Origin of the sequence: Alteromonas aquimaris (assembly GCF_026183695.1) — a bacterium.
Classification (GTDB): Bacteria; Pseudomonadota; Gammaproteobacteria; order Enterobacterales; family Alteromonadaceae; genus Alteromonas; species Alteromonas aquimaris.
On the sequence record NZ_JAPFRD010000004.1, the window covers coordinates 1 to 52,383 of the forward strand.

Consider the following 52,383-nt stretch of genomic DNA (forward strand, 5'->3'; position numbering starts at 1 on the left):
GGGGAATACGTTACTCTCTTGTTCATTGGCTAATTCTCTCAAGATAATTAGCCTCCGACAAACCCGGTTTGATTCAATCACGTAAGTCAAAGTGATCTTTATGGGAGCTATAATTGCAGTGCGATTTAGCACCACAGTAAACTAAAATATTGAACATAAGTTCAGTTACTTTTGACTTTAAGCTCCTGTAAACTTTATTGCGCTAACAAGTATATACAGTTAGCGGAATATGGAATTTTAATGAAAAGGAATATGAAATGAGAGAACTAACTGTCGAGGAAACGAATGATATTAGTGGAGGAATAGTAGCACTTTACTGGGTAGGTGTAGGAGCAGTATGGGCTTATCGCTCATATAAAACAGTAAGGTTTGTTTCACAAGCTATGGCCGGCGGAGCCTTGTACGACGGTGCCAAGTCAATGATCCCCTAGCTGTAATAGCGTACCGCTAAGGCTGTACGCTCATTTTTGGAGCATAACGATGTGTATAAATGAAAGTTGTTGTCCTTGCTGCAAGAGTAATATAGGGCTGCCCACGAAAACAAAGCTATTAGTGCACGAAACAATAAAATGCCAAACTTGTGACGCTACGTTAACCGTTAGTATTTTTTCAGCGGTACTCGCAACCTGTATTTTGGGTGTACCTGCTTGGCTCCTTTTCGACGAACTCCTTGTAAGTACTAACCTCCACAATTATTTGAAGCTTTTTTTAGGCTTCAGTATCTGTATGTGCACGGCACGACTTGGCTTTCCATTCACCACACTTGCCCAAGTAAGACGCTGAACGTTTACACTTAGCATTCACCGCTCGTCTACTAATTTCTTTATCGAGGGCTTCACTCGGGCATCAACTTGACCTTGGCCTGACGCCTCACTCACGGAAATTTTTTGTTATTTAACTTAAGGTTGAGTGTTTCAAACAATGTATGTCTGTGGGAACGTGCAAGCATTTATGCAAAGTATTTGCAAAGTGTCTTTTCACATCTGCAAGCAATTGATAATTTGTAATTTTAATAGACACAAAATTTTCAAAATCCGCCGCCCGCAACGCCACTTCGTGTCGAGTGATACACTTCTGAGTGTCAGCCCATCGGGTGGCAACCAGTCAAAGTTCGGCCTCTGATACCATCTCTAAAGCGACCTTATGTGAGTTGGTCTGTGTCTTTCATTTCGTTGAATTGACTCTCCCCCTTTTTTTTAGTTCAGGCCGGGGATGGCGCTAAAGTCGATTTCATCTAATTGTGATGGGTCTGCGTGCTGGCGAATATAGTCTTCGTAGACTTTGGCTTCGACAAAAATACGAAAAATATCAGGGTCGATTTTTTTATTTTCGACCATTGTTCCCATGATAAACAGGCACTCACTAACCGGCTTGGCTTTTTTGTATGGACGGTCTGAGGCCGACAGCGCTTCGAAAATATCTGCTACTGCCATCACCCTAGCCGGCACTGACATTTCATCTTTAGTCAGGCCGCGAGGGTATCCTTTGCCATCCAGTGTTTCGTGATGACATAGGGCAAACTCACTGACTTGGTCAAGGTGTTTTGGAAAGGGCAGAGAATCTAGAATGTCCATCGTCACTATCATATGCCGCTTAATAATTTCGCGCTCTTCAGAGGTTAACGTGCCCGCGCGCACGCTCAAATTTTCCACTTCGTTATCACTGAGTACCGCTTGCATGTGATTGTTTACACTAATTTTATATTTGCTAGCCACGGTTTTGATTACATCCACTGCCTCGTCTGACAGAAACTCACTCCCCATGTTTGAGGCTTTGATGATCTCGCGCTCGCTATTGAGCTCTGCATGGCGTTGTGCGCTTTCCTGTTCAAGCGCTGCTAGCGACGAGAGATCACCGTTTTCCACCATCGCCAATTTGCGCTGCATTATGTCTAAATCAATGTCGCGACTGACAATTTCCAGTTTGGCATCGACATAGTCAATACGATCGAAAATGGTGTGTAACTTGGTGGCTTTTTCAATCACTCTCTCAGGCGTTGCCACTTTGCCACAATCGTGGAGCCAGCCAGCAACCGTTAATTGGTGACGTTCATTTCCAGTGAGCTTAAAGTCAGCTAAAGGTCCTGTATTCGCCGCATGCACCGCATCGGCTATCATCAGGGTTAACTCAGGTACCCGCTTGCAGTGCCCACCAGTATGGGGTGATTTTTCATCGATGGCTTTGGCGATGGTTCTGGCAAACGATTCAAATAACGCTTCCATTCCCAAAATCAGGGATTTGTTGGTTAACGCAATTGCGCCTAACGAGGCGAATGAGCGTACCAGGGTTTCAATCTGCCGAGTAAAGGGAACGTTACGGCCATCTTCCTGAGCATTAATTAATTGCAATACACCGATAATGTCGTCAGTGTGATCTTTAAGTGGAATGGTGAGCATCGACTGGGTGTGGTAACCCGTGCGCTCATCCATTTCGCGCGCGGCACTCATGTCGTACGGCAGCTCGTCGTAGACGTCCCGAAGGTTTATTACGTTGCCCGTCACAGCAGCATCGGCTACCACTGCCTTTTTGTTGGGTTTACCATCTTTGTACATGGGGATTTCAGGAAAACTGACTTCTTGTCCCGAGCTGCCGCCCAAATGTAGTCCTAGCGTTTTGTTGATCACGGTGTCAAAGCGCAAGTTTTTTTCTGGGGTTACCGAATAAATACTACCGGCATCGGCACTCGCCACTTTAATACTGTTGATAAGAATTTCTTCTAGCAGTTTGTGCGAATTAGACTCAGAGCTGATGCGGATACAAATATTAACCAAGTGGTCAAGTGCAGTATCCTCCTTAAATGGAACATGGATGTCAGCCATTACTCATCGCTCTCCTATTTACGTGGATATTTAACAACGCTGTCCTAATTACGCGGCAGTCGAGGCTGTATTGGTTGCGCGCTACAGATGCGCTAACGCAAAATAACACAGATTCTTAAACTGAGCATTTTTTGCTGGTGCAATTTCAACAATTACTGCTCGGCGAATGCTTTATAGAGGTAAGAAAATCGCCGTGCCAAGTTCATGTCGCGCCTTTCCAGCGACGGTAAGGTAAATTCTTGAAGAAGTAAAAAAGGGGACATTTATTTTTACGCTTAATTGACAAATTCCCCCTCAACTTCCGGTAAGTAGAACCCGAGACTGCCAATAACCCGGCTCCTGCTGTAGTCGACAAGCTATGTTCTTCATAAGCATGGCTTAGTAACGCCTGTATGGTTTCCACTTTATTGGCGATTTGTTAAGTACTCAGTAGTGCGCAGCATCTGACAGTCACCAACTCGACAAATAAGTCCACATTGAAGAACACATAAAATGCAAATAAAGGGGAGCAGTGAGCGAAAACAAGATGTGGCTGCAAATCCTGTAATAAACACTTAAGAGAAATTATGTTTGCAAAAATTTGCAACGAACTTTTATATTCACAACTCATTGATTTTTATATTATAAAAAGATAATAACTGGTTAGCCCCCTTCGGCTGTAGGGGTGTGACGTCCGAGTATCGGCTCAGTCACAGTCCGGCCTCTGGTACCATCATGTATAGTTGCGCTAACACACACCGACGCAAATCGTTTTGTATCTGTTCGCTTTCTCAGCCATCAGACTAATCATCGGAGTTAAGCGCCCTACGCATTGACCGTAGTTACTTCTAGCGAGAATAATCGACGCTTTAAGAATCCGTGCTACAGTTAAAGATGTCTTACGAAAATTAATTACACTGCCACCTAATCAGATGACCTAGGCGTGATTCAGCACCATGCTTGATTGTGTCTAGCCGCAACCGAATGGCTGTTCTTTTAGTGGAGCATTAGTTGGACGGGGTAATTTCGGTGGTGTTAATTGTACGTCTTGCCTATACCAATGACATGATTAAAGCAGTCTCCAGGAGATGCGTTTCAATTGATGTTTTTTGCGAACATTTAAGTGGTACGGGTAGTTTGCGTATCAAAAAGGCAGTGGGATGAGCCTGAACGATGTAGTGGAAGCCCAAAGATGACGGAATGATATGACCAACAGAAGAAGTATATGAAACGATATAGCGTAATTCACCAAACGATTTATGAGTTTTCCGGTCTTGCACAGCTACAGGACCACACGCTGCGCTTGAGGCCGCGCGAGGATCATGATCAGCATATCGAGTCGTTTGAATTAAATATTACCCCGCAGGCATCTTTGCGATGGCATCGTGATGTGGAAAGCAACTCGGTGGCTATTGCCACCTTTTTAGCGCCAACCGATCGATTAATGATTGAGAGTACCAGTGTCGTTCAGAAATATGACGTGTCACCCCACGATTTTTTGATCGCGGAGTACGCCGTAACCTATCCGTTTGAGTATACCCAGGACGAAAAGACAACGTTGCAGCCCTATTTAGACGATGGCAGCACCACTAACAATGAGCAATTGGATAACTGGATAAGTGAAGTATGGGCACACGATAAACCCATGCAAACATTTGAGTTACTCTTGCTACTAAATCAGCAGATTTATAAATCAATTAAATATAATGTAAGAGAAGAAGAAGGCGTGCAAAGTACCCTTTACACGCTCTCTGCAAGGACTGGGTCATGCCGGGATTTAGCAAGTCTGTATATCGATGTGGTAAGGCAACTAGGTTTTGCCGCACGATTTGTCAGCGGTTATATCCACACCGCGCCTTCTGACACGCTTTCACAGTCCACCCATGCATGGGCAGAGGTATTTATTCCGGGAGCAGGGTGGAAAGGGTTCGATCCTACCCAGGGAAGTCTGGTAGGAGGCGAACATATTGCTGTAGCTGTGACCCGATCACCAGATTTGGTTCCACCTATTTCGGGCGACTTCTGGGGGTTACCAGGCTCACACTTAAAGGTTAATGTGTGGACTAACGACATAAGCTGATCGAGCTTTTACAAGGTCAGCCGTGAAATTGAGATAATTGACCCAAATACAGAATCATAAGGGTCACTCGCGGATATTTACAGTAGAACGAAGTGTTCTCGCTCTCTGACTGCTAAAGACTAACCTATTGATCTCAAATTTGCGCTAAAGCTTTTTGAAAGAGAAATTTTCACGCTATTTTCTATAGAATACCCACACCAAGCCGATACCGGCGGTCCAATTTGATCCCACCTCTAACAATGCACTATTTTCCTGAGCCGTATTGGCAAAGTGCTGATAGCGAGCAAAAAAACCCAGCCATATATTGTCCACTTTCACTGTGATACCTGACGAAAGCTCCGTCCCGGCGTAGCCTGAATGGGTTGTAAACATAGGACGTGACGACGTGGCGTACTGTGCAGCAACGCCATAAAAGTAGTTTAAATTCCGGTCGTCAGCCCAATTAACAGTCAGGCGATTAGTCCAGGTTACAATTTCATCAAACACAGTAACCTTACGAAGTACCTCTACGCCAAGCCCTATTTTTGTGCCGATGTCACTTATCGAACGAAAATCGCTGGCATAGGCTTTTCTTACAAAAAGATGTGTTCTGATATAAGCGTCACGCTCGTCGTTTCCTAAAACATAGTACAGTAGCCGGGGGCCTGCTTCTGCTGTCCAGTCCAAGTCAGGCATACCGGTACGAATAGCGGCATCCTCACTGCGCACGGGTATGCCCCCAGAAAAAGACACATCAATCTCCCAATGGTCTCCATCCAAGAGGTTCCCTACCACCCCTTCTCTATCAACGGTAACTCTATCATCCTTATAATAAAAATAAGGAAAAGGTAAGACATAGGTACTTTGATCGGCTGAACCAGGGTACGCAGGCAAGCTAACTGCAAAGCCGCCGATGCCAGCTTCTATTTTCTTCTGAGCCTTTGCAGGCTCAGCAAACACCAGTAGATAAAACAGCCACAGTAGATGTAGGAAGTGAATGGAGGATAGCTTCATACCAAAACTTAATATTGCTGCATTAGCGAAGTTCGCCTGAGTTTAGTTGAATTTGGTGTTCGAAGCTAACTTATCCTCGTTGAACGACATGCTAAAAGCGAAATTTTCTACATGTTCTGACACTGCTCTGGGGAGTGAGTATTTAATTTTACACTGCCCTTAAAAAGTGTAAAAAGTGACCCTGAATGCACACCCACCGTGGCCATTTACCATTAAATTTTGAGTAAAACTGTTTCATCCTTATACGGTGCTTATTACTTATTATCCAACGAACACTTCACTCGGCTGAGGTTACACAACCAAAAAATTAAGTTCGTTAAAAAGACTAGCGCAATGGACAGTCACGTCGCTACCTGTTTGTTGCTAAATACTGTGATGACCGATGAGGTCATCAACTTAAAAAACAAGACGTTTTTCTATGCAATTCCTACCTATAAATGAAACTGAAGTCATCACCGGAGGCACCTGGGGCCATGTGGCGGTTGCTATTGCAATAGCTGATGCCGCCTATGAGTTTTATAAAGATTATTCGGAAAACAGAATATAAGGAAATATCATGGATATTTTAATACTAAATGATGTTCAAGAACTTAATGCAAATGAAGTTGAAGAATTAAGCGGTGTGGGTTTGTTTTACGAATTGGGCAAGTCTCTCGCTCAAGTATCTAACGCGAATGATTCAATCTATCGCCAGTATGGCAATACCAATATGAACCATTGGCCTCGATAATTTTATGGCGAGGCGACACCTATAGCCTCACTTCACAGTACCAGAGCGAATACTTTATGCATATATAAAGACTGCTTCGAATAGCAGCCGCCCTTTTTATGCGGGATAGTGCCTGGCAGCTATTTTTCCCAGCAAACCCCTCAACTTTTCATGAAAGTCTGCAGACTGGATTGCTGTTTTTAATACTCGCTGAAGCCACCCGTCAGTCCAAATTTTTTGAATCCAGCTGATACTAATCGGCTTTGAGGTGGGCAAACTACGCGCGTGAACGGTTTAATTTTGCTAAACCAGTTTTGTGAAGGCTTAGTGGGCCGAATTGAACAGGATTGGCGCAGTCTAATATTGTAAAAAACCGCGCCCAGAGGGTGACAAGGAAAGTCATTAGGTGAGCAGTACTTGTCTCGATATAGATAGCGTTTTATTTAATGTGGGTCCCGGGTATTCTCTGCCGGACAATAGTGCTGTAAAAAGTCATGATGTGAGGGAAGTTGGTTTACCTTACGCAAATTCTGCTGTTCTATCTGTGACAGAAAATGTTCCATTTCCTTTTCGCTCATCAAATCCGCAACCGGATGGTGCTGCATGGGGGTTAGTCCCTGTCCTAACATGACCTGTACCCAGGAGTTTTCGCCGAATAATTCATTCGGCACTTTAAATACCTTGCCGGTTTCTTTGAATAAAGCCAAACGGTGTTTTAACGACGCTGGGACAGGCATATTTTTACAATAGCGCCAAAACGGTGAGTCTTCTCGTTGGGTTACATGGTAATGCAGAATAATGAAATCGCGTATATTTAACACTTCATGCTGAGTTTGTGCGTTAAACTCATCGATATCAGCTTGTACAATTCCCCGTGCAGGAAACATCTGCAGCAACCTCACAATGCCTCGCTGAATCAAGTGAATGCTGGTTGATTCCAGTGGTTCTATGAATCCACTGGACAAACCTATCGCAATACAGTTTTTATTCCAGTGTGAACGGCGTTGTCCGGTGCGAAACTTAATAACTCTTGGCTCAGTAAGCACTTCACCTTCAATATTATTTAACAGCAGTTGCGTGGCCTTTTCGTCGTTAAGGTAACGGCTGCAATAAACAAGTCCATTGCCCACGCGATGCTGTAACGGTATCCGCCATTGCCAGCCTGAGGGGTGGGCGATTGAGCGCGTATAAGGGCGTGCTTCTTCTACCGAGGTGGTTTGTACAGCAATAGCGCGATCGCACGGTAGCCAATGCGTCCAATCGTCATAACCTGTATGCAAGGTTTCTTCAATCAGCAGGGCTCGGAATCCTGTGCAATCTATGAATAAATCACCTTCGATTACCTGCCCTGACGCTAACGTTAACGACTTGATAAAGCCAGACTGATGACACAGGCCAACGCGGTCGATTTTACCTTCAATACGTTTGGTGCCGTGTTGTTCCGCCATTTCGCGTAAGAATTTTGCATAGCGGGTGGCATCAAGATGAAACGCGTAGTTAAGGCCCATATTGGGTAATACCGCAAACTTATTTTGCTGAGCGGCCAACAGTTCAGCGCAATATACTCCGTAATCTTTGGCTAATCCCATCTGCTTTCCTTTCAACCAGAAGTGTTGAAAACCTGCTGCCCAGTGATCCTGACCTGTGGTGCCAAATGAGTGGATGTATTTCTCGCCTACAGTTTTCCAATTTTCGAATTCAATGCCAAGTTTAAAAGTCGCTTGCGTAGCCGCCATGAATTCCTGTTCGTTAATTCCCAATAGTTTATGCAGAGTCAGTAAAGGAGGAATGGTCGCCTCTCCCACCCCCACGGTGCCAATAGCGTCTGACTCGACCAACTGAATATCCAGATTCTTCCCCATCAGCTTTGCCAGTGATGCTGCGCACATCCAGCCTGCGGTTCCACCGCCAGCGATGACTACACGTTTAATTGGTTGAGCTTGCATGGAAAAGTCTCTCTCATAAAATTAACGGTTAAGCTTATTCAGCAATTCAGCGCGTAGTTGACGCGCTTGTGTTTCGTCAATCCCACCCGCAATTCCTTGCTGAGGCCTGGGAATATGGGCCAGATGTTCATCACTATTATTGAACACGAAATGTTCGAAGTGGCTTCGCCAGGCTTGTTTTTGCGCTTCGGGTAATTGTCCGATAGAAAGCATCGCCAGCTTTAATGCCAGCATTGGGTTGCCAAGGTATCCTGGAGAAGTACGCCACCAGTAATTTACTAACCCATTCACCTGACTCAAGCCTTCGACGTGATGCCACCACATGCTGGGAATGATGATCCCGTCGCCGGGTGCTAACTCAGCTACAACAGCATTCTTGAGTGCTTCTTCAAAGCGCGGGTAGGTGGAAAAGTCAGGCGCATGAAAGTCTACTAAACTAATTGCCTGTCCAGCGGGGGTGTAGTCTAACGGCCCGATATACAGGTTTTCCAACTGGTCGGGTGGAAACAGTGTAAAACGCCTGTTACCCGCCACTACAACGGCCAAATTTTGTGGAAAATCACAGTGTGCCGCTATCCGACTCTGATTGCCGAGCCACAAGCTTACCAAAGGGTCAATGCCGGTGAGTGAGATGGGATTTTCCGACCTCAACTTCGGAAACCAGCGGTCCACCATGGTGGAGCCCATGTAGAGCAGTTTCTTATGCTCAACTAATCTATTACAAAACGCCGAGAAGTCACATTGTGCGGGTTGAAAGTTGAAGCCTGTAAGATCTTTATTGTAAAAAACCCGATTATCTTCTTCCGCGAGTCCTTCGTAGATAACCACCGGCTCACCGCTATGATATTCAGTAAGCTTAGCTAAAAAAGCGGCGTGACTGGTCTTTTCTGCCGTCACTAACGGCCAGCTGTCTGCAAGTCCTCGCAGCACCAGCGGTTTACTACTTAGCAATATATCTTTGCTAAGCTCACTGTCGCCCGAGCAAACATGTTCAGCCACTTTTTGGTCGATGTTTATCATTAGCTGAGATTTAACAGCTTGTTCTTCCGACTGACTAGTTCGGCAAATTTTGCTTGCGATGCCAACATCATGTAAATTGGGCCAACATACCCTTTTGTGCGTAATGTTGCCCATTGTGCGTCGGCTAGCCCGTTAAGTGTATCCTCGTTGATTGTGTAAAAACCAAGTAGCTGATGTTGAGAACCATCGTTGAGAGTTACATCCAGCGTAAAGGATTCAACTAATTTAAATTCCAATAAACAATCGACAAAACCTTTGTTTTCCTCAACCCCGTGGTGCAAGGTTTCCAACATACCACTAACCTTTTCAAGGTAAGGCGCGTGACCACCAAATTCCAAAAATAGAGGCTCACCCTCATTCCCTATGCGGGGGCTATCCATATCAATATTCACCACCCGCTGCTGATCCTGCAACCCTATTGAAAAGGGTTGTCTGGCAACGTTTAAGGGAATATACCCTGCATCCCATTTATCATCAGTGAGAAATAGATTTTCTTGCTGCTGGAAGCCGAATAACACAACCGGATACAATTGCCCAGTGTCCGCATCCTTGTGAAACACAATTGGATAATAAGCCTGGGCAGAACGAAACTCACTGGGAAAGCTCAGCGAGAACATTACGTTATCACCTAGCTGGGCACTGCGCTGCGTATTCACTTTTAAATCTTTGTGGCTGACATTATTTAATCTTTCAATTGTTGCCATAGGACACCCTAAATTGTTTGCATTCCATGGGAATGAATTTGCTTAAGTAACGCTCGATTACCAGGCAATCCAGCCTTAAGTTGTTGTTTTCGCACTGCAGTTTGTTGAAAGTGTTGCATCGCACGTTGCTGATTGTTTTGCTTAACTGGTTGTCTTTTTAACTCTGACATATGCCGAAGACCAAGCAACACATACTGAAAACTGGCTGCTGGAAAAAGCTCTTCAGCCATCGGCACATCGTAGCGACTAGGAAGATGAGTGCGCCATACTTCAAGCATTTCAGCAAGCGAGTCAGAAATCGTCTCACGCGAGCGGTTATCTCGCCAGTAATCAGAGTCATTTCGTTCTGACAGCACATAATGAAGCTTGAGAAAATCCATTATACGTTGCCATCTGTAGTGAAAAGTTTGATTGAATCTTTTGGCAGTAATCGTCATGTGGAACGGGTCTCGCGGGAGTTGCTCGCTAACAAATTTTGCCGCCAGCTCCACCATTACCAACGCTGAGGCTTCAAGGGGCTCTATAAAGCCGGCTGCCATCCCTATACCTACGCAGTTATGCACCCAAAATTTTTCCCTGTACCCAGGTCGAATAGGAATTTTGCGAAACTCCACCTCGTTCGCCTGCTGACCAATATAGTGGCGTAATTCCCGTTCAGCGTCTTCATCACTGATGTGCGATGAAGAATATACATAACCAATCCCTCGTCTAGACTGTAGGCCTATATCCCAAATCCACCCATTCGATTGTGCGGTCGCCAACGTGGCGGAGGCAATTTCTGCATCAGGGTCGGCATAATCCACTTGCGCGGCTAGTGCAGTGTCATTGAATAATATATGACGTTGTTCAATAAATTTGGTGGCGTAGTGTTGTCCCAGTAACAACGATGCAAATCCGGAGCAATCAATAAACAGATCGGCTTCAATGACACCGTGCCTGGCTGTTTCTACTGAACGTATAGGTTGATTTTTCTCACCTTGAACCGCCACCACATCATCCAGAATATGTGTGACTCCTAATTGCTTCACAGCGTGTTGCTGCAACAGGTGGACGAACTTCCCTGCATCAAGGTGATAGCCATAATTATTCACAAAGGCATAAGCAGGGGTGGTGATTTGTTTAGGGGCAAGCCCTGCCTCAATCATTGCCGGTTGAGCAGATACCGCATGGGCAAACTCCACATTTTCACTGTGGGCAAACCAGTATGGAGCGATATCGAATTCAGCAGCCGCAACGGGTGCGGTGAAGGGATGATGATAATGATTTGGCTGACTAGATGAGCTCCAATTATGAAACCAGGAGCCTTGTTTAAAACTGGCATTACACTTAACTATAAAGTCGGTTTCATCAATGCCAATACGTTGCAGTGTACTGCGCATGGAGGGCCAGGTCCCCTCCCCTACGCCTATATGTTTGACATTGGGCGATTCGACCAGACTAATTTGAACACTTTTGTCAAAACGATAATCTGCAGCGAGTAAACCTGCAGTTAACCACCCAGCGGAACCTCCGCCGACAATCAAAATCTTTTTCACAGAAGTATTCATCAAAACTACTATACAACGTTGTAGCAATTAAAAGTAGCCATCATTTGATGGCTACTTTTGGGTTACCAAAACAGGTAATTAAAACGTGTAACGAGCGCCGATATTATAGCGAGGACCCGTTTCAGTATAGCTGACTAACTGACGCGAGTTACGTTCATGTGAGCGAACTGCTTCATCGGTCACGTTCAATGCTTCAATAAAGAAGGTCAGATTTTCGTTGAAAGCATAGCTGGCGTTGACGTCCCACTGACCATAGTCTTCAACAAAGATAGGGCTTCGTAATCCTAGTGCGTTACCATCATTCGCTAGGAACTTATCGCGCCAGTTATAGGCAACTCGTACCTGAATACCGTCTTTATCATAGAAACCGATAAAGTTGGCTGAATCACTGATACCGAGTAAGCCACTTTGGGGTTCCAGGCTGGCTACATCATACTCAAAATCAGAGTTTACGATAGTAGCGTTAGCGATAACGCCAAAGCCCGATTCGCCAAACAAGTGCTGAACTGCCAGTTCCCAACCGTAAGTGTTTTCTTCCTTGCCGTTAATCGGCACGTTGATGGTGAATTCTGCCGCAGGATCTTCTCCTGGTACACCCAGAATAAAGCCATCGGCATTAACCGTATTTGGGTAGTTCTCTATGATGTAGTTACGAATATCCGTATTGGTGGCTCCCGCACCAAGAGCGGCCACGGCTTCATTGTAACGTGCGCCCTGAGCAGGGTGTGGCAAATCAAACGTAGTTTCAGTAATTTGTCCGGTTGCAGTAAAGTTTTTCCCATCTTTGGTAAAGTAACCGATGGATGCGTAACTGCCTTCGTCGTAATACCATTCCAGGGCCAGGTCAAAGTTAGTTGATTCAAACGGCTTCAGGCCAGGGTTACCCTGAGAACCAGTACCACCGTTTATACGCACCAGTGAGTCGACTGTTTTGCCCCCTTGAATGAAACCATAGCCAGGACGCGACATGGTTTTACCATAGGAAGCACGCAGCATTAGTTCATCGGTCAGGTCTAAATTGAAATCAATGCTTGGTAAGAAGTTCTCGTAACTTCCTTCCAGCGTAGTAAAGTCCTGTTCACCTGAGGGGATAAGTGAAAACTCATTATCACCAGCCCATGCAATATTGGTGTAGGTTGGAACCAACGCGCTCGAGGTAACATCGGTCTCTTCATATCGAGCGCCCACCGCCATGCGCCATGTCATTGAACCCAAGTCACCTGAAAGGTTTGCTTGTAAGTAAACTGCATCAATGTCTTCTTGAGTACGACGATCTGTGGTCATATCAGAAGACGCACAGAATGAGGTGCCGCAATCACCTACCGGGCCCAACGCACCGTATGTACGATCAGCGATTTCTCGAATGGTGTTGAAATCCCACACGAAAAACTCTGGCTGTAACGCAGGATCGCTGCTGGTATCATTATCGAATCGGCTGGCAATATCCTGGCGTGTGAACACAGATGGGTCGATGTCGCCCGCTTCGCCCAGACCACCCCAGTTATCCTGTTGCACGTTTGAGAAGGCAGAGCGGTTTTTCATTTCAGATGTGCTGTAGCCAAAATCAACGCTTTCCAGTACGCCTGCATCAAAGGCGTAACTACCACTGATCTGAGCTTGTTGGATATCACTACGCATCTGGCTGTTACGGAATGAACTTCCCGTTACACGCACATCCTGTGGGCGAATGTTGGATACGCCTTCTGGATATGTAATATTCAGCACGGGGAAATCCGCACTAAAGTCGGTTGTTGTAACAGAACGGACCCATGTTGCCGTACCAATGACGTTGTTACTGCCGTAGGGGCTGTTAGGTAAAGATTCAGCAGAAGAATCATGAATATCAAACACTAACTCAAGGTTGCTATTCACTTCCCATTCGACGTTAAAGCCAACTGATTTGTTTTCATTAACGGTTGAGAACTGACCTGCGCCCATAGCTAAGTCGCCAGGCGCACCGAAGGCTTCAGAATAAACTAATGGTGCCACAGCAGGCCCATCTGTGAACACAGCACGTGACGGCCCAAAATTGTACCAGGCCGACACGTCATTGTAGCGGTCGTCAACCTCATTTTTTGCATAAGTGTAATCCAGTGTAGTGGTAATATTGTCCACCGGACGATACTGCAGAGTTAACTGACCATTGGTTCTGACACGCTCGATTTCATGGAAGTTGTAGCCAACACTCTGCGGCACGCTATAAACGTCACTTTCTTCAGGGTAATTTTCGTAAGCGTTGTCACCATCCGGAATTAACCCACCCCAATCAGCATTACCACCCGCCCAGTCAAAGCCGTTTATGTTACCAGGAAACGTTCTCCAACCACCGGTACTGGCTTGAGCATAACCGCTATCACGTTTTTGATAAGACCCAGAAATCGCCACACCAAAAGTATCATCAGCAAAAGTGTTGCTGTATAAACCGGATAACTCAGGGGTAATTGAATCACCTTCGTCAGAAGATTCATCAACAACTCCTTTCACGCCAAATGTAGCTTTTAAGCCAGGAGAATTTAGCGGCTTGGTGGTAAGAATATTAATTGTCGCGCCCATACCACCTGTTGGTACGTGTGCTTTACCTGTTTTGTAAAGTTCGACACCAGCAATACCTTCAGAGGCGATATTGGCAAAGTCGAATGAACGGGAAGTCGATGCAGAAGTGGCTTCAAGGGATGATGCAGGCATGTGTCGGCCATTCAGCAACACCAGGTTGTAGTCAGGACCGAAACCACGCACGGTAACCTTACTACCTTCACCATTTTGGCGATCAATCGATACACCGGTAATACGTTGCAACGATTCCGCCAGGTTGGTGTCTGGGAATTTACCCATTTCTTCTGCTGAGATTGCGTCTACAATCCCCTGAGAAGCGCGTTTAACATCCATCGAACGGATAACAGAACCGCGTATACCTGACACTTCGATAACTTCTACCATATCGTTATCGGCGTCTGCGGTTGCTTCCTGGGCTATCGCAGAATGCATTGTCGCACCTAGCAACAACGACATACTGGTAGCAATTCTAGTTTTTTTAAATAAGTTTTGTTTCATGTGTGTCCCCTGATGCTGTTGCATCTAGTTGCCAATACTTTCTGAACTTTTAAGCCCTTACTTCTTACTTCTTACTTAATACTCAAGCAAATCGATAACAATGTACGCGCTCTCATATCTTAAGTAACATAAATGGCGATGTGCCTTTACCTATAGTCCACTAGGGGACAAGTCAGCACTCGCCTAATTATAGCTCAAGTTAAATTGTTAATATTTCGCAGAAGGAAAAAACAATTTTGTAAACGCTTACATTTTTATAATTTAGACTTTTATTTTTTGTGATGCAAGTGTTTTTTTTTTGTTAAAACGGCGCCGGTAGCGATAATTTTCGTTTACGTAAATTTAACCAGCAGCTGGAAAAATAGGGGGTGCAGATAAATATATCCTTCGCCGGTGAGCGGATGGCAGAATCACAGCTAAGAGTAACTCCTTTAGTATGTATGAAACTACTGCAGTCAAATCCTAAGTGAGAATATGGCAAAAAGAACCGTTGCTTTTTACCCCAAATATAACATACCCGACTTTCTGTGCACGTCGAGACCTGGGAGCATACCTTAGATAGGCGCGGATTTTGTTCAATCCTCCCTTACAACAGCAAGGGAGCTTGGGGGTCGAAAGAGTATGTCGCCTGCCGCCTCCATACAGTTATTACTTTTTCTCCGCGCTATCGGCAGAGAGCTATTCCTTCTGCCGTAGTTTGGCTCCATATTTACCTCAATAGGATTTGGTGAACTTTTTTACACGGAATACTCTGGCTGCATGGCTACCTACGGTGCGCAACTACTATGTAAGCATTACAACACGTCAGGACCGCGCCTTAAGGCCTATTTCTCGTGATGTTAATTAACAGAGCCAGTATCACAGTGGCTAGAAAACAATCCGGTTCCCAATATGAATTTATCCTATATCGAGATGTCGAAGATGTCCGGCCTAGGTTTAGCTGAAAATATCTGCAATGCTCTATTACCAAGCTTAATAATATTAACGTCGACATTCGCTACATCAGGTGACATCTAACAGACTGTAGTGGTGGGCGCGAAAGGTTTCATTCTTAAAGAGATTGTCAGACAATATCTCATCAGTGCAATTTATCGTGTGAGTAAGAGAGAAAAGTTATCGCTCCTGACCTTGCGCAAATGGCGTTTGATGAAAAAAACCGCCCTCAGAAAAAGAACGCAATACATTAGAATTTCCGAAGACGGTTTGAAAACTGTGGAAATTACCAAATAGCTCTTTTTATCGGAAGGGACGGTGCATAATTATTTATCTGACACCTTCGCCAAGAAAGATGAAACTTACCACATTGATGAAACGCGGATTGCAATGCCCAAAGGGGTTATAGCTGGGCATACCATGCACTGATTGAAAATACTCGAACAGGATAAAAATCTCCCCCCCATTACATGACAACTATGCACAAAAATAGTTAAACTACCTCGTTTAACCATGTCCTCGTTTTGATGTTTCTTATTCGCTGTTGCTCCCCATATACATTACTTATGTGCACCACATTGCTTGTGTTTAGTCCTTGGGGCTGGAGCATTGAGCATTTCGTACATTCGGTAAAAACGCTGGGAAGTGGAGGATCGGGTGCAACGAATGCGCATTGGTCATCAGCCACAAGTTATAATCCGGCGCTACTTGGCGCGGCCTCTGGAGCAAATTCATCCGACAACTTTTACTTTAGTTTTGCTTTAGCAGGCAGGGTAAAAGATACAATGGAAGACGGCGATACTATCGAAGTCGTCGACACGCTGAAAGAAAGTATTGATGAATTTGACTCCCTCGACGATGTTGATTTGTTGCAGAGCGATATTCGCTATCTACAAAACACGCTCGATTCTGCCAATCGTTTAATTGACAATTTTGAAGCCACGAACGGTGCGGGTATTAGTGCACATCTTGGTTCAAATATTGGGATGGGTTGGGCTTTTGAGCGCTTTTCCTTATCTCTGCATACCTTGGTGAGGCTCGATTTTGGGGCAACTGCATCCATCTCTCAGGATGATGTAAAGTATTTGCGAAGGTTTACGCAGTTAGGTCAGTTACTGGTTTCGGACGTGAGACCTTTATATGACGAAGCCAAGATTTTAGAAGCTGAGTTTTATGAATTACGCGATGATTTACGTTCGATAATCGAGGACGGAGAAGCCAGTGACACAGAAATAGCCGAAGCAGAAAAACACGTGGAGGAAGCCAAAACGTTATTTGAAGCAGCCGTTGAGCTGGCCGAGGAGGCCAAGGAGCTATATACCACCATTGATAATGATTACGCCGACGTCTTCGACCTAAAAACCCAAACCCTGCTATTTAATAAGGAGCAACTCCAATCAACCGCTCGTTTTGCGGCCATCGGTTGGGGAGAAGCGGGGGTTACCGTGGGTTCAAGGTGGAACATAAACGATGCTAAAATCCTCGCAGCCGGTGTCACTATCAAAACTGTACATCTTGAATTTTTTGACTACCAAACCAGGGTAGTTGCTTTCAAAGATGACGATTTTGATCCTGACCACTACCGAACTGAAAAAGATTTTGTTACAGCTGACGTGGGTTTGCTATTAACAATGGATCCACAAGAAACGTGGCGCGTGGGTCTTTCGGTAAAAAATATCTTCAGTAATGATATTGCCAGCCGGAGCGATCAGCTACTTGCGCCGGGCAATACCCTCACTTATAAAGTGAGACCTCAGTTCAAGGTGGGTACCAGTTATAACGGGGACTGGTATCGTTTATCTGCCGACGCGGATCTTAACGAATCTAAGGGGCCAGTAAATAAAAATGGCATCCAATTTTTCAAAGGAAGCCAATATTTAAGTGTCGGCGCAGCGATTAATGCAACCCCCTATGCAGAAATACGCTTTGGTTACCGCCACAATGTTATTGCCTATAAAGGCCGCAACAGATCCTCTCGTCGAGACGGTAGGGTGACTCTGGGTGCTGGGTTAATCCTGGGTGCGTTTCATGTTGATGCAGCTGTTTTTTCTTCTCCTGCTCTGCGCGATATTGGAGGGGCGTTTCAAGCTATGATAACGTGGTAAACTCGCCAATACATTAAAGCAGGAGCATTAGGTATGCCAAGCAAATCACAACCCATTTACAACGTGTGGAAAAAACCTATTAACTGACTGGATACAAAATTGTTGCACTTTTTTATTAAATTTTCGGCCACTTGTGTCACGCTTTTTTTCATTAGCGTCCATCTCGCAACTGCGACCCCGATGTCGCCGCAACTACTCAACCAGGCAGTCGAAAATCTAAAAGTTCTATCGGCTGATGATATGACAGGTAGAAAGCCTGGTACGCCAGGCCATGAGAAGGCCGCAGACTTTATCAGTCATACGTTTGCTTCGTTTAAACTTACCCCTTTAACGAAAGATTACATCCATCAGTTTAGTTATGAATATGGTTGGAGCGAATCAACTGGCAGCAATGTAGTGGGCATGGTAAAGGGAAAACGCTATCCTGATAAGTATATTGTGGTCACTGCTCATTATGATCATTTGGGTACTAAAGGTCGCCATATTTATAATGGTGCAGACGATAACGCGTCTGGTGTAGCAGCCCTGATAGCGTTAGCCGCACATTTTTCCACCTATACTCCTGACCATTCCATCATTTTTATGGCTACCGATGTAGAGGAAGCCGGTTTGAAGGGAGTTAAGGCTTTCCTAACCTCGACACTCATTAATACCGCGCACATTATACTGAATGTAAATGTGGATATGATTGGAAATGGCGGCAAACGGCATGAGTTATACGTTTTGACGCCTGCGAATGCGAGCTTTGAACAATTTGTACGCCAATATATTGAGACGCACTCATCTTCGGCATTCCGTTTAAAAGTTGGTCAACCAAGAAAGATTAACCGCAGAAGCTTACTTGAAAGCCGAATCGACTGGCGCAGAGCAAGCGACCACGCGGCGTTTGCCAGCGCGGGAATACCCTACATCTATTTTGGCAATGACGTTCACTCGCACTATCATGAACCCAGCGATACCTTTGAAAATATCAACAAAACGTTTTTTTCTACCTCCCTTTCTCACATTACTCAACTTACGACCCAGTTTGATCGTCATGTGTTAAGTGGGGAGTAAGTAACGCCCGCTGAGAAATAAGCAACGGCGGCGGGGGGATAACACCTTGCCTTCGTGTGGTAGAAAATGCGCATTAATTGTAGCCACTACATCAAACTCGCAGGTATTTGCAGGTATATTAATGTAGCCAACCAGGCGCTTAATATTTCGCGCCAAGCGAGAACTTTCCTTCGTCCCCTTGCTGAAGAATATTCAGCCGCGATCGTAATCGCTCTCCCACATCGAGATCTACGCATTGTTCATTACGAATAAGCATTGCCTTCGAATTTAACGTTTAAGGCTTTACATCAGGCCCTTTTGCCAGAGCCATCTTCAAACTAATTCTTATTCCCAACGCATGCATCCTGTAAAATGCGAAAGGAATCTTACAACGAGTGAGTCAATGCAAAGCTAGAACCCTGACGCTTAACATTTTATGCGCGGTATATCACTCCAGCGTGTGGTATATCGTGGGGACAGGAAGGCTTGTTTCATGTGAAATTGCTGTTCAGCGCCGACTGCGGCAAATTGTAATGCATTACGACCGAATTTCGTATTGATCGAATCTAGGCACGCCATTAATTGTTTTTTATCGGCAGACATGGTGAATAAGTCCTTTTGTTGATTCACTTCTTCAGCAAGATCTAATAATCCGACGCCACATTTATAAAAGTTTACTCCTGCCTTATAAATAGTCTCCACTGCTTTATGCGCCGCCGTGAGCACCACACTGGTATCGGCAGTGGCCCACTCAAATTGCTTAAAAACCGTTTCTTTATAATACCCTTTGGAATCATGAGGCGAGCTTGCGGCAAAGAACACTGCGCTTTTCGCCACACTTTTCTGATTACGCAATTTTCGACAAGCTATCTGAGCGTGCATGCTAAGCGCGTAACGAAGTTGTGCTTTGTCGGTAATACGCTCGCCGAAACTTCGGGTGCTAAACAGTTCTTTCTTATTTGCTCGCTCTTGCTGCCAACTTAATCTCACCTCTCCTTGTAATTCTCTCACAGTGTTTTCAACCACTATGCTAAATTGCTTTCCCATCTGCAAGGGAGACTGACGCGCCAGATCCAGGGCACTGCGAATTCCCATTTGATTGAATCGAATTCCTAACCGTTTTCCCACTCCCCACACGTCTGTCACCGACATTTTATTAAGTACCCGTTTACGTGCGTCTTCGTCGTCTAATACCGCTACGCCATTAAATCCCTCGACCTTTTTCGCCGCATGATTGGCCGCTTTTGCCAGGGTCGGTGTGGGGCCAAAGCCCACTCCGACAGGTAACCTTACTTCTTTCCAAATTTTGCGGCGTAACATTTCGCCAAAGTTGAACCAGTTTTGCTCTGTGTCGTGAAAATCGAACTTGAGAAAACATTCATCAATTGAATAAATGTGCACTTCAGGGCAGCTCAACGCACACACATCCATCATTCTGCTACTAAGGTCTGCGTACAGGGCATAATTGCTGCTTCGAATTACTGCATTCAGCGCTTTGGCCTGTTTCTCTATCATAAAGAATGGTACAAAATTCTTTAGTCCCAACTGTTTGGCTATAGGACACGCCGCGATTACACAGCCATCATTATTAGATAACACCAGTACAGGCTTATCGCGGATGGCAGGATCAAATACTTTTTCGGCGCTGGCGTACATACTTACCGCATCAACTAACGCGAACATTATTGTAACGAACTCAAACGTTTATGCAGGCGAACAGATCGAATAACGACCCCTTCAACACAGAACTCATCCTCCTCCGACAAGTGATAGGCAGGCATGTTGACATTCGAAGACATCAACAAACGCTGTTTTTTGTGAAATCGCTTGCACACAAATTCACCATTCAGCGTCGCCACAATAATGCTGTCGTCTCTGGCTTTTTCGGCACGCGATACCACCAGCAGATCCCCATCAAAGATCCCATCGCCCACCATCGACTCCCCTTTGGCAATGCCAAGGTAGGTGGCGTGAGGATGCTCGATTAAGAGTGCATCTAAACTCAGAGAGGATTCAATGTATTCCCCAGCTGGAGATTCAAATCCGATGATCGACGCATGTGCGTATACCGGTAAAAACTGCATAATGCATCCCTTAATACTGTTTATATGTACAGTGTATTTTTGATCGATTGTGCGCCATGATCAACTAAAATAATGTTATGTATAATGTCTATTTAGCATTACTCGGATTGACAATTAGGGCGAGTCGCTTAAAGATGAATACAACAGTCACGTGTGAAAAAAACAGAAAAACAAATGATTACTGACGAAGTAGCGTCCCTTTTTGAGCGGGCGTCCAATACTGCGCAAGATATTATTTTCAGTCCCGATTTTTTATGGCAGTTACTTGCTATTGGCCTGATTTATGTTTGTGCATTTGTCTTTGCCCGACTTATTCGACGCCAAGTTCCCTTTATGGATGCGCCTCCCGATGCGGGGGCACATGCCTTACGTGTGCTGGGTTATAAGCTGGGAGGAACAGTCTTTCCGATACTGGTGATCACCTTTCTCAAACTTTCAGCGACGCTGGGAGAGCGTTACCAACTTGATCCCTGGCTACTTAAAATTGCCTTTATTATCGCCGTTCTGATTTTTTTAAATTCATTTATCCGGGCATTTGTCGGCAGCCAAACGGTGGCGTTACTGTTGCGCTGGGTAGGGCTGCCAATCATATTTTTACATATGATTGGTGTACTACCCGTGGTGGTAAGCGCGCTGGAATCTATTTCAATTGAAGTGGGAAATGTGGATATTTCAGCCTATGGAGTAGTACGGGTTATCTTATTCGGTGCCCTGTTGTTCTGGCTGGGGCGTGCCTCAAACAACCTTGGGCAGGATATGATCCGCAGCCATACCGCTTTGGATATCACCACCAAGGAGGTGATGGCCAAGCTGTTTGAAGTGGCACTGTTCTGTATTGCCTTCTTATTACTGCTGAATATTATGGGCATCAATCTCACCGCCCTCGCCGTATTCGGGGGTGCGGTTGGTGTGGGGTTGGGCCTAGGTTTGCAGTCTATCGCTTCCAACTTTATCTCTGGCATCATTATTTTGCTTGATCGGTCTCTTACTGTAGGAGATTTCGTAGAGCTGGAGGAAGGCCCCAAGGGGTTTGTACGCGAGTTTAAGATGCGCTATGCCGTGGTGGAAACCTATGATGGCAAAGACATTCTCGTTCCTAACGAAAAATTCATCAGTGGACTGCTGATTAACTGGACGCATAAAGATCCTAAACAACGTTATCGCATTGATTTTGCGGTCGCGTATAAAACAGATATTCGAGCCATGTGCGAAATTATTAAAAACGCGGTGGCCGAGCACCCACAAGTTATTAGCGGGGAGGATGTGCCTTTTGAAGAACGGCCAGACTGCGAAATAGATAGCTTTGGGGATTCCGGCGTGAACATGTTTGTGGAATTCTGGATGGAGGGGATTGATGATGGCAAAAATCGCGTGGGCGGAGATTTGCTGTTAACTGTGTTTGAGACACTACGTGAACATGGTATCGAAATTCCCTTTCCGCAGCGGGAAGTTCGTGTCCTCAATGACAGACCTCTCTCGTTCACTAATACTACCCCTTAAATAAACCACCAAAGCGCGCGCTAAGCGTGCGCTTTCTCTCACTCATCACAGTAACACAACAGCATACTCATCTAATTGCAAAAATTGATGCAAGTGATATTGATTCTCATTTAAATTTTGGCATAATGTGCGCAGATTTTAGAATTAAAGGAATAGCAATGCCGAATAAAACGCTTCTTGCACTCTCTATCTCTAGCCTGTTTGTTCTGTCAGCCTGCGGTGGCTCTTCTAACAATGACGCCGCTCCAACTCCGACGCCAACACCGACAAACTCTGCTCCAACGGATATCAGTTTATCTGCAGCAACAGTTGACGAGAACAGCAAAGGGGTAACGATCGGTACGCTGTCAGCAACAGACGCCGACAGCAATGATACGTTTACCTTTACTACTGAAAACGACAAATTTGTTATTGATGGAGATACCCTGTCGTTGGCAGAAAATGTATCTTTCGACTATGAGCAGGCAGCGTCCGTTGATGTTGAAGTTACGGTAACTGATAGTGCCAATGCAGCATTTACTAAGACTTTAACCATCGAAGTGAATGATTTATTGGATTACTACGGTTTTGAAAGTGCCTTCGTCAATGGGGAATCATCTGTATCCTATAGTGGTCAGATAGCCCGTCACTTGTTAATCAATGATTTGACAGTTTTAATTGATACGCAATTAGGCGACACAGCCACGTTCGATACTAACATGCCCCATCAAAATAAAGCGGCGGTACTCGAGGCATTAAATTCGTACTTTGAGGTATCTGATTATGCCGCTCTTTCCGAAAGAGCATTATTGACTACTACCGATCCTGCTGCGCAGCAACAGACGTTGGCCGAAGTCTCCTCGTCCGATAAAAACTTGGTAGGCAAAATTGCAGGTAATGATGAAGTCGGTCAACACAAAGATTGGAACACGGAATTTGCCGGCTGGGGTGCAGTGGGTAGTACTACACCTGAGGCATTGGTCAGAGCTTTCTTTGATGAGCTGGCTGATAACGCGCAAACACAACTTGATGGTACAGTTCGTCAAGACCCCTTTGGACAAGACATTACCAAAATTTATCTCACTGATGATGGTCGCGATCTAAAGCAACTTATCCAAAAGTTCCTTTTGATGTCAGTTGCCTATTCACAAGGTACGGACGACTATCTGGATGATGACACCGACGGCAAGGGTTTGAAATCAGATCACACCAATACTGACGAAAATTATACGTCTTTAGAGCACCAGTTTGATGAAGGATTTGGTTATTTTGGTGCAGCACGCGACTATTTGGCCTACAGCGATGAAGAGATTGCGAAAAAAGGCGGTCGCGACGATTGGCAAGGTTATCATGACTCCAATAGCGATGGCGAAATTGACTTTGAGAGCGAATTTAACTTCGGTCAATCGACCAATGCTGCTAAGCGAGATTTAGGTGCGACAACAGAGGTTGACCTTACTGCACAAGCAATAAATGCATTCTTAGCAGGTCGTAAACTATTAAATGAAACAGCAGGAACGGCACTGACTGCGGAGCAAATGACGTCACTTCAAGAGCACCGCGACGAAGCAGTTTCGGCGTGGGAACAATCCATTGCGGCGACTATCGTGCATTATATTAACGATACTACTGCTGACCTGGAAGCCATCGGCACTGATGAATTTAGTTATTCTGATTTAGCTAAACACTGGTCTGAAATGAAAGGTTTTGCCTTGGGGCTTCAGTTCAATCCACGCTCAGCAGTTAACGACGCTGACTTTATAACGCTTCATGAACTAATTGGCGATGCTCCGGTGTTAACGGATGCCGCAGCAGTAGATGCGTATATCGCTTCGTTAGCCCAGGCGCGCGATATTCTTCAGAACGCTTACTCATTTAGCGATGCAGATGTCCAAAACTGGTAATCCGATAAGGTTTAACACTAAATGAAAACTAACGGAGTCATCTCTTCATGGTGACTTCGTTTTTTGCGTGCTTGGAGAAGTTTATGCAACAACGAATAGCCTTCAGTCTATCTGCCATCGGTTTAGCCATCACATTAGCTGGTTGTGGAGAAAGCACCAGCAGCGAAACCGGCACACAATATGGCCATCCTTCAACGACTCCTGTGGAAAACAATTTCAATGAGTCCGCTTTAATTGCCTCCGTGGTAGATAACGTGTTGGTTCCCACCTACCAGGCTTTTGCCACTAAAGCCGATACATTACACCAGTCCGTCAGCACTTATTGTGAAGCGCTGCGAACAAACAGCAATCCGGCATCTGCGCAGTCAGACGCGCAAGACGGCTGGAGAGCCGCCATGCATAACTGGCAATTAGCCGAAGTCATGCAGATTGGTCCCTTAGCTGAGAATGATTTTGCCCTACGCAATCGCATTTATTCATGGCCAAACGTGAGTACCTGCGCCGTCGATCAGGAGGTCGTCAGGGCACAAGATGATAACTATGATATCAGCACCCGCACGGCCAGCAGGCGCGGATTGGATGCACTTGAATATACCCTTTTCAACACAAGTTTAGAGCACACCTGTACTGTCGCTGGCACGGAACCCGACAACTGGGACAAATTAACCGATGAGCAGCGCAAACAGGCCCGTTGCGACTACGCTGAGATTGTCGCCTCCGATTTAGTTAACAATGCAAATAACTTAGTTAGCGAATGGTCAGGTGATACGGGTTACGGCAATATACTTAAAAACGCAGGCCAGCCTGATAGCCGTTTTAGCACCTCTTTAGAAGCGGTGAACGATATCTCAGATGCTATGTTCTATGTGAAAGAGGTCACGAAGGACGCAAAGATTGCCACGCCGGTGGGGATTGCAGCTAACGATTGCGGAACCTCGCCCTGCCCGCAGAATGCAGAATCAGTCTATGCAGACCACTCGCTACAAAATATTATTGCTAATTTGAAAGCATTACGAACCCTCTTTTTAGGAGGGGAAGAAAGCGATACGGGTTTTAATGACTTTTTAAGTGACGTAGGCGATAACGATACTGCTGAGCGGTTACGCACGGATATTGAAGCGGCGATTGCTTATGCAGAAAGCCTAAATGGTTCTTTCAGTTCTATCCTTGAGGATAGTCCTGAGCAAATTGAGAGCCTGCACGACGATGTCAAGACCGTTACTGATACCATGAAAACGGATTTTATCGAAAGCCTGTCCTTAGAACTTCCTGCCACGTCAGCCGGTGATAACGATTAATTAAAAATATTATGAAAAAGCACACACTCTCATTATTTACTCTTGCCATACTCTCCAAAAGTGTCTGCGTAACCGCAGATGATGCTTCTTCCATTGAACATATTAGTATTATTGGCAATCAACAGCAGCTAGATACCGCCGCAGGTTCAGTTACCTTAATTGATGAAGCTGAACTGGAAACGATGGAATTTGATGATATCGCCCAGGTGTTGGCTACCGTTCCTGGGGTAAACATTCGACAGGAAGATGGCTTCGGCTTACGCCCCAATATAGGCTTTCGGGGCGTCACGCCGGAAAGAAGTAAAAAGATTAATATAATGGAAGATGGGGTTCTAATCGGACCGGCGCCTTATTCGGCACCTGCCGCCTACTATTTTCCAATGATGAGCCGGATGACGGCAGTGGAAATAACCAAAGGCCCCTCTTTGATAAAGTACGGCCCCAATACTGTAGCGGGCGCGTTAAACCTGATTACCCGTCAAGTGCCCACCGAGCAAACGTTGGGCTTGGATGTGGCTGCGGGTACGGATGGCTATCACAAAGGGCACGCTTATTATGGCAATTCCATTGAAAAGTTAGGTTTCCTACTGGAAGGCTTGACGCTTTCAAGTGATGGTTTTAAAGAGCTCGAAAGTGGCAACCAAACGGGTTTTGACAAACAGGATTACCTAGCGAAAATTCGTTATGATCTGAGTACTGACAATTATGATCAGTTCGTAGAATTAAAAGCAGGGTATGGTAAAGAAGACAGTAAGGAAACGTACCTGGGTTTGACCGACGAAGACTTTGCCCAAAACCCTTATCGGCGTTATGCGGCAAGCCAGCTCGATAATATGAATTGGCAACATGATCAGTTTCAGCTCACCCACTACTTAGCGGGCAGTACCTTCGATGTTACTACACGCCTTTATCGCAACAATTTTGAACGCGCCTGGTTTAAATTAAATGGTTTCGCCAGTTCCCTGGGCGGGCAAATCCCTACTCTACTCGAATTACTCACCAGCCCTGACAGTGAAGAGAACCAGCGCTTTTATGAGGTGCTTCGTGGTACAAGCGACAGTACGGTAAGAGAAAAACTGCTGTTGGGAAATAATGATCGTGAGTTTTACTCTCAGGGAATTGCGATGGATGGCAACCTGGATGTTAACGTACTAGGACTTAGTCACCAGTTGCGTGCAGGAGTCCGCTGGCACGAAGATGAAATTCAGCGCAATCACACTGAAACCAGCTTTTTAATGCAAAATGGCATACTCATCCTTACAGGCGAGGAAATCGTGGCAACCACGACAAACACTGAGCGTACTGAAGCCACGTCTGTCTATGTGGCTGATACGATTCAATTAAACAAATTAACCCTTAGCGCAGGTGTCAGAGGCGAACTAATCAAAGGGTTTTATCAGAATCGAACTCCAGGCTTTGAACAGGATTATCAAAATAAAACGACGCGTATTTGGCTACCTGGCATAAACGCTTATTACGCTATCGACGACAACAATGGGATTTTTGGCGGCGTTCACCAAGGGTTTGTGCCTACCAGTCCCATTCAGGCAGAGTCGGTGGAAGTAGAAAAAAGTGTTAACTATGAATTAGGATGGCGCTATGTGGAGCGCTGGCAACGGGCGGAGCTAGTAGGTTTTTTCAATGACTATTCAAACTTGCTAGAGTCATGCTCCCAGTCTGCCGGGTGTGACACCGACCTGACTTTCGTAGCCGGAAATGTCGACGTATATGGGTTGGAAGGCAGTTATCAGGAAAATCTTTTTTTAGATAACGGCTGGCAAATTCCTCTATCTGTTACCTATACCCATACCCAGTCAGAGTTTAAAGACAATTTCTATTCTGCTTTTGAGCAATGGGGCTTTGTAACTGCAGGGAATCCCGTCCCCTATTTAGCTGAAAATATGCTGGCGGTCTCTGCAGGTGTTAAGGCCAGCCTGTTTGATATCACTCTAATTATCAGTTATTCAGACAGTATGCCTGAATCTGCCCAGTCAGCATTAACGGACGCTGGAGGTGACAGTACATTGGCCGGCCACGAAACTGACACCTTGCTAAACCTAGACTTAAGTGCTGGGTATAATTTCAGCGATAACAGCCGCATTTATTTTAAAGTGGACAACATATTAGATGAGCAAAATATTGTGAGTCGCCGCCCTTATGGTGCGCGCCCCAATAAAGCGCGCCAGTTCCAGCTCGGCTACAAGTATAGCTTTTAATATATACGCCATCATGGACCTGCTATTTAATGAGTTTCAACAATTAGCCAATTCGCTTTTTGATGCGAATAGCAGGCTCTTTCTTGGTTATCTGATTGGCGCTATAGTGTGCGCTGCCCTGGTGTTTGCCGCTCAGAGCGGGCAACGGACCCTTCCCGCGCTAGCTCGGTTTTTGTTTCCACGCAAACTCTGGTGGCACCGTTCTGCACGACTTGATTATCAATTACTCGTTATTAACCGATTGATTCGAGCATTTTTGTGGGCACCGGTCGTACTCACCATGGTTCCTATCGCGTTGGCATTCTCAGATTTACTTGAAGTGTGCTTTGGGCACATTGCTCCTATTGCGAAACGACCGGATGTGGTTTTATTTAGCTTTACACTTATCCTGTTTCTTTTGGATGATTTTACGCGTTTTATTCTGCACCTTTTAATGCACAAAATACCTTTTTTATGGCATTACCACAAAGTACACCACTCTGCTGAAGTTCTGACCCCATTAACAGTGTACCGCTCACATCCACTGGAGAGCTTTTTATATGCGTCGCGCATGGCCGTGGCTCAAGGTATAGCGGTAGGCTTAAGCTATTATCTGTTCGGACCCGCATTATCCATGATAGATATCCTGGGGGCTAATTTGTTTATTTTTATATTTAATATGTTCGGTTCGAACTTGCGCCATTCTCACGTGAAGTGGCATTGGGGACAGCGGGTTGAAAAGTGGTTGATCAGCCCTGTTCAACACCAAATTCACCACAGCACGAAGCCAGCGCATTTTGACAAAAATTTTGGCACTACGTTGGCTGTATGGGATAGGCTATTTGGTTCACTGGTGCTTTCTCAAAAGGGTCAACCTCTGAGGTTTGGCTTAGGTAAAGGACAACGAGCACATCGCGACCTTTCTGACGCTTACCTGGGCCCCGTTAGGGATCACTGGATTTCAGCAAAAAAAGCTATCTCATCAAAGCGGCGGAGCAATCGACAGGCTGGGTCCCATGCAGTGTAAAGCTTCTCACGTATAAGGGGCTTTCTCCTATCCCCTCACTACGTCCCCCACCCCGTAGCTATCCGATAGTTGAATTTGAAGGTGGGATCACAGATATGAAAACCGCAAATTACTGACCACACCTTGTTAATGAAGATGGCGATTTTCACTGGACGAGTTTTCGTGAGCCAGTGTGAAGACAGCATAGTAGAATTGCGGCTACAGATTACATTTTCATTAACTTGCTTCAATCAAACACTACGTACTTCACATGCGGTGGCTGAAGTGTCTTTCCACGCACTCGCTGAATTATTCCCTAAAAAACATACTGGATACCCCCAGCGCTTAGTTTTGGTAAATAATGTGGGTGCTTTTTAAAAAAATATTCAGCAACTCTTACTCAAAGATTGGCTTCTCAACGTCATCAACATCGATGGGTACATTGGGAAATCCCTCACCGATGCCAGCAATGCGATGGGAGCGGGTTGAAATGATGTTTAAGCGCCATGTGAATTTGTGCAAATGGAGGCAGACATTTTGAGGTTGGTATCAGGTTAAATTTTTAGTGAACTTGAAAAATGCGAGTATAAACATGCCTTACCTTAGCCAGAAAATAACCTAGAAGAAAAGGCATCTGAGCGGACTGGACAGTTTACCAAAGCTTTGCGAGGGCTGGAAATCACGCAGAAACAGTTAGGGGAGACAGTAAAAGTTGCCGCGCTTGATAACTTAGTAAGCGTTATCGCTAGAGCGCTCCCCCCTGAGAGTGGCATTACTGCGCCTTCATCACGCTGCTAAGAAGAAACCCGGCGCAAATGTCTTATTCTGGTTAGCTGACTCCTCCTTCCCCCTCACATAAACTCCAACTATTTTGCAGGGTCACTGTGTAAAGCCTGCAACATTGGGGAGCCAATGAGAAAGCAAACTTTTTGACGACTGCGCCCTGCCAACTTTACTGGCGCGCAAAAAAACACCTGCAACATTAAATATGACCCACCTAAAATTAAATATAGCTTATTCTTCATCCATTCCCTGTGCTTTGGTACGCAGCTTGAAGTAGGTCATATGTCGAAAAAGTTAATCGTATAACCTACAGAAGGAATGAAGTTATGAAGAAAACACTCACTGCAATAGCTAGTTTGGCGGCACTTTCATCATATAACGCTTTCGCTCAGGAACAAGGTACCTACGACCGCGAATATAACGAAGGGGTGTATGTTGGAGCGAATTATGGCTGGCTTCGGGTGGACAGCGATGATGAATTTGACGATGACAAAGATGTCTGGCAAGGGGTTGTTGGCTATCGTTTTAATCAGTATTTCGCCTTAGAAGGTGGATATATCAATTTTGGCGATTATGGAAATGATATAACCGAAGCGTCAACTGATGGCTTTACTACTGCTTTAAAAGGTAGTTACCCCATTACTGAAAAATTCTCTATCTACGGTAAACTGGGTCAGCTATGGTGGGAAACCGATTATAAACTTGGTGATGTCAAAGGGAAGTACGACGATGAAAGCCTTTTTGTTGGCGGCGGTGTAGCGTATGAAATTAACCCCCAATTTTTAATTACAGCTGAATATACCGTGTATGATGCTGATTTAGATGCTGAAGATGCCATCGAAGATATTGATGACACCAATTTTGATACTGACCTTAAACAAGCCAGTATTGGTGTAGAATACCGCTTCTAATCTCTCCCGCCCCACAGCTATGCTGTGGGGCCTCCAAACTAAACTGTATTTCCACTAATACCTAAGTATTAACACTCACTGAGCTTGTCCCACCTTGCCCGCGTATTGGGTTGCTATACTCAATTTTGGTGGCATTAAAAAGGATGTTGTTCTTGTCATCCTTTTTTACATACCACATGGACTTATCTTTTTCGCAGGAATTCACAGGATGGAACAAGTTCTCCCATTCGGCGTTGCCATCGCCATCGCGTCTAACTTAATGGTGTGTTTATATTTTGTCATGCTCAACCGATACCATCAGGAAAATCCTGCGTACCTTTTTTGGGCCAGCTCCTGTGGGCTGTTTTCGTTGGGTGCATCGAGTCTGTTCGCAGCTTATCACTTCGAAAGATATGTATTATTAGTACCGCTCGCCAGTATTGCACTTTTTACCGCCTGTTATTGCTTGTTTATCGGTTTAAACCGTTTTGAGCTGACCAGCTCGCCAACTAAACAACAAAAACAGATTAACAAATTTTATGTGATTGGCCTGGCCGTCATTGCCGCGTCGTCGATGTATCCGCACACCTTAAATGGCGTGACCTGTTTATTGATGGCTGCCAGTTTATTGCTTACAGAAGGGTGTTTTTGCAGACGCCGAACCCACGCTTTTGTAGGCTACACCGCACTTCGGATTGCATTATTTGTTCACGCGGCAGTTATGTTTTTGCAGGGTATGATCCTGCTTTATCAACCTGTGACAATGAGTATTCAATTATCAGGCACATGGATACAGATCATGTTACTAACCCATTTACTCATGACCATGTCTACCGCTTTGATCCTGCCCATGTTGCAGTTAACGCGAAAGCAGCTTCATTGGGAGCGGCTGGCCAATACAGACGAACTGACCCGGGTTTTAACCCGCAGAGCGTTTTTAAAAAAAGTGGAACGCTCGCTTACTTCAACGGGTAAAACGGCGCTGCTTATGATCGACATTGATCATTTCAAGCATATCAACGACAACTATGGCCATCAGGCAGGCGATGTAGTTTTAAAAAAAGTGGCAGGCAGTTTACAAACTTACGTACGTCGTCAGGATGTCGTTGGTCGCTTAGGCGGCGAAGAGTTCGCTATCCTCTTGCCTGCAATCACCGACAAAGAGGCGAAAAGCATCGCCGACCGAATATTAACGAGCGTAGCCAATCTGGAAATAGGCGTTGATGAGCACATAATAAATGTCACAGTAAGTATCGGCGTTGCGTTTTCTCAGCAAGGTGAAGAGAATTGGGACCGCTTATACAGTTATGCAGATAGCGCGCTTTATCAAGCGAAAAGGGGCGGGCGAAATGGGATAGCGGTACAGAGTGACTCCCTGTTAATATAAATGGGGACAAACAAGAGCAAACGAGACCATTCGCAGGTCTCGCTTGAGATCCTGAAACTTAGTAGCTTTGCCCTGCCCGTTCAGTCCGACGAACGATGGCTTCATCAACCGATACGTTATGTTCTATCCAGTAGCGTGCTTCTTGAAACTTGAATCCTTCTTTATTCCATGCGAGGGCCTGCGAAAATGGGGCACCATAGCGTTTCCACTGGATCGCCGCCATCGGTTCAAATCCGGCACTGCTCCATTTCTGTGCTTCGTTTACTGAGAACTTTCCGTACGCCCATACTTTTGCTTGCTTAGAGGTAAAACCAGCGTTTTGCCAATCTTTGTGGGTAGAGGCTTCCCCCCCTGTGGCAACAAATGCCGTAGCTAAAATTGCTGCCGCTGTATTTAGTAATTTACTACCCATTTTTTCTCCTTTGCTGGTCCAGCCAAGCGTTTATATTCGTATTTTAGAATGTTGCTCACAGAACTGTTTAATTAAAACAAGCAAATGATCTATGAGAAAAAAATTCATACCACCACCACTTACTTTCAAATTAGAAGCCCCAGCTATCTCTTTCGTTCCATGCAAATATTATTAAATACCTGTAATTTAATGGCCTTGGTCGGGATTTACTGTCTCAACATGATAGTGGAACAAAATCTGCAAGCTGACCTTTATTTGATTTTGTCCAGCGGGTGGCTAAACAGGAGGCCAAATGTCGTCTAATAATTCCATTTTTCGAGAAGGAGAAAACTGTTGGGTTACCAGCCAGGTTGCGCATGCTGCTCCTTTGATTGATGGAGCTGACTATTACCGCGCGCTTCACTCATCAATTGTCAAAGCGAAACACAGCATTTTTATTGTAGGTTGGGATATTGACAGTCGCATTCGTTTACTCCATGGCGAGGAAGAAGAGCAAGCTGAAGCGCCTTCTGTCATCAGCGATTTATTAAAATGGAAAGCGGAAAAAAACCCCGATATCAAAATCTACCTTTTGAGATGGGATTCTTCTTTAGCGTTCTTTGCGCAACGTGAAATGTGGGCCAAAGAGGTGTGGGAAGAAAAGACTCCCGATAATGTTGCCACAGAATTGGATGATACGATCCCAATGGGTGGCAGCCAACATCAAAAAATTGTTCTCATCGATGACGAAGTTGTATTTTCCGGTGGTATGGATGTATCGACAAATCGTTGGGATACGCGGGATCACCCCGTTGTTTCCGACGACCGTGATGGCCCCGATGGCCCGTATACCCCATTACATGATGTACAAATGGTCTCCAGTGGGCCGGTAGTAAAAGAATTCAGCAAACTTGTTCGCTGGCGCTGGGTGCGCGTTTCAGAACGTGAGCCAATTGCAATTAGAGAAAGAGCGCCTACTGGTTTAGACGATACCAAGCCGGCGACCTGGCCGGACGGCGTAGAATCATGGCTGGAAAAATGCGACTGCGCGTTGGCCAGAACCATTCCTCTAATGGATGATGCTGAGCCCGTTCAGGAAGTACGGAACATGCTGCTTGACCTTATTAGCCAGGGGGAGCGGGTAATATATATCGAAAATCAGTTTACTAGTCGGGTTGAGATTGCTGAAGCATTAAACAAGCGAATGCGCGAATGCCCTACCTTACATGTGATAGTAGTGAGTTCCTACGAACCCAAAGGTAAATTTGAGTGTGAGGCCTTTTGGGCGGGACGAATTGACTTCAAAAAAGCGCTCGAAAAGGACATAGATCCGCAACGCGTCATCATGACCTACTCCTCAATCGAGGATATTAAGGGTCGAAAAGCGTATAAACGTATTCACTCAAAAGTTATGAGTGTCGACGACAAATATCTTGTTATCGGTTCCTCTAATATAAGTAACCGGTCTATGACCCTGGATACTGAATTAGACACTGTTTTGTTTGGCAACAATGAACATAATCGCAAAGCGATTGCGCGAGTACGCGATGATTTGTTGGCGGAACATACTGGTCGTGACGTTGAAAGTACGGCGAAACTGATGCAAGAGGATAATCCTGCACAAGCATTGATGCAGGGACAGATTGCGCACGGTTACGTACTTACCGAAGTACGTGATGAAGTTTTCACAGACCAATCCGGAAAAAACTTTTTCAAAGCTCTGTCCGATCCTGAAGAGCCACTCATTCCCGCTATTGAAGTAGCCAGTGAGAAACTCCCGCCGCTACGTAACCCCCGCCGTCGTACAATTATGATTTTGCTGGGTGTGTTGGTTCTGGCCGCCTTTGGGGGTGCCATCTGGTATGCCAGTCACTCTATTCCTTGGCTGAATGCGGAGAATATCAATGGGTTTCTAGAGAAAAGTAGAGGAACCTACTTTGCCCTCCCCACGGTGCTAATGGTGTATGTAGTCGGTGGGTTCCTGTTTTTCCCTGTCACAGTTCTTTCCCTTGCAGTGGCCGCCATATTTGGACCTATTTGGGGGCCTATTTATGGAATGCTGGGCGCCTTGCTGAGTTCAGCGTCAATGTTCGGTATAGGTATGCTGTTGGGGAACGCCGGATTGAAAAAAGTGGGGGGACCTAAGGTTGAGGCGCTTGATAAAAAGTTAAAGTCGACGGGGATCGTAGGAGTTGCCGCGATCAGGATGTTACCAATAGCCCCTTTCAGCTTAGTGAACCTGGTGGCAGGAATTTCCTCTATTACACTTTGGCAATTCCTGATAGGTACCTTTTTAGGCATGTTTCCGCCCATGATTGCGAAAGGTTTAGTGGGAGATTCAATTACCCAGATTTTCCGCAATCCGTCTCCACAAACTATCGGTTACTTAGTTGGAGGAATAGTGCTGTGGGGGTTGATGATATGGGGGTCGCAGAAATTCGCCAAATGGTATCAGGCAAGAAAGGAAAACAGTGAAGAATGTGTCGCGTAGTAACGTATAATATCCACAGTGGCGTAGGTACTGACAAGAAGCAGGATTACCGTCGTATAGGTAATTTCCTGGCAGAGACTGGTGCGGATATTGTGTTATTACAAGAAATGGATACGCGACCAGAAAGTAGAGCTGTCAAACAGGATATTAAAGATATATGCGCAGGTCAGGTATATAAACTAGCCTCGTCTCCAGCTTTATCAGAGGAAAGTGGCTGGTATGGCAACGCTATCCTTAGCCGCTATCCTATTGTGAGCAGTGAAACGTTGGATGTGAGTCAAGATGGTTTTCAACCGCGAAACATTCAGACTGTAGTGGTGCAAACTCATAAAGGGCCGCTCACGGTTATTAATACACATAAAGGATTAAAAAAAAAGGAACGGCGTTCACAATTCGCGCAATTACACGAATATATAGAAGAACGCATTCGATTGTTCCCCACCCCCCTGATACTGGGTGGAGATTTTAATGAATGGCAGTTTTTCACTTCCGCGTTTAAAGCGCTCAATCGAATATTAACCCCCACAAAGGTGGGTGCCACCTTTCCCAGCAAGTTTCCCCTGTTTTCGCTGGATAGAATTTGGACTACCAGCGATATAACAGTACACAAATGCAAACGCATTAAAAATAAAAAAACAAAGCTGTATTCTGACCATTTGCCAATTCAGGTCGATATGCAATTACCTAAATCTGTATAACAGCGGTTATTTTCAAACATAATTGTCATTCATTTACTGGCGGTTGAAAGAGCGTGATGCGGTGTTTATATTTTTATCAGCTTTTCACTGCCAAACTGGAAGGTTTGAATTACTTGTTCATCTATACTTCTCGCAACCAGCGGGCTAATTGCACACGTCCTCTGTGCGCTTTTTTGGTTAACAGGTAAGTGAATTCTAAGTAAATGATGTTTCGAAAGGTTTAGATGCTCAGTGACGCTAAATGAAGTTTATTGCGACCAGGCGAAACCAGTGAGCAACTTACAATACCGCAGCAAGAATTAAAAAATACTCTCTCCAAAGTTTGTGCTGCGAAATTTTAAAAAAATATCAGCACCGATTTCATCCCGTGCGAATCATCCAAACAGCGGGCAGATATCGTTATTGCTCCCATCTACTCATAGCCAATTGACGTTCTGAAAGAACACCCATTTATTCCCCATCTAACCATTCACCTGTCAAACTTTCTTGTTTGTAAAACGGCGTTATCAGGTGACATTTCTCGTAAATATCATTTCAAAAACTTCACCTTGCAGCGGATATTCAGCTTTTGTCGAATACTTAGAAAACGCGAACGTTAAATAAAAAAATTCTATTTCAAAATACATTTCTGAGAAAACCTTTCTATCGCCGCAACAAAGCAAGGTAGTTATAACCTCAGCTGGAACATTAAGTATATTTAACCCAAATAACTAACAAGTAGGGCATCTATTTTACACCTTCATACGTTGACTGACTGAACTCTTCATTAAGGAACATTCATGTTTTGCAAAAAAATTTCGGTAATCGCTGTAGCGGGTGTACTTTTTAGCGCTGGTGCGGTGGCCTCAAGTCATCGTGAGGCACCCAACATTACAAAATATCCTAAAGTTGATTCGACCGATTATTATATTTTTAATAGTTACGAGGAAGGTCGTGGGGACTATGTCACCATGATTGCAAATTATATCCCGTTACAAGATCCCTACGGTGGGCCCAATTACTTCTCGATGGACCAATATGCCGAGTATGTCATTCACATAGATAATGACGGAGACGCAGTAGAAGACATAAGTTTTGCGTTTACGTTCTCTCGCGAATTAGGAGCGGGGGGAGATGGCATCGCACTTCCAGTGGGGGTGGGCGAAAATCAAAAAATGATAAAAGTACCTTTAAAAAACGTGGGCGGAATAGCTACGGGGGATAACTCCGGTACTGTCAATTTTTTCGAGTCATACAAAATTGAGATGGTATCTGGCTCTATGCAGGATGGTGAACGAAGTGAAATCACTCCTTCCGGTTCAGAAAAGTTTGGCAAGCCAATGGACTATATCGGGAATAAGACATTTACAGATAAAGCTGGGTATGAAGCGTATGCAGCACAGTTTGTTTATAACTTCGCTGTGCCTGGCTGTGATGCATCAGGTAAAGTATTTGTGGGCCAGCGCAAAGACTCTTTTGTGGTTAACTTGGGTAAAACGTTCGATTTAGTCAATTATGTGCCAGTTGATGGTGATAGTTTCCCAGGCGGAATTACGCAAGATAGCGCGAATGATGATTTAACCGATAAAAATGTCACGTCTATTGCGATTGAAGTTCCTAAAACTTGTCTTACTGGGGACGGGAATGGCGTAGTAGGCTCTTGGACTACGGCAAGTTTGCCTCAAGCCCGGGTGTTAAATCCAAATGCGACGTTCGAAAAACCTGAAGTGAATGGGGGGGCAATGACGCAAGTTTCACGCCTGGGCAACCCACTGGTAAATGAAGTAGTTATTGGACTTGAAGATAAGGATCTATTTTCAACGGCCCATCCAACACAAGATAGCGCGTTGGCTGATTACGTTACCCACCCTGTCTTACCAGAGATTTTAAACATTCTTTTCAAAGAGCCTGTCAATTCTACGCTGAGCACGGATTTCGAAACTATTGCGCCCACGAATATTCCAAGAACTGATCTTGTGGCAGCGTTTTTAACTGGGGTTGAAGGTGTAAATCAACAATCCACTGTCACAGCTTCAGAAATGATTCGGTTAAATACAGCTATCGAAGCAAAAGCCGCTGCAGATCAATCTGCTTTTGGTGTAGCGGGTGATGATTTGGCTGGATTTCCTAACGGCAGACGTCCTGGGGATGACGTGGTAGACATCGCCTTGCGCGTAGTTATGGGCGCACTTTGTCACGATATCCCAGTCAATGGAGAACCCACGAATTTGGGTTTTTGTGAGCCTGCTGACGCCCCTGTAGGTAATGCAGCGTTTACGGATGGCGCGCCAATAGATGCCTCAATGTTTGATACCTCTTTTCCGTATGTAACCACGCCATTACCAGGTTCAGAATAGGGGAATCATATGAAACATTTTATTCTAGCAGTAGCAGTTAGCATGGCAGTGACCGGGTGTTGGTGGAACGATGATGATGACAAAGGTGTCAACACCCCCCCACCGGTCAATAATGCTCCAACAGCTGAGTCTGAAACCTTTATTACACAAACGGATACGGTAATTGAAGACCAGCTCTCTGCTAACGATCCTGATGGCGATGAGTTAACGTTTGAGTTAGAAGATGCCCCCGCAAATGGTTCAGTGGAGATAGCAGCCGACGGTTCGTTTGTCTATACACCAAAGAGCGAATTTACTGGAGCAGACATGTTTACCTTTAACGTGTCTGATGGTGAGGATACTGCTACTGGTCAAATTGATATTACTATAGAAGTATTGCAAGTGTCGTTTGTTGAGTATTTTAACCAAGCTTTTACGCAAGTCTCAACAGATACGCCCCTAGCAGTGAATGGACGTGAGTTTACACAAGACGCCACAGATTCATCATTTGATGAATACCTGATCGACTAGCATTACTGACATCGGGTCAGGGATGACCTAAAAACAGGGAGATTAATGTGAGGAAAAAATGGCGACTGGTCATATGTTTTATAGTCAGCTCTGGAACTGCATTGGGTAATTCTGCAAATTCAAAGGAGGTTCATTATCCGGAAGATGACAAAATTATTGCAGAATGGGCGGTAATCAAGAACGAGAATTTAACTGCGAAACAAGCGATCGACTTACTGGACAAGGCGGCAAAACTAAACAGTTCAGCAATTTTTGAGATTCACGCTAAACAGACATTAGAACAGCTTGAGAATATGGGCACTCTGGAGCCAGACGCGCTGTTTTTAAAAGCGAAGCTATTACAACGTGAGCACCAATTTACAGACTCAAAAGCTACTCTCACACAGTTGCTGGAGTTTTCACCCAACTATGTCGGTGCTCACCTTTTGATGGCATCTGTCTTAATCAATCAAGGTAATTATAATGAAGCGGCGCTTCATTGTCAGAGAATAGTAGGCCAAGTTAATTATGTCATCGCCATGACATGTTTATTTGAAACTAAATTTGAGAAGCAACCTAGTGACAAGCTGTATCGTCAGCTTCTTAAGATTAGTCGGTTATCCAACTTAACTGCATCCGACTTTATACAGTGGAACGCAGAGGTTCTCGCTTATATGGCTTACACCTTGAATCAACCGCTTCTTGCAATTAAACACTTGGCAAACATTAACTTAGAATTCGCACCCATTAGTCTCATCGCGTTATGGGCGGACGCGCATATGGCAATAGGTGATTCAGCAAAAGTGTTATGTCAACTCGAGGAATGGATTCACCACCCAGAAAATGTCGATGATGCAATATTACTTCGTTTAGCACTTGCGGAAAAAAGTACGCGTACCAGCCATAAATGGCAGGGTCTCCTTGCTCAACGAGTTCAACATAGAGAATGGCGCGACGATTTTCAGCACGCTGGACAGTTGGCACAATATTACATGCTTATTAAGCCGAACAAGCAAAAAGCGCAGAAATTTGCCCGTAAAAACTGGCAGTATGCTAAATCAGCTGAAGACCGACGATTGCTTGAGACTGCGGAAAAATGGGAAAGCCGCGGCTCATTACAAACTGTGCAAAATAAGGGTGAATAAGTAATGAAATCGGTACTGCATTTTACAATAGCATTCATTACTTCTTTCTTTTTATTGCCCGCAGTGCACGCTCATGAAATTAGTTCTGCATATCTAACGCTTGAAAAAGATTCTAATAGTGAGTTAAGCGGTTTACTTTTTTTGAGACCATTTGATCTTGAACAAAGTTTACTTATTGACAGCGATAAAAATGGCGAGTTGACCTGGGCTGAGGTTAAACAACATGAACGAGAAATTGCAAACATGGTAAAAGCAACCCTTACTGTTTTCGACCGCCAGAACGTTTGTCCATTTTCCACATCGTCTTTAGCCACCGCGACTGTTGGAGGACAGTTATTGATCGCCATTCCACTTACTTTTCGTTGTGATTCCAGCAAACAAATAGGGGTGAATTATCAGGGATTTTTTAATATTGATAAATCTCATAAGCTTTTAATTTCAGTTAATTACGGCGATAAAACTCTTAGTAATGTGATCACTACGACGAAACGGCAAATCACCTTCACCGATCAATCTCATTCACAATGGTCAACATTTATTACCTTTGTTAAAGAGGGTGTGATCCACATTTGGATAGGTGTGGATCATATTTTGTTTTTACTCGCGACATTGTTGACGGTCAATTTGGCCAGAAGTAATCGACGATGGGTACCTATTAACAAAGTAAAGGATATATTTAAGCAAACTCTCTACATCGTGACTGCCTTCACTTTAGCCCATTCAATGACGTTAACGGCGACAGCACTAGGATGGATACAAACGAATAGTCGTTACGTTGAATTTGGTATTGCACTGTCAGTGCTGTTGACCGCACTGAATAACATTTGGCCAATCGTTTACCGAATAGGTTGGATTACTTTTGCATTTGGATTATTACACGGGATGGGGTTTGCAAGTGTATTTGCAGACTTAAATGCGAACCAAAATAATTTAGTGCTAACTGTAGGTGCGTTTAATTTAGGCGTGGAAATAGGGCAACTTGCCATTGTCGCTATAATATTCCCTCTCCTCATCTGGGCGCGGAAAGGGAATATTTATCCGAAATATATAATGCCTGCTACGTCTTCAGTGGTTGCACTCACTGCACTGACTTGGGCTATTCAACGATGGTAGTTTCGCTACAAAATGGTCGATTAACATATCTTGGATAAGTCGCCAGAATCCAATAAAATTGACACTAAGTGCCTCTTTCAAAAGTTCGTCTACAGAATTGAACTGCATCATCAACGAAGATTAGCGTGACAAGGATTATATTAATATATTCCACTGAAATCGCCGGTGAATACTTAACCCTCACCCACACTACTGTTCACTGTAGCTGATCATACATAAATGCAGTTAGGTAAAATACTTTTCTGAATAACCGGTGCGGGATTAAGTGAACAAATGGCACATACAGCAGATTAAATTGAATTGAAAAACGACTTTTTTAAACATGCTCTTCATAATAAGGCCATGGACACTGATTACTGACTTAATTTTCACGGAGCCTTACGTATTTAATATCCGCCACATTACCCTCTCCATTTCCAGCATCTGCAACTTCATTAGCGACATTCCCTGAGAGCTGGAAATAGCTTTACTGGGCACCAACACTATTTCACGATTCGCTAGAAGTATTTTCATCGAAAATAAGCATAAATATCCAATTTATAAACGCATTTTTCAATTCACTTAACCGGTGTCCTCGACTACTATAGCGGATGTAATTAAATGTCGGATCAAGTAGTCGTGTTCACCATAATAACAAAAATTATAAATTTGGAACTTAAACTCCGTTTTCATGCAGTAAGCTTATTTGTTTTATTGGGTGTTGGAATAGTTTCTCCAGTGCATGCTCAGGAACCGTCAAAACCGATTTTTAATGACACGGTAAATCAACTGTTACTGTTAACGTTGCAACAGCCAGCAGACGCCATTGACCAGGCTCAAGAGCAATTAAAATCGACCGAGAAAAACCAAGACAAGAGTGAACTTCACTTTGTGCTTGCGCGGGCATATAGCGAATTACTACTCCCGTTAAGGGCTCAAGAAGAGGCGCGCAAAGCGCAATCGTTCATTGAAGATAAAACCAGTGAAGAGTTTAAACGCTATATTTCCCTTTCTATTGCGGAAGCCAGCGCCATCGCGGGTCATGCAGAGGATATCGAAGGTTCAGTTAAAAGTGAGTTAGCGTGGGCCCGAAAACAAAACAACTTCAATATCCAGGCCTACGCCCTGCGTGTAGCAGGACTTGTCCAGCTCACATTAAATTCCGCTGATAAAGCACTTTCGCGATTTCAGGAAGGATACGCATTAACTCAGCATCGCACGTTAAGACTTAAGCCCGCTGATTTTGCCTATTGGATAGCCATGGTATATGAAAACCAGGGGCAACCTGAGCTAGCCATTCCCTACTTTAAAGAGGCGCAGGATTATTATCAAAAACAAGCTTTATCCATTGGAAAAGTACGTACCGAGATCGGCCTTGGGAAAGCACTGATTGCAACAGGTCAGACTAATGAGGGGTTATTGGTTTTACGAGATGCTGCTGAACTTGCATTGGAAGTGGGAGATCTTCAAGGCGTGGCCAACAGTTATCGCCATATTGCTGAACAATTAATTTTGCGTAAAGAAGCCGAACAGGCTGAGCCTTTTTTACAAGACGCACTGATTATATTCAATGATGGGCATAACCCCTTTATGCAAATATCTGTTCTCTTAGCACTGGCGGAAGTGTATTTGCAAAAAGATGCTCATGAAGAAGCTAAAGAATACCTCCAGCAAGCCTTGGCTTTAGCCGAAGGAGAGTCATTTCTGGCGCAGAGAATTGATATTAACAGAAAAATGGCACAGGTACTGGCGGCTCAGGCTGACTATTCAGCGGCCTATGATTTGATGGTCAATAACGCCACGGCCCAGGGTAAGCTGTTCAAAGAACGCAACAGTAAGCGTTTACTACGGCTAAAAACAGAATTTGAAGTTGAACAACAACAAATTCAAAACGCGTTATTGACTGAGCAGAATCTACGCCAAAAAGCTGAAATTCGTACCCGCCTGGAGACCCAGAAATACGGCTTTATGCTGATTTTCTTACTGATTGTAATTAGCTTGCTACTATTATGGTTATACATTAAAGGTAAGCGCCATCGTCAGCACCTTGAAGCCCTCGCCAACGAAGATGTTTTGACCACGTTGCTTACGCGCAGAAAAGCGTTAGATTTAGTTGACCAGCAGCTGAAATTAGCCCAGCGGCACGGTGAAACCATCTCATTGGCCTTACTCGATTTAGATCATTTTAAGCGCGTTAACGATGAATTTGGTCATCAGACCGGTGACAACGTACTACGTTCGTTTGGCATTCTGGCCGCCAGTACGTTTCGTAGTACCGATATTTTAGGCCGCTATGGGGGAGAAGAGTTTTTGTTTGCGTTCCCCCACACATCAATAGATCAGGTTGAAGAAATGTTGCAAAAGTTTTCGGAAACAGTGAAATCGATTCCGGAGAAAATTGACTGCCCCAATGCACACACATCCGTTTCGATTGGATTAATTGAAGCGCGAGATAAACTTTCTACCAGTGAGCTTATTGCTTTAGCCGATCAAGCACTGTATCAGGCCAAAGAAACTGGGCGGGACCGCATAGTCCGTTATAAAACTCAGCTTCCTTCCGGGGAATAAGCTAGCGTTTTTAGTTCTCAGTGAAAAAAGGGTTTATTCTAAGCAAGCGTAGTGTCCATTCCGCAGAAGGAGAGCGGGTTGAACTGTGGGTGAAAACTGCTGACGGTTATGAAAAAATAGTCAGTGAACCGCAACAGAATGTATGTTTTATTTCTGCATCAGCGCAGCCTCTTTTGGAAAGAGAGTGCGCAGCTGCCGGGCTGGCAATTACCTTTGAGTCAAGCCATTTGACTACCCTTGCGCATACGCGGGTCGCGATAGTGCGTACACGCTCTGCCCCCCATATGCGCCAATTACAACTGCTAGCAAAAGCAGAAAATGTTACTCTTTATGAAGCCGATATAAAATTAGCTGATCGCTATTTAATGGAGCGGTTCGCTTACGGCTCTATTGATTACACCTTCACCGAAACACTCGCATCCAACATACCGCAAGTTAGAGTTAAACGAGGCGATTATCTCCCTTCACTCACATCACTTTCTTTAGATATTGAGTGTGATGAACATGAATACCTTTATTCAGTTGCGCTAGCTTCAGAACATTGGAACGAAGTGATCGTCAATCATTCACAGCTGGAGGATATCCAGGTGAAGGACTACAAGCTTACGGTGGTAAACTCTGAAAAAGATTTGCTGAAGGCCCTTTGCCATTCCTTAAAAGAAGCCGACCCAGATATCATTCTGGGGTGGAATGTAAAACAGTTCGATTTTACCGTGCTTGATAATCGCGCTAAAGCGTGCAAGGTAAAGCTCCGTCTTGGGCGAGATAACAGTGAAGCCAGTGTTACTCAGTGGTCCTCAGGACAGACGATTGTTGAGATTGCGGGACGCTGCGTTATCGATGGCATTGAAGCACTGAAAAGCATGGCATTTTATTTCGAATCGTTTTCGTTACAGTATGTGGCCAGCAAACTATTAGGTAAGCGAAAATTAGTTCACGAGGAAGACCAGGTAGCTGCAATTAAACACCTCTATCAATCAAACCCGTTAAAGCTTTCGCACTATAATTTTCAGGACTGCGTGTTGGTCAACGAGATTGCCGCCCACACTGAACTAGTTGACTATCTTGTTTTGCGTGCTCGTCTGACGGGATTAGAGTTAAGTCGCCCCGGCGGCTCTGTGGCTGCCTTTTTAAATTTATATTTACCGCGCATGCATAGAGCGGGATATGTGTGTGGAGTACGCCCACCGGACGGGGGCCTTGCCAGCCCTGGCGGTTATGTAATGAGTTCTATTCCAGGGCTTTACAAGAATGTGTTGGTACTCGACTTTAAAAGTCTGTACCCCTCTATTATCCGTACGTTTAAGATAGACCCAGTGGGTCTGGCTGAAGGACTTGCCAACCCCGATAAAGCTATTGAGGGTTTCAAGGGGGCTAAATTTTCCAGAAACACGCATTTTCTTCCCGATATTATTACTCAACTCTGGCGCGAGAGGGATGAAGCCAAGAAAGCGAATGATCAAGCGCGCTCACAAGCTATCAAAATCCTGATGAATTCTTTTTACGGGGTTTTAGGAAGCGGTGGTTGCCCCCTTTATGACCCACGTTTAGCGAGCTCAATAACCCTGCGAGGTCACGATATTATGCAGCAAACTAAACAGTGGATAGAGGAGGCTGGCTACAAAGTCATTTATGGTGATACCGACTCTACCTTTGTTCATATAGGGGATAACGTGGTATCTAGCCAAGCCAAACAAATAGGGCTCGAGCTGGCGAATATGATTAATCACCGCTGGACAAAAAAACTAAAAACGCAGTTTACTTTGCAATGTCACTTGGAGATAGAATTTGAAACACAATTCCAGCAGTTCTTCATGCCGACTATTCGTAACTCAGAGTTAGGCAGCAAAAAACGGTATGCTGGTATGATAGAAACTGCCGGCAAACAGCAACTTGTATTTAAGGGGCTGGAAAATGTGCGCTCAGACTGGACATCGATGGCACGGGCATTTCAGCATCAACTGTATGAAAGTGTATTTAATAAGCAACCGGTGCAAAAACTCATTCTGACCCTAATTAAAAAATTAAAAGCAGGCGAGTTGGATGAAAAGTTGGTTTATTCGAAACGGTTGCGCAAACCTACGCAGCAGTATGTAAAAAATGTGCCGCCCCATGTCAGGGCGGCGAAAATGGAAGACAAATATCGTCTTGCCCAGGGATTACCGTTAAAGTATAACCGTTCTACAGTGGTTAAATATGTTATGACAGTTCAGGGCCCCCAGACTGTCGCATCGATACATAGCCCTTTAGATTATGACCACTACGTTGAGAAACAAATCAAACCTATCGCCGAGAGCATTCTGCCTGTCGTTGGCATCGATTTTGAAAAGCTTATTACCTCTCAGTTAGGCTTATTTTAGCCACTATCTATCTATCTTTGCGGTGATCATGGCATCCCCGCCACTAAGACGTACCTTCTGGCCTGGCTGTAATCGCTCGGCTCCTCTGGTGATCACTGGATGAGCGGCTTCAAATTCTCCAAACACTTCAATGCGTTCACCCACCCCAATTCCTGTTGTTACAGCGATTTGCTGGGCTTCATTCTCACCGTTAACCTGGTAAATGTATGCGCCCGTTTTACGCAACACTAATGCGTCTCGAGGCACGGTCATCCCATGGTGTTTTTCGCTATGCGGAAGCGATACCCTAATTGCGCTTCCTATCGGAAAATCATTAGGTTTAAGGGCTACTCGTAACTCCATCATTCGTGAATTCGAATTCCCCACTGGCACAACTGCTCTCACTTTTTCCAGCACTTCACGTCCATTATTTTTAACGATTACTTGCAATCCGTCAGATACGTACGGAATTACCGTAAGGGGTGCACGAATTGCAGCTTCCACTTGAGTCGGATCGACTATACGCAATAATGTTTGACCCGTGCTGATGTACTCACCGGGGAATTGCAATCGCTCCACGACTAATGTATCAAAAGGCGCTACTACTTCACTTTGTGCAATCTGATACTCGGTCATTTCTTTCGACGCTTTTGCCTGTGCTAACTCCTGACGTGCAATTTCAAGCTCTGCTGCTGTTTCATCGAGTTGGTCTTTAGAAACATTTTGTTGCGCTGCCATTGAAATAAATCGATCCAGCTTTCTTTCTGCCAGTGAAACTCTGGCTTCCCATTTAGCTATATTCGCTTTATCCTGCGCCAGACTAAGCTTTAACCTCCTATCATCGAGTTTAATTAACACCTCACCAGGTCGTACTCGCTGGCCAACCTCTGCCATCCAAATGACCCGTCCAGCAACTTCTGAAGCAATTTGCGCATCCACACGGCTAACCACGGTGCCGGGCACCCAAACCTGTTCTGCTATTTCTTCTTGTAAGATTTGGTCCACTTCCACAAGCGTCGGCGGTGGAGCGGGTGGCTCCTGTGCCTTTAAAGAAAAGCCAATACCTAACGACAATATTGATACAGCGAGTGGCTTTATAAAAATCCTGTTCATATCGATACCTTAAAATTTATTTTCAAATTTTTGCAGCTTTGCATCTACCAGTGGAGCTACGCCGGATTGGGGAAAACTCTCCTTTTTTCGCCAAGGGAGCTGGAACTCCATTTGCAATAACGTGGGTAAAAGTAACAACGTGAAAATAGTACTCACTGCCATACCACCAACAATCACGGCTGCCATGCCCCGATAGATCACACTACCTGCGCCGGGAAGTAACAACAGTGGCAACATCCCGAACAATGACGTTAAAGTACTCATGAAAATGGGACGTACACGCACCAGAATGGCCTGGTGTACTGCATTGGTTCGATTTAACCCTTCGCGTTCTCCAATACGGGTTTGATGTACCAGTAAGATGGCATTATTTACGACCAGGCCGAGCAGAATTACAAAGCCGATCATGGTCAGGAGATCCATTGGCTGGAAGCGAAACAAATTCATAATCTGAATAGCGGCTATTCCGCCTACTGTCGCTAACGGCAAAGCAAGGGCTACTAAAATACTGTCTTTAAACGAACGGAATAAACCCGCCATCAACACTACCAGCAGGCCCATAGCCAACAAAAAATTCTGGCTCATGGTTTTAACCGCTGTCTTGAGACTGTCTGCACTGCCGCCATAGCTGATATTTCCATTTAAAGGCATTACGGCTCGTATTTGCGGCTCCACTTTCTCTTCGATAATAGCCATCGCCTCCTCCAACGTCATGCCTTCGGGTGGATTGAAATTAAGAGAGAGTGTGCGGCGACGGTCAATTCGTTGTATACGGGTAGGACCTACATTTCGCTCTATCGATACAAGTTCGCTTAACTGCACCATCTCGCCACTAGGGGTCACTATGGGCGTCGCAGCAAGTTCTTCAGGTGTAGCCCATTCTTGCGTCCTGAAAATAATATTCAAACGCTTGATACCATCAAAATATTCGCCTACATACATTCCATCGCCCATAGCGCGCACCAGATTTGCCATATGCGAACGATTGTACCCCACCTCCATAATTCGACTGTCTTGAGGGATAAACTGCAGTTGTGGTTCCGCTTGCTCAAGAGGAGGATTGGAGCGAACCTGGGAACCGGGAAATATTTCTTGAATCAATTCCATTCCCCGTTGTGCCGCAATAACTAACCCGTCCTGATCTGTACCCTGCAAATGCACATCAATCGAGCGACCATTGCCGAACCCGCCAAATAAGTTCCCCTGCATCGCAAACGTTTGCGTATCAGGCAGATCTTTAAGAATTTCATCTCTGACTAATGTTTCAAGTTCTTTAACGTTAGACTGGTCCTTGGCTCTTACACCTAAAGTGCCTCCATTCGTCCACGTAATTATGTAGTAATTTTTCAGTGCAGGCGATTTCTCTCCATCCATATATGGCTGCAACCGCTCTACAACTTGGGACATAATCTCAGTGGTAATAAATTGATTACTAGCTCCAGCAGGGAAATTAAAGAATGCATCGACAGCATCCCGTTTCACAGGCGGCAGATAGTCAAGCTTGGGAAACATCAATACGCTGGCAGTAATAGGAATAGTCATTAAGGCGAACGCCAAGGCGATACGTTTCATCGAAGTATTTGTGAGCTGCATGATTCCCGATGCAATTCGTGTCCATAATCCTTCCAACTTGTCCTTGGGATGGTGAGAACGCAGTACCTTACTGGCTATAACGGGCAATACAGTTACTGCTACAATTAGCGAAATGGTGACCGCAATAGCGATAGTTAATGCCAAATCGGCGAAAAGCTGACCTTCCACATCTTTGATAAATATTACCGGTATGAAAATAGCGACCGTGGTAGCGGTGGAGGCCATCAACGCCCCGAATACTTCTTTCGTCCCAGCGTAGCTGGCTTCTGCTTCATCGGTAATGTGTTTTTGCCTTCGTACGATGTTTTCAAGCACAACTATAGCGGCATCCAAAACCATTCCCACAGCGAACGCTAGTCCGGCTAATGAAATAACGTTCAATGAACGGCCGGTCACGTTGAGAACTACGAACGTGCTGAGTAACGAAATCGGTATCGCCATCGCAACTATCAGCGTGGCCCGCATCTGCCGCAAAAACATCCACAGCACCCCAATTGCTAACAGCACACCTATAAACAGATTACTGGTCACCAGGTTTATCGCGCGATAAATAAAGACCGATGCGTCAAAAGACTGCACCATCGTTAGCTTTTCTTCGGCGAGCATGGTTTGATTGATATCCGCCACTTTATCTTTTACCGCCAGCAATGTCGCAAGTACATTCGCGTCATTTTCGCGACTGATTCTGATAGATATTGCAGGGTTACCATTTTGAATACTGATGCTATCGTCGTCTGCCCTCTGGATGCGTATGTCAGCAATATCTCGCAGGTACACTGGACTGCCATTACGCCACTCCAGAATCATATCCCCCATTTTTTGCGGTTCGTATTTACCTTCAAAACGCAGGGTGTAACGTCGGCGTCCCACTTCCACAAAACCACCAGACACATCGGTAGCACTACCTAGGTAGCCTGTGATTTGCGTTAAATCAATGCCTAATTCTGCTGCCTTATAGGGATCAAAGATGATTTGAAACTCTTCTTCACCGCCAACCCCACTTTGCATCTGAGCGCTGGAGACTCCAGAAATAGCTTCTAACTGGGGTCTAATTTCATCCTCGAAATAGGTGACGTAATGGTTAATTTCATGAGGGTTACCGGGCAATTTTTGTAAGAAGAAATACGTTAACGCTGGCTCATCGCCCCCACCACCTCCTAGATTGATGTTGGGTGAAAGGGCATCACGAGGAAGTGGGGGAACCCGATTCATCCGGCTAACAACTTCAATCAATGTTTTTTGCATGTCAGTGTCAAGCTCAAATTGCAGATTTATCCACGCATTGCCTTGATTAGCCCAGGCAGACATGCTGTGTAGGCCGGGGATCCCCTGTAGCACCTCTTCTTGCGGCTCCAGTATTTCAGATTCAATTTCTTCTGGCGAAGCGGCTCGCCAACTGGTTTGAATTGAGATTTGCGGTCGTTCAATATCAGGAAAAAGCTGTATCGGTAACTTGAATAAACTGTATAGCCCCAGCGCCACTATAATGGCGACAACGATAGTCACTCCAGATGCGTTTTTTATTGCCGTACGTGTAATGTCCATAAGTAGCTATTTGAAATTGAATCCCGTGCTATAACTATAAGTCGCATCACCTATGTAAAAAGTTTAATTCTGCCAATAGCAGAGTTTTTGAGGTAAACAGCTATACCGCTTGTTATCGCAAGAATTCTGCGATAACTGGTCGTGTTTAATCTGCAAGTCAGCGCGGGACTTATCAATTTAAGTAAATTTAACCTCACTCAGCGTGTAGTTTTTTCTGCTCCTGTGTTGCAATTTGGTAACTTATTATCAACTTTTTCTGATTTATTATTCATACGCGATTGTTTTTTATGCTTTTTTCAGTTGGCGCAACTGATGCATGTATCTCATGTTGGTAATTAATTTATTTCCTGCCTAGTTGAGGAAGCGATGGAGATTGATATGAAAAAACTAGTTACTGTTATTGCAATGTCGACCGTGGCGCTGGCATGCACCCCCGCCGATGAGAATGTTAAAATTAGTACTAATTTTGCCGAATTAGATAAGGATCAAAGCGGATACTTGACTGAGAAAGAAACCGAGAGCCAAGCCATAGCGAATTATTTTGAAAAAATAGATGTGGATATGGATGAACGGATCAGTGTCATAGAGTTCAATGATTACCTGACCACTACCCCTGAGGTTTTTGATGAAAATGTCCAGATGGCAGCAGCGATTGAGCTAGATGGGGACGCGCTTAGAACAGAAGAAAAACCCACTGACTACGCAAGCGAAAAAGCGAATCAGATAGAATCTGAGGGAAGTGAAGAATTTTCTCCACAAACAGACGACGAACTTCTCGCGACAAGTGAATTTAACATGATGGACACGGATCGCAATGGTGAAGTTTCTAAATCAGAAGCGGCTCGGAGTGGTTTGATCGAGGAATTTAATAGAATGGATACGAATAACGATCAACTAATAACTATGGTTGAATTTTCACAATACCAGTCCAAAGAACGCTCCCCGCGAGGTGAATAATGAATCGCAACTGGCCAAAAACAAGGAGAGTTTCTGGCCACCTACATCTAAAGCGGGGTCGCGCGAAACCATCCTGTAATCGATAATCTAGGTTGGAGGGCAAAGGGTGTGACATAGGTTACGCTATGTATATGTTTTACATCGAATAAACTCAAAGTGTTAAAACCGGGTGTCCAGCTATCCCGTGGGGTGCCATCATTCTCATAAAATTGCAGTAACCCTCCCCAGTCAGGATGCCATTTTTCGGTAAAGTTAAAAACGTAAGCCACCCGACGCTGTTCCGTTTGATGCTCATCTTTATGTCGGGTGAGAAACTGCCCTGGTCCATACCGTGTTGCCTGGGCACTAGCGGCTACAATGTCATCATGACCGCTTACCTTTTTAATCCAAGCAATCACAGCTTTACTATTTAACCACTTATTAAAAGCGTCAATAGAGCCCACGCCGCAGCCTCCCGCAGAAAGATTTTTTCTACCGTAGATAAATCCTTCACCGTGAGATGCGTAACGGTGTGACATCGTAATGTATTTTTGTTTTGTTTGCGGATCCATACTTGTCCAATCGGAGGGCTGGATCGACATGTACCTCTGTTCGTGTATTAACGCTAAATCATACGACAGGCTCTTTAAGCCTGTGTAAATTTCACTAGCATTGCTAGTATCTAAAACATCGGTGAACCTGCCCCGTTTGTCATGTTGAAATTCAACAGCGGCAGCGTCTAAGTCGAAATTTTCATTGAATTTAATTTGCATATTCTAAGCGTATTCTTCAGATGGAAAATCAAGAAATCTGGGATAGTCTATTATATTTATGCACCAGCGTACTAGTATTGTGAAAGGAAAAGAATACCAGTAAACCTTTTTCTAACAGTGCTTTGGTAAGCCATACGAAATTGAAACAAAAAAGTGAATATTTCGTTGCCTATGAGTTGATTCGAAACCTTTCTTGTCTTTGAACACTCGAGGAGGTTCTCTATTTCATCCCCAGTTGTTCTAATCAGGACCGTGAAACAAGAAGCAACCCGTCTTTTTTATAAATTGCAGCTTGGTACGTTACGCTGTGGAAAACTATCCACACACAAAGGGGGAGTCCACATAAGCGAAGCGAGCGAGGGGTGCCAGTGGCACGCCGAGAGTGAAGAACCGGCAGCATGGATGCTGCCGTGGTCATTTCACCAGGGAAGGGTTGTTACCTGTCTATCAAGCGTTATCGCAAGCGTAAACTGCTACCCGATGGGTTAGGCTCCCTATGAATGTCCGCGCAACTTGGCTGCGCTTAAACGCAAAAAGCCCACTCATTTGAGTGGGCTTTTCGTTTAATTGGGAGCCCCGTAGCCGGCAAGGGACACACTGCCGTGCGGGAGTACTACTCTCACATGGGGTTTGGACCCGCACTCGGGCGGAGGTAGACCGAATGTCCGCTGGACATTCGCAGATGCCGTAGCGGCACGCCATGGGTGAGCACGGAATTGAGAGAATGAACAATTTTATTCTCGCCGCGTGAACGACCTGAGCTCTGCGAAGGGCTGGACCAGATTGCTGAGCGTGACTGGACGTAGCACCAGGGACGGGTTGTTACCTGTCTTTCAAGCAGTAGCGCAAACGTCAACTGTTACCCCATGGGTTAGGTCTTGCTATTAGGGATTGGCACCTTGGCGCTACTCTCACATGGGGTTTGGA

The 52,383-nt window shown here is 44.8% G+C and carries 35 protein-coding genes; 22 read left to right on the forward strand and 13 right to left on the reverse strand.

Features of this window, described 5'->3' with window-relative positions; translation table 11 throughout:
• Nucleotides 1-257: 257 nt before the first annotated feature.
• Nucleotides 258-431: a hypothetical protein gene (locus OPS25_RS02805; protein WP_265616141.1), complete on the forward strand. Its 174-nt coding sequence runs from the start codon at nt 258-260 to the stop codon at nt 429-431.
• A gap of 765 nt (nt 432-1,196) precedes the next feature.
• Here the strand turns inward: OPS25_RS02805 and OPS25_RS02810 are convergent.
• Nucleotides 1,197-2,819 (reverse strand): HD domain-containing phosphohydrolase, encoded by a 1,623-nt coding sequence (locus OPS25_RS02810; protein ID WP_265616142.1) that lies wholly within the window; start codon nt 2,817-2,819, stop codon nt 1,197-1,199.
• Nucleotides 2,820-4,023: 1,204 nt separating this feature from the next.
• Between OPS25_RS02810 and OPS25_RS02815 the strand changes: the two genes are divergently transcribed.
• On the forward strand, nt 4,024-4,878 hold the full coding sequence (locus tag OPS25_RS02815) for a transglutaminase family protein (RefSeq protein ID WP_265616143.1): 855 nt from the start codon (nt 4,024-4,026) through the stop codon (nt 4,876-4,878).
• 174 nt (nt 4,879-5,052) lie between these two features.
• On the opposite strand, the gene OPS25_RS02820 is transcribed toward OPS25_RS02815, so the two are convergent.
• Nucleotides 5,053-5,871: a MipA/OmpV family protein gene (locus OPS25_RS02820; protein ID WP_265616144.1), complete on the reverse strand. Its 819-nt coding sequence runs from the start codon at nt 5,869-5,871 to the stop codon at nt 5,053-5,055.
• A gap of 418 nt (nt 5,872-6,289) precedes the next feature.
• Between OPS25_RS02820 and OPS25_RS02825 the strand changes: the two genes are divergently transcribed.
• Together OPS25_RS02825 and OPS25_RS02830 are read left to right on the forward strand one after the other, a co-directional pair.
• Nucleotides 6,290-6,418 (forward strand): hypothetical protein, encoded by a 129-nt coding sequence (locus OPS25_RS02825; RefSeq protein ID WP_265616145.1) that lies wholly within the window; start codon nt 6,290-6,292, stop codon nt 6,416-6,418.
• Between the two features lie 9 nt (nt 6,419-6,427).
• Nucleotides 6,428-6,601 (forward strand): hypothetical protein, encoded by a 174-nt coding sequence (locus OPS25_RS02830; protein WP_265616146.1) that lies wholly within the window; start codon nt 6,428-6,430, stop codon nt 6,599-6,601.
• A gap of 422 nt (nt 6,602-7,023) precedes the next feature.
• On the opposite strand, the gene OPS25_RS02835 is transcribed toward OPS25_RS02830, so the two are convergent.
• From OPS25_RS02835 to OPS25_RS02855, 5 genes are all read right to left on the reverse strand, one after another.
• Complete coding sequence (locus OPS25_RS02835; RefSeq protein ID WP_265616147.1) at nt 7,024-8,526, reverse strand: tryptophan halogenase family protein; 1,503 nt, start codon at nt 8,524-8,526, stop codon at nt 7,024-7,026.
• A 21-nt stretch (nt 8,527-8,547) separates the two neighbouring features.
• A complete protein-coding gene (locus OPS25_RS02840) occupies nt 8,548-9,546 on the reverse strand; it encodes a cupin-like domain-containing protein (protein WP_265616148.1) in 999 nt (332 codons plus the stop codon).
• On the reverse strand, nt 9,546-10,250 hold the full coding sequence (locus tag OPS25_RS02845) for a SapC family protein (RefSeq protein WP_265616149.1): 705 nt from the start codon (nt 10,248-10,250) through the stop codon (nt 9,546-9,548). Before OPS25_RS02845 ends, OPS25_RS02840 begins: the two co-directional genes overlap by 1 nt.
• An 8-nt stretch (nt 10,251-10,258) precedes the next feature.
• Nucleotides 10,259-11,797: a tryptophan halogenase family protein gene (locus OPS25_RS02850; RefSeq protein WP_265616150.1), complete on the reverse strand. Its 1,539-nt coding sequence runs from the start codon at nt 11,795-11,797 to the stop codon at nt 10,259-10,261.
• A 78-nt stretch (nt 11,798-11,875) separates the two neighbouring features.
• Complete coding sequence (locus OPS25_RS02855; RefSeq protein WP_265616151.1) at nt 11,876-14,848, reverse strand: TonB-dependent receptor; 2,973 nt, start codon at nt 14,846-14,848, stop codon at nt 11,876-11,878.
• Between the two features lie 1,517 nt (nt 14,849-16,365).
• On the opposite strand from OPS25_RS02855, the gene traF reads away from it, so the two are divergent.
• Together traF and OPS25_RS02865 are read left to right on the forward strand one after the other, a co-directional pair.
• On the forward strand, nt 16,366-17,886 hold the full coding sequence (gene traF, locus OPS25_RS02860) for a conjugal transfer protein TraF (protein ID WP_265616173.1): 1,521 nt from the start codon (nt 16,366-16,368) through the stop codon (nt 17,884-17,886).
• A 180-nt stretch (nt 17,887-18,066) separates the two neighbouring features.
• A complete protein-coding gene (locus OPS25_RS02865; RefSeq protein ID WP_265616152.1) occupies nt 18,067-18,942 on the forward strand; it encodes a M28 family peptidase in 876 nt (291 codons plus the stop codon).
• 405 nt (nt 18,943-19,347) lie between these two features.
• Here the strand turns inward: OPS25_RS02865 and OPS25_RS02870 are convergent, their stop codons facing one another.
• Nucleotides 19,348-20,604 (reverse strand): Y-family DNA polymerase, encoded by a 1,257-nt coding sequence (locus OPS25_RS02870; protein WP_265616153.1) that lies wholly within the window; start codon nt 20,602-20,604, stop codon nt 19,348-19,350.
• The gene (locus OPS25_RS02875; RefSeq protein ID WP_265616174.1) at nt 20,604-21,008 is read right to left on the reverse strand and encodes a LexA family protein; all 405 of its coding nucleotides are present in this window, start codon (nt 21,006-21,008) and stop codon (nt 20,604-20,606) included. Before OPS25_RS02875 ends, OPS25_RS02870 begins: the two co-directional genes overlap by 1 nt.
• A 171-nt stretch (nt 21,009-21,179) precedes the next feature.
• Between OPS25_RS02875 and OPS25_RS02880 the strand changes: the two genes are divergently transcribed.
• The 7 genes from OPS25_RS02880 to OPS25_RS02910 all read left to right on the forward strand — a co-directional run bounded on the left by OPS25_RS02880 (nt 21,180) and on the right by OPS25_RS02910 (nt 31,947).
• Nucleotides 21,180-22,505, forward strand: coding sequence for a mechanosensitive ion channel family protein (locus OPS25_RS02880; protein ID WP_265616175.1), 1,326 nt, complete (start codon nt 21,180-21,182; stop codon nt 22,503-22,505).
• Between the two features lie 158 nt (nt 22,506-22,663).
• The gene (locus tag OPS25_RS02885; RefSeq protein ID WP_265616154.1) at nt 22,664-24,388 is read left to right on the forward strand and encodes a DUF4856 domain-containing protein; all 1,725 of its coding nucleotides are present in this window, start codon (nt 22,664-22,666) and stop codon (nt 24,386-24,388) included.
• Nucleotides 24,389-24,471: 83 nt separating this feature from the next.
• Nucleotides 24,472-25,686: an imelysin family protein gene (locus OPS25_RS02890; protein ID WP_265616155.1), complete on the forward strand. Its 1,215-nt coding sequence runs from the start codon at nt 24,472-24,474 to the stop codon at nt 25,684-25,686.
• A gap of 11 nt (nt 25,687-25,697) precedes the next feature.
• On the forward strand, nt 25,698-27,902 hold the full coding sequence (locus tag OPS25_RS02895; protein ID WP_265616156.1) for a TonB-dependent receptor family protein: 2,205 nt from the start codon (nt 25,698-25,700) through the stop codon (nt 27,900-27,902).
• 13 nt (nt 27,903-27,915) lie between these two features.
• Complete coding sequence (locus OPS25_RS02900) at nt 27,916-28,908, forward strand: sterol desaturase family protein (protein WP_265616157.1); 993 nt, start codon at nt 27,916-27,918, stop codon at nt 28,906-28,908.
• A gap of 1,088 nt (nt 28,909-29,996) precedes the next feature.
• The gene (locus OPS25_RS02905) at nt 29,997-30,581 is read left to right on the forward strand and encodes a porin family protein (RefSeq protein ID WP_265616158.1); all 585 of its coding nucleotides are present in this window, start codon (nt 29,997-29,999) and stop codon (nt 30,579-30,581) included.
• A gap of 208 nt (nt 30,582-30,789) precedes the next feature.
• Entirely contained in the window at nt 30,790-31,947 is a 1,158-nt protein-coding gene (locus OPS25_RS02910) for a GGDEF domain-containing protein (protein ID WP_265616159.1), read from the forward strand.
• 58 nt (nt 31,948-32,005) lie between these two features.
• On the opposite strand, the gene OPS25_RS02915 is transcribed toward OPS25_RS02910, so the two are convergent.
• Nucleotides 32,006-32,359: a hypothetical protein gene (locus OPS25_RS02915; RefSeq protein WP_265616160.1), complete on the reverse strand. Its 354-nt coding sequence runs from the start codon at nt 32,357-32,359 to the stop codon at nt 32,006-32,008.
• A 292-nt stretch (nt 32,360-32,651) separates the two neighbouring features.
• Here OPS25_RS02915 and OPS25_RS02920 point away from each other — a divergent pair, with 292 nt between their 5' ends.
• The 8 genes from OPS25_RS02920 (at nt 32,652) to OPS25_RS02955 (ending at nt 45,517) form a co-directional block, all read left to right on the forward strand.
• Nucleotides 32,652-34,829, forward strand: a complete 2,178-nt coding sequence (locus tag OPS25_RS02920) for a VTT domain-containing protein (RefSeq protein ID WP_265616161.1) — start codon at nt 32,652-32,654, stop codon at nt 34,827-34,829.
• Entirely contained in the window at nt 34,817-35,527 is a 711-nt protein-coding gene (locus OPS25_RS02925; protein WP_265616162.1) for an endonuclease/exonuclease/phosphatase family protein, read from the forward strand. The genes OPS25_RS02920 and OPS25_RS02925 overlap by 13 nt, the downstream gene beginning before the upstream one ends.
• A 779-nt stretch (nt 35,528-36,306) precedes the next feature.
• Nucleotides 36,307-37,863: a DUF4331 domain-containing protein gene (locus OPS25_RS02930; RefSeq protein ID WP_265616163.1), complete on the forward strand. Its 1,557-nt coding sequence runs from the start codon at nt 36,307-36,309 to the stop codon at nt 37,861-37,863.
• A 9-nt stretch (nt 37,864-37,872) separates the two neighbouring features.
• Complete coding sequence (locus tag OPS25_RS02935; RefSeq protein ID WP_265616164.1) at nt 37,873-38,373, forward strand: Ig-like domain-containing protein; 501 nt, start codon at nt 37,873-37,875, stop codon at nt 38,371-38,373.
• A 47-nt stretch (nt 38,374-38,420) separates the two neighbouring features.
• Nucleotides 38,421-39,497, forward strand: coding sequence for a tetratricopeptide repeat protein (locus OPS25_RS02940; RefSeq protein WP_265616165.1), 1,077 nt, complete (start codon nt 38,421-38,423; stop codon nt 39,495-39,497).
• Nucleotides 39,498-39,500: 3 nt separating this feature from the next.
• Complete coding sequence (locus OPS25_RS02945; protein ID WP_265616166.1) at nt 39,501-40,610, forward strand: HupE/UreJ family protein; 1,110 nt, start codon at nt 39,501-39,503, stop codon at nt 40,608-40,610.
• A gap of 600 nt (nt 40,611-41,210) precedes the next feature.
• Nucleotides 41,211-43,157, forward strand: a complete 1,947-nt coding sequence (locus OPS25_RS02950) for a tetratricopeptide repeat-containing diguanylate cyclase (RefSeq protein WP_265616167.1) — start codon at nt 41,211-41,213, stop codon at nt 43,155-43,157.
• Nucleotides 43,158-43,177: 20 nt separating this feature from the next.
• Nucleotides 43,178-45,517, forward strand: coding sequence for a DNA polymerase II (locus OPS25_RS02955; protein WP_265616168.1), 2,340 nt, complete (start codon nt 43,178-43,180; stop codon nt 45,515-45,517).
• A gap of 3 nt (nt 45,518-45,520) precedes the next feature.
• Here OPS25_RS02955 and OPS25_RS02960 read toward each other — a convergent pair whose 3' ends face one another.
• Entirely contained in the window at nt 45,521-46,609 is a 1,089-nt protein-coding gene (locus tag OPS25_RS02960; protein WP_265616169.1) for an efflux RND transporter periplasmic adaptor subunit, read from the reverse strand.
• A 9-nt stretch (nt 46,610-46,618) separates the two neighbouring features.
• Nucleotides 46,619-49,747 (reverse strand): efflux RND transporter permease subunit, encoded by a 3,129-nt coding sequence (locus OPS25_RS02965; RefSeq protein WP_265616170.1) that lies wholly within the window; start codon nt 49,745-49,747, stop codon nt 46,619-46,621.
• Nucleotides 49,748-50,125: 378 nt separating this feature from the next.
• On the opposite strand from OPS25_RS02965, the gene OPS25_RS02970 reads away from it, so the two are divergent.
• Nucleotides 50,126-50,704: an EF-hand domain-containing protein gene (locus OPS25_RS02970; protein WP_265616171.1), complete on the forward strand. Its 579-nt coding sequence runs from the start codon at nt 50,126-50,128 to the stop codon at nt 50,702-50,704.
• Nucleotides 50,705-50,751: 47 nt separating this feature from the next.
• Here the strand turns inward: OPS25_RS02970 and OPS25_RS02975 are convergent, their stop codons facing one another.
• Nucleotides 50,752-51,456 carry a 2OG-Fe(II) oxygenase family protein gene (locus OPS25_RS02975; protein ID WP_265616172.1) on the reverse strand — a complete coding sequence of 235 codons (705 nt, stop codon included), beginning with the start codon at nt 51,454-51,456 and terminating at the stop codon, nt 50,752-50,754.
• Nucleotides 51,457-52,383 lie beyond the last annotated feature (927 nt).

Coding starts and splice junctions, on each gene's coding strand:
- OPS25_RS02835 (WP_265616147.1), bottom strand. CDS start 8,526: ATGCAAGCTCAACCAATTAAACGTGTAGTCATCGCTGGCGGTGGAACC.
- OPS25_RS02960 (WP_265616169.1), bottom strand. CDS start 46,609: ATGAACAGGATTTTTATAAAGCCACTCGCTGTATCAATATTGTCGTTA.
- OPS25_RS02970 (WP_265616171.1), top strand. CDS start 50,126: ATGAAAAAACTAGTTACTGTTATTGCAATGTCGACCGTGGCGCTGGCA.
- OPS25_RS02905 (WP_265616158.1), top strand. CDS start 29,997: ATGAAGAAAACACTCACTGCAATAGCTAGTTTGGCGGCACTTTCATCA.
- OPS25_RS02870 (WP_265616153.1), bottom strand. CDS start 20,604: ATGTTCGCGTTAGTTGATGCGGTAAGTATGTACGCCAGCGCCGAAAAA.
- OPS25_RS02945 (WP_265616166.1), top strand. CDS start 39,501: ATGAAATCGGTACTGCATTTTACAATAGCATTCATTACTTCTTTCTTT.
- OPS25_RS02830 (WP_265616146.1), top strand. CDS start 6,428: ATGGATATTTTAATACTAAATGATGTTCAAGAACTTAATGCAAATGAA.
- OPS25_RS02845 (WP_265616149.1), bottom strand. CDS start 10,250: ATGGCAACAATTGAAAGATTAAATAATGTCAGCCACAAAGATTTAAAA.
- OPS25_RS02895 (WP_265616156.1), top strand. CDS start 25,698: ATGAAAAAGCACACACTCTCATTATTTACTCTTGCCATACTCTCCAAA.
- OPS25_RS02925 (WP_265616162.1), top strand. CDS start 34,817: ATGTGTCGCGTAGTAACGTATAATATCCACAGTGGCGTAGGTACTGAC.
- OPS25_RS02820 (WP_265616144.1), bottom strand. CDS start 5,871: ATGAAGCTATCCTCCATTCACTTCCTACATCTACTGTGGCTGTTTTAT.
- OPS25_RS02880 (WP_265616175.1), top strand. CDS start 21,180: ATGATTACTGACGAAGTAGCGTCCCTTTTTGAGCGGGCGTCCAATACT.
- OPS25_RS02975 (WP_265616172.1), bottom strand. CDS start 51,456: ATGCAAATTAAATTCAATGAAAATTTCGACTTAGACGCTGCCGCTGTT.
- OPS25_RS02825 (WP_265616145.1), top strand. CDS start 6,290: ATGCAATTCCTACCTATAAATGAAACTGAAGTCATCACCGGAGGCACC.
- OPS25_RS02805 (WP_265616141.1), top strand. CDS start 258: ATGAGAGAACTAACTGTCGAGGAAACGAATGATATTAGTGGAGGAATA.
- OPS25_RS02810 (WP_265616142.1), bottom strand. CDS start 2,819: ATGGCTGACATCCATGTTCCATTTAAGGAGGATACTGCACTTGACCAC.
- OPS25_RS02930 (WP_265616163.1), top strand. CDS start 36,307: ATGTTTTGCAAAAAAATTTCGGTAATCGCTGTAGCGGGTGTACTTTTT.
- OPS25_RS02885 (WP_265616154.1), top strand. CDS start 22,664: ATGCCGAATAAAACGCTTCTTGCACTCTCTATCTCTAGCCTGTTTGTT.
- OPS25_RS02855 (WP_265616151.1), bottom strand. CDS start 14,848: ATGAAACAAAACTTATTTAAAAAAACTAGAATTGCTACCAGTATGTCG.
- OPS25_RS02950 (WP_265616167.1), top strand. CDS start 41,211: ATGTCGGATCAAGTAGTCGTGTTCACCATAATAACAAAAATTATAAAT.
- OPS25_RS02915 (WP_265616160.1), bottom strand. CDS start 32,359: ATGGGTAGTAAATTACTAAATACAGCGGCAGCAATTTTAGCTACGGCA.
- OPS25_RS02910 (WP_265616159.1), top strand. CDS start 30,790: ATGGAACAAGTTCTCCCATTCGGCGTTGCCATCGCCATCGCGTCTAAC.
- OPS25_RS02815 (WP_265616143.1), top strand. CDS start 4,024: ATGAAACGATATAGCGTAATTCACCAAACGATTTATGAGTTTTCCGGT.
- OPS25_RS02920 (WP_265616161.1), top strand. CDS start 32,652: ATGTCGTCTAATAATTCCATTTTTCGAGAAGGAGAAAACTGTTGGGTT.
- OPS25_RS02965 (WP_265616170.1), bottom strand. CDS start 49,747: ATGGACATTACACGTACGGCAATAAAAAACGCATCTGGAGTGACTATC.
- OPS25_RS02865 (WP_265616152.1), top strand. CDS start 18,067: ATGTCGCCGCAACTACTCAACCAGGCAGTCGAAAATCTAAAAGTTCTA.
- OPS25_RS02890 (WP_265616155.1), top strand. CDS start 24,472: ATGCAACAACGAATAGCCTTCAGTCTATCTGCCATCGGTTTAGCCATC.
- OPS25_RS02840 (WP_265616148.1), bottom strand. CDS start 9,546: ATGATAAACATCGACCAAAAAGTGGCTGAACATGTTTGCTCGGGCGAC.
- OPS25_RS02850 (WP_265616150.1), bottom strand. CDS start 11,797: ATGAATACTTCTGTGAAAAAGATTTTGATTGTCGGCGGAGGTTCCGCT.
- OPS25_RS02935 (WP_265616164.1), top strand. CDS start 37,873: ATGAAACATTTTATTCTAGCAGTAGCAGTTAGCATGGCAGTGACCGGG.
- OPS25_RS02900 (WP_265616157.1), top strand. CDS start 27,916: ATGGACCTGCTATTTAATGAGTTTCAACAATTAGCCAATTCGCTTTTT.